General features: G+C 60.7%; 62 protein-coding genes and 1 tRNA gene (1 of these 63 only partly in view). 61 read left to right on the top strand and 2 right to left on the bottom strand.

What is annotated here, in order from left to right:
* The 45 genes from tuf (V5B40_RS15150) to rplQ form a co-directional block, all read left to right on the top strand.
* Positions 1-885, top strand: the 3' portion of a protein-coding gene (gene tuf / locus V5B40_RS15150) for an elongation factor Tu (RefSeq protein ID WP_169066514.1). The gene continues 306 nt to the left of window position 1, outside the view; the window shows 885 of its 1,191 coding nt (coding positions 307-1,191); its start codon lies beyond the left edge, outside the window; it ends in the stop codon at positions 883-885.
* Between the two features lie 52 nt (positions 886-937).
* Positions 938-1,013: transfer RNA gene (locus V5B40_RS15145), tRNA-Trp, on the top strand.
* A 34-nt stretch (positions 1,014-1,047) separates the two neighbouring features.
* Positions 1,048-1,401 (top strand): preprotein translocase subunit SecE, encoded by a 354-nt coding sequence (secE, locus tag V5B40_RS15140; protein ID WP_332355274.1) that lies wholly within the window; start codon positions 1,048-1,050, stop codon positions 1,399-1,401.
* Positions 1,398-1,931 carry a transcription termination/antitermination protein NusG gene (nusG, locus tag V5B40_RS15135; RefSeq protein WP_291996225.1) on the top strand — a complete coding sequence of 178 codons (534 nt, stop codon included), beginning with the start codon at positions 1,398-1,400 and terminating at the stop codon, positions 1,929-1,931. The genes secE and nusG overlap by 4 nt, the downstream gene beginning before the upstream one ends.
* Positions 1,932-2,058: 127 nt before the next feature.
* Positions 2,059-2,490, top strand: a complete 432-nt coding sequence (gene rplK, locus V5B40_RS15130) for a 50S ribosomal protein L11 (RefSeq protein WP_046531769.1) — start codon at positions 2,059-2,061, stop codon at positions 2,488-2,490.
* A gap of 1 nt (position 2,491) precedes the next feature.
* Positions 2,492-3,181, top strand: a complete 690-nt coding sequence (rplA, locus tag V5B40_RS15125) for a 50S ribosomal protein L1 (RefSeq protein ID WP_332355273.1) — start codon at positions 2,492-2,494, stop codon at positions 3,179-3,181.
* 306 nt (positions 3,182-3,487) lie between these two features.
* A complete protein-coding gene (gene rplJ / locus V5B40_RS15120; protein ID WP_332355272.1) occupies positions 3,488-3,997 on the top strand; it encodes a 50S ribosomal protein L10 in 510 nt (169 codons plus the stop codon).
* Positions 3,998-4,059: 62 nt separating this feature from the next.
* The gene (gene rplL, locus V5B40_RS15115) at positions 4,060-4,428 is read left to right on the top strand and encodes a 50S ribosomal protein L7/L12 (protein ID WP_169067184.1); all 369 of its coding nucleotides are present in this window, start codon (positions 4,060-4,062) and stop codon (positions 4,426-4,428) included.
* A gap of 249 nt (positions 4,429-4,677) precedes the next feature.
* Positions 4,678-8,958 carry a DNA-directed RNA polymerase subunit beta gene (gene rpoB, locus V5B40_RS15110; RefSeq protein WP_332355270.1) on the top strand — a complete coding sequence of 1,427 codons (4,281 nt, stop codon included), beginning with the start codon at positions 4,678-4,680 and terminating at the stop codon, positions 8,956-8,958.
* Positions 8,959-9,045: 87 nt separating this feature from the next.
* A complete protein-coding gene (gene rpoC / locus V5B40_RS15105; RefSeq protein ID WP_332355269.1) occupies positions 9,046-13,254 on the top strand; it encodes a DNA-directed RNA polymerase subunit beta' in 4,209 nt (1,402 codons plus the stop codon).
* Positions 13,255-13,400: 146 nt separating this feature from the next.
* The gene (locus V5B40_RS15100; RefSeq protein WP_332353155.1) at positions 13,401-14,312 is read left to right on the top strand and encodes a DUF4338 domain-containing protein; all 912 of its coding nucleotides are present in this window, start codon (positions 13,401-13,403) and stop codon (positions 14,310-14,312) included.
* Positions 14,309-15,829, top strand: coding sequence for a transposase family protein (locus tag V5B40_RS15095; protein ID WP_332353156.1), 1,521 nt, complete (start codon positions 14,309-14,311; stop codon positions 15,827-15,829). Before V5B40_RS15100 ends, V5B40_RS15095 begins: the two co-directional genes overlap by 4 nt.
* 416 nt (positions 15,830-16,245) lie before the next feature.
* Complete coding sequence (gene rpsL / locus V5B40_RS15090) at positions 16,246-16,623, top strand: 30S ribosomal protein S12 (RefSeq protein ID WP_169067186.1); 378 nt, start codon at positions 16,246-16,248, stop codon at positions 16,621-16,623.
* Between the two features lie 95 nt (positions 16,624-16,718).
* Complete coding sequence (gene rpsG / locus V5B40_RS15085) at positions 16,719-17,189, top strand: 30S ribosomal protein S7 (protein WP_332355268.1); 471 nt, start codon at positions 16,719-16,721, stop codon at positions 17,187-17,189.
* A 64-nt stretch (positions 17,190-17,253) separates the two neighbouring features.
* Complete coding sequence (gene fusA, locus V5B40_RS15080) at positions 17,254-19,347, top strand: elongation factor G (RefSeq protein ID WP_332355267.1); 2,094 nt, start codon at positions 17,254-17,256, stop codon at positions 19,345-19,347.
* A gap of 22 nt (positions 19,348-19,369) precedes the next feature.
* Complete coding sequence (tuf, locus tag V5B40_RS15075; RefSeq protein ID WP_291996229.1) at positions 19,370-20,560, top strand: elongation factor Tu; 1,191 nt, start codon at positions 19,370-19,372, stop codon at positions 20,558-20,560.
* Between the two features lie 59 nt (positions 20,561-20,619).
* Positions 20,620-20,931 carry a 30S ribosomal protein S10 gene (gene rpsJ, locus V5B40_RS15070; protein WP_169066515.1) on the top strand — a complete coding sequence of 104 codons (312 nt, stop codon included), beginning with the start codon at positions 20,620-20,622 and terminating at the stop codon, positions 20,929-20,931.
* 113 nt (positions 20,932-21,044) lie between these two features.
* Entirely contained in the window at positions 21,045-21,689 is a 645-nt protein-coding gene (gene rplC / locus V5B40_RS15065; RefSeq protein WP_332355265.1) for a 50S ribosomal protein L3, read from the top strand.
* Positions 21,690-22,310 carry a 50S ribosomal protein L4 gene (rplD, locus tag V5B40_RS15060; RefSeq protein ID WP_332355264.1) on the top strand — a complete coding sequence of 207 codons (621 nt, stop codon included), beginning with the start codon at positions 21,690-21,692 and terminating at the stop codon, positions 22,308-22,310.
* Positions 22,307-22,609: a 50S ribosomal protein L23 gene (gene rplW / locus V5B40_RS15055; protein WP_332355263.1), complete on the top strand. Its 303-nt coding sequence runs from the start codon at positions 22,307-22,309 to the stop codon at positions 22,607-22,609. Before rplD ends, rplW begins: the two co-directional genes overlap by 4 nt.
* Positions 22,609-23,439: a 50S ribosomal protein L2 gene (gene rplB, locus V5B40_RS15050; protein WP_332355262.1), complete on the top strand. Its 831-nt coding sequence runs from the start codon at positions 22,609-22,611 to the stop codon at positions 23,437-23,439. The genes rplW and rplB overlap by 1 nt, the downstream gene beginning before the upstream one ends.
* A gap of 13 nt (positions 23,440-23,452) precedes the next feature.
* Positions 23,453-23,728, top strand: a complete 276-nt coding sequence (gene rpsS / locus V5B40_RS15045) for a 30S ribosomal protein S19 (RefSeq protein WP_042333105.1) — start codon at positions 23,453-23,455, stop codon at positions 23,726-23,728.
* A 10-nt stretch (positions 23,729-23,738) separates the two neighbouring features.
* A complete protein-coding gene (gene rplV / locus V5B40_RS15040) occupies positions 23,739-24,068 on the top strand; it encodes a 50S ribosomal protein L22 (protein WP_332355506.1) in 330 nt (109 codons plus the stop codon).
* A gap of 9 nt (positions 24,069-24,077) precedes the next feature.
* Complete coding sequence (gene rpsC, locus V5B40_RS15035; RefSeq protein ID WP_332355261.1) at positions 24,078-24,929, top strand: 30S ribosomal protein S3; 852 nt, start codon at positions 24,078-24,080, stop codon at positions 24,927-24,929.
* Entirely contained in the window at positions 24,913-25,326 is a 414-nt protein-coding gene (rplP, locus tag V5B40_RS15030; RefSeq protein ID WP_332355260.1) for a 50S ribosomal protein L16, read from the top strand. The genes rpsC and rplP overlap by 17 nt, the downstream gene beginning before the upstream one ends.
* Before the next feature lie 2 nt (positions 25,327-25,328).
* The gene (gene rpmC, locus V5B40_RS15025; protein WP_034923805.1) at positions 25,329-25,523 is read left to right on the top strand and encodes a 50S ribosomal protein L29; all 195 of its coding nucleotides are present in this window, start codon (positions 25,329-25,331) and stop codon (positions 25,521-25,523) included.
* Positions 25,520-25,786: a 30S ribosomal protein S17 gene (gene rpsQ / locus V5B40_RS15020; protein ID WP_332355259.1), complete on the top strand. Its 267-nt coding sequence runs from the start codon at positions 25,520-25,522 to the stop codon at positions 25,784-25,786. The genes rpmC and rpsQ overlap by 4 nt, the downstream gene beginning before the upstream one ends.
* Positions 25,787-25,915: 129 nt before the next feature.
* Positions 25,916-26,284, top strand: coding sequence for a 50S ribosomal protein L14 (gene rplN / locus V5B40_RS15015; protein WP_169066522.1), 369 nt, complete (start codon positions 25,916-25,918; stop codon positions 26,282-26,284).
* 8 nt (positions 26,285-26,292) lie between these two features.
* Positions 26,293-26,610, top strand: a complete 318-nt coding sequence (gene rplX / locus V5B40_RS15010) for a 50S ribosomal protein L24 (RefSeq protein ID WP_332355258.1) — start codon at positions 26,293-26,295, stop codon at positions 26,608-26,610.
* Between the two features lie 9 nt (positions 26,611-26,619).
* The gene (gene rplE, locus V5B40_RS15005; protein WP_169066524.1) at positions 26,620-27,159 is read left to right on the top strand and encodes a 50S ribosomal protein L5; all 540 of its coding nucleotides are present in this window, start codon (positions 26,620-26,622) and stop codon (positions 27,157-27,159) included.
* A gap of 6 nt (positions 27,160-27,165) precedes the next feature.
* Positions 27,166-27,471 carry a 30S ribosomal protein S14 gene (rpsN, locus tag V5B40_RS15000; protein WP_332355257.1) on the top strand — a complete coding sequence of 102 codons (306 nt, stop codon included), beginning with the start codon at positions 27,166-27,168 and terminating at the stop codon, positions 27,469-27,471.
* 15 nt (positions 27,472-27,486) lie between these two features.
* Positions 27,487-27,882: a 30S ribosomal protein S8 gene (gene rpsH / locus V5B40_RS14995; protein WP_332355256.1), complete on the top strand. Its 396-nt coding sequence runs from the start codon at positions 27,487-27,489 to the stop codon at positions 27,880-27,882.
* A 9-nt stretch (positions 27,883-27,891) separates the two neighbouring features.
* Complete coding sequence (rplF, locus tag V5B40_RS14990) at positions 27,892-28,428, top strand: 50S ribosomal protein L6 (protein ID WP_332355254.1); 537 nt, start codon at positions 27,892-27,894, stop codon at positions 28,426-28,428.
* Positions 28,429-28,441: 13 nt separating this feature from the next.
* The gene (rplR, locus tag V5B40_RS14985; protein ID WP_332355505.1) at positions 28,442-28,795 is read left to right on the top strand and encodes a 50S ribosomal protein L18; all 354 of its coding nucleotides are present in this window, start codon (positions 28,442-28,444) and stop codon (positions 28,793-28,795) included.
* Between the two features lie 32 nt (positions 28,796-28,827).
* Positions 28,828-29,352: a 30S ribosomal protein S5 gene (gene rpsE, locus V5B40_RS14980; RefSeq protein ID WP_291996233.1), complete on the top strand. Its 525-nt coding sequence runs from the start codon at positions 28,828-28,830 to the stop codon at positions 29,350-29,352.
* 3 nt (positions 29,353-29,355) lie between these two features.
* Entirely contained in the window at positions 29,356-29,538 is a 183-nt protein-coding gene (gene rpmD, locus V5B40_RS14975; protein ID WP_291996234.1) for a 50S ribosomal protein L30, read from the top strand.
* A gap of 1 nt (position 29,539) precedes the next feature.
* A complete protein-coding gene (gene rplO, locus V5B40_RS14970) occupies positions 29,540-29,974 on the top strand; it encodes a 50S ribosomal protein L15 (RefSeq protein WP_332355253.1) in 435 nt (144 codons plus the stop codon).
* Between the two features lie 23 nt (positions 29,975-29,997).
* Positions 29,998-31,323: a preprotein translocase subunit SecY gene (secY, locus tag V5B40_RS14965; RefSeq protein ID WP_332355252.1), complete on the top strand. Its 1,326-nt coding sequence runs from the start codon at positions 29,998-30,000 to the stop codon at positions 31,321-31,323.
* A 1-nt stretch (position 31,324) separates the two neighbouring features.
* Positions 31,325-31,543, top strand: coding sequence for a translation initiation factor IF-1 (gene infA, locus V5B40_RS14960; protein WP_015767904.1), 219 nt, complete (start codon positions 31,325-31,327; stop codon positions 31,541-31,543).
* A gap of 67 nt (positions 31,544-31,610) precedes the next feature.
* The gene (gene rpmJ / locus V5B40_RS14955; RefSeq protein ID WP_169066530.1) at positions 31,611-31,724 is read left to right on the top strand and encodes a 50S ribosomal protein L36; all 114 of its coding nucleotides are present in this window, start codon (positions 31,611-31,613) and stop codon (positions 31,722-31,724) included.
* 76 nt (positions 31,725-31,800) lie between these two features.
* Complete coding sequence (rpsM, locus tag V5B40_RS14950) at positions 31,801-32,163, top strand: 30S ribosomal protein S13 (RefSeq protein ID WP_169066531.1); 363 nt, start codon at positions 31,801-31,803, stop codon at positions 32,161-32,163.
* 20 nt (positions 32,164-32,183) lie between these two features.
* Positions 32,184-32,579 (top strand): 30S ribosomal protein S11, encoded by a 396-nt coding sequence (gene rpsK, locus V5B40_RS14945; RefSeq protein WP_043563774.1) that lies wholly within the window; start codon positions 32,184-32,186, stop codon positions 32,577-32,579.
* Positions 32,580-32,591: 12 nt separating this feature from the next.
* A complete protein-coding gene (rpsD, locus tag V5B40_RS14940; protein WP_332355251.1) occupies positions 32,592-33,221 on the top strand; it encodes a 30S ribosomal protein S4 in 630 nt (209 codons plus the stop codon).
* A gap of 43 nt (positions 33,222-33,264) precedes the next feature.
* Positions 33,265-34,239, top strand: a complete 975-nt coding sequence (locus V5B40_RS14935) for a DNA-directed RNA polymerase subunit alpha (protein WP_332355250.1) — start codon at positions 33,265-33,267, stop codon at positions 34,237-34,239.
* 30 nt (positions 34,240-34,269) lie between these two features.
* The gene (gene rplQ / locus V5B40_RS14930; RefSeq protein ID WP_332355249.1) at positions 34,270-34,659 is read left to right on the top strand and encodes a 50S ribosomal protein L17; all 390 of its coding nucleotides are present in this window, start codon (positions 34,270-34,272) and stop codon (positions 34,657-34,659) included.
* Between the two features lie 136 nt (positions 34,660-34,795).
* On the opposite strand, the gene V5B40_RS14925 is transcribed toward rplQ, so the two are convergent.
* Positions 34,796-36,607, bottom strand: coding sequence for an ABCB family ABC transporter ATP-binding protein/permease (locus tag V5B40_RS14925; RefSeq protein ID WP_332355248.1), 1,812 nt, complete (start codon positions 36,605-36,607; stop codon positions 34,796-34,798).
* Between the two features lie 222 nt (positions 36,608-36,829).
* Here V5B40_RS14925 and V5B40_RS14920 point away from each other — a divergent pair, with 222 nt between their 5' ends.
* The 10 genes from V5B40_RS14920 (at position 36,830) to V5B40_RS14875 (ending at position 50,573) form a co-directional block, all read left to right on the top strand.
* On the top strand, positions 36,830-37,609 hold the full coding sequence (locus V5B40_RS14920; protein ID WP_332355247.1) for a TetR/AcrR family transcriptional regulator: 780 nt from the start codon (positions 36,830-36,832) through the stop codon (positions 37,607-37,609).
* Positions 37,606-39,957, top strand: a complete 2,352-nt coding sequence (locus tag V5B40_RS14915) for an acyl-CoA dehydrogenase (RefSeq protein WP_332355246.1) — start codon at positions 37,606-37,608, stop codon at positions 39,955-39,957. Before V5B40_RS14920 ends, V5B40_RS14915 begins: the two co-directional genes overlap by 4 nt.
* A gap of 86 nt (positions 39,958-40,043) precedes the next feature.
* Positions 40,044-41,333, top strand: a complete 1,290-nt coding sequence (locus tag V5B40_RS14910; RefSeq protein WP_332355245.1) for an acetyl-CoA C-acetyltransferase — start codon at positions 40,044-40,046, stop codon at positions 41,331-41,333.
* A gap of 31 nt (positions 41,334-41,364) precedes the next feature.
* Positions 41,365-43,293, top strand: coding sequence for a 3-hydroxyacyl-CoA dehydrogenase NAD-binding domain-containing protein (locus V5B40_RS14905; RefSeq protein ID WP_332355244.1), 1,929 nt, complete (start codon positions 41,365-41,367; stop codon positions 43,291-43,293).
* On the top strand, positions 43,286-43,684 hold the full coding sequence (locus V5B40_RS14900; protein WP_332355243.1) for an acyl-CoA thioesterase: 399 nt from the start codon (positions 43,286-43,288) through the stop codon (positions 43,682-43,684). Before V5B40_RS14905 ends, V5B40_RS14900 begins: the two co-directional genes overlap by 8 nt.
* 102 nt (positions 43,685-43,786) lie before the next feature.
* A complete protein-coding gene (locus V5B40_RS14895) occupies positions 43,787-45,082 on the top strand; it encodes an OmpP1/FadL family transporter (protein ID WP_332355242.1) in 1,296 nt (431 codons plus the stop codon).
* 209 nt (positions 45,083-45,291) lie between these two features.
* A complete protein-coding gene (locus V5B40_RS14890; RefSeq protein ID WP_332355241.1) occupies positions 45,292-47,679 on the top strand; it encodes a 3-hydroxyacyl-CoA dehydrogenase/enoyl-CoA hydratase family protein in 2,388 nt (795 codons plus the stop codon).
* Between the two features lie 32 nt (positions 47,680-47,711).
* Positions 47,712-48,914 carry an acetyl-CoA C-acyltransferase gene (locus V5B40_RS14885; RefSeq protein ID WP_332355240.1) on the top strand — a complete coding sequence of 401 codons (1,203 nt, stop codon included), beginning with the start codon at positions 47,712-47,714 and terminating at the stop codon, positions 48,912-48,914.
* A gap of 145 nt (positions 48,915-49,059) precedes the next feature.
* Positions 49,060-49,716 (top strand): DUF2802 domain-containing protein, encoded by a 657-nt coding sequence (locus V5B40_RS14880; protein ID WP_332355239.1) that lies wholly within the window; start codon positions 49,060-49,062, stop codon positions 49,714-49,716.
* 95 nt (positions 49,717-49,811) lie between these two features.
* Positions 49,812-50,573, top strand: coding sequence for an SPOR domain-containing protein (locus V5B40_RS14875; protein WP_332355238.1), 762 nt, complete (start codon positions 49,812-49,814; stop codon positions 50,571-50,573).
* A 6-nt stretch (positions 50,574-50,579) separates the two neighbouring features.
* On the opposite strand, the gene V5B40_RS14870 is transcribed toward V5B40_RS14875, so the two are convergent.
* Positions 50,580-50,918: a hypothetical protein gene (locus tag V5B40_RS14870; protein ID WP_332355237.1), complete on the bottom strand. Its 339-nt coding sequence runs from the start codon at positions 50,916-50,918 to the stop codon at positions 50,580-50,582.
* A gap of 45 nt (positions 50,919-50,963) precedes the next feature.
* Between V5B40_RS14870 and V5B40_RS14865 the strand changes: the two genes are divergently transcribed.
* The 6 genes from V5B40_RS14865 to V5B40_RS14840 all read left to right on the top strand — a co-directional run.
* Positions 50,964-51,347 carry a RidA family protein gene (locus tag V5B40_RS14865; protein WP_332355236.1) on the top strand — a complete coding sequence of 128 codons (384 nt, stop codon included), beginning with the start codon at positions 50,964-50,966 and terminating at the stop codon, positions 51,345-51,347.
* On the top strand, positions 51,347-53,434 hold the full coding sequence (gene recG, locus V5B40_RS14860; RefSeq protein WP_332355235.1) for an ATP-dependent DNA helicase RecG: 2,088 nt from the start codon (positions 51,347-51,349) through the stop codon (positions 53,432-53,434). Before V5B40_RS14865 ends, recG begins: the two co-directional genes overlap by 1 nt.
* Positions 53,435-53,788: 354 nt before the next feature.
* The gene (locus V5B40_RS14855; RefSeq protein WP_332355234.1) at positions 53,789-53,932 is read left to right on the top strand and encodes a hypothetical protein; all 144 of its coding nucleotides are present in this window, start codon (positions 53,789-53,791) and stop codon (positions 53,930-53,932) included.
* 14 nt (positions 53,933-53,946) lie between these two features.
* On the top strand, positions 53,947-54,735 hold the full coding sequence (locus tag V5B40_RS14850; protein WP_332355233.1) for a metal ABC transporter ATP-binding protein: 789 nt from the start codon (positions 53,947-53,949) through the stop codon (positions 54,733-54,735).
* Positions 54,732-55,613 (top strand): metal ABC transporter permease, encoded by an 882-nt coding sequence (locus V5B40_RS14845; RefSeq protein ID WP_332355232.1) that lies wholly within the window; start codon positions 54,732-54,734, stop codon positions 55,611-55,613. Before V5B40_RS14850 ends, V5B40_RS14845 begins: the two co-directional genes overlap by 4 nt.
* A 37-nt stretch (positions 55,614-55,650) precedes the next feature.
* The coding region (locus tag V5B40_RS14840; RefSeq protein ID WP_332355231.1) for a metal ABC transporter solute-binding protein, Zn/Mn family at positions 55,651-56,118 on the top strand (468 nt) is incomplete at its 3' end.

The following is a 56,118-nucleotide window of genomic DNA, read 5'->3' as shown; positions in this document are numbered from 1 at the left end:
ATTCTGGTGTGCTCTGCCGCTGACGGCCCGATGCCGCAGACGCGCGAGCACATTCTGTTGGCCCGCCAGGTGGGCGTACCGTACATCATTGTCTATCTGAACAAGTGCGACATGGTTGATGATGCCGAGCTGCTCGAGCTGGTGGATATGGAAGTGCGCGAGCTGCTTTCCAAATACGATTTCCCCGGCGACGACGTGCCGATCATCCAGGGTTCTGCGCTGAAGGCCCTCGAGGGTGACCTCGGCGAGCTCGGTGAGCTGTCGGTCTTGGCCTTGGCGGATGCGCTGGATAGCTACATTCCGACCCCCGAGCGCGCGATCGACAAGCCTTTCCTGTTGCCGATCGAAGACGTTTTCTCGATCTCCGGTCGCGGTACCGTGGTTACCGGTCGTGTCGAGCGCGGCATCGTCAAGGTGGGTGAGGAAGTGGAGATCGTGGGTATCAGGCCGACGGTGAAGACCATCTGCACCGGCGTCGAGATGTTCCGCAAGCTGCTTGACGAAGGTCGGGCGGGCGACAACGTCGGTGTTCTGCTGCGTGGTGTCAAGCGTGAAGACGTGGAGCGCGGTCAGGTGCTGGCCAAGCCCGGTTCGATCAAGCCGCACACCCACTTCTCGGGTGAGGTGTATGTCTTGTCGAAAGAAGAGGGTGGTCGTCACACGCCGTTCTTCAATAACTATCGCCCGCAGTTCTACTTCCGCACGACGGATGTGACCGGTGCCATCTCGATGCCTGAAGGCGTAGAAATGGTGATGCCTGGTGACAACATCCAGATGACGGTCAAGCTGATTGCGCCGATCGCCATGGAAGAAGGTCTGCGCTTCGCTATTCGCGAAGGTGGCCGTACCGTCGGTGCCGGCGTGGTTGCAAAAATCATCGAGTAGGTTCAATAAAGACGGGGGTCGCTGAATTGTCGGCGCCCCTAGTCTCTGCCGCAGGGGCATAGCTCAACTGGCAGAGCGTCGGTCTCCAAAACCGAAGGTTGGGGGTTCGATTCCCTCTGCCCCTGCCAACAAGTAATCAAAGAAGTAAGCAAAGCGGACCACATGGCCGATAAGTTAAAGTTTGCGTTGGCGGTATTGCTCCTCGTCGCCGGCATCGCTGGCTTCTACCTGCTCGCCGAGCAGGCGATGATCCTGCGTGTTCTTGCTGTCTTGGCCGGAGCGGCGCTGGCCGTCGCCGTTGCCTGGCAGACCGAGCCGGGGCGTCAGTTTTTCGGCTTTGCCAGGGATGCCACCACCGAAGCGAAAAAGGTGGTCTGGCCGTCGCGCAAGGAAACCGTCCAGACCACCGGTCTGGTGTTCGCATTTGTAGTGGTGATGGCGGTCTTTCTCTGGTTGACCGACAAGGGCCTGGAGTGGGTTCTCTACGATCTGGTTCTTGGCTGGAGACAATCATGAGCATGCGTTGGTACGTCGTGCACGCCTATTCGGGCTTCGAGAAGAGTGTGCAGCGCGCGCTGCTCGAGCGCATTCAACGGCAGGAAATGGAGTATGCCTTCGGCCAGATTCTGGTGCCGGTCGAGGAGGTTGTTGAACTCAAGATGGGTCAGAAGAGCATTTCCGAGCGAAAGTTTTTCCCCGGCTATGTGCTGGTCGAAATGGAAATGAATGACGACTCCTGGCACCTCGTCAAGAGTACGCCAAAGGTCACCGGTTTTGTCGGAGGCACGGCCAACAAGCCGACGCCGATCTCCCAGAAGGAGGTCGACAAGATCATGCAGCAAATCCAGGAGGGCGTTGAGAAGCCGCGTCCGAAAGTTCTTTTCGAGCCGGGCGAGATTGTCCGCGTCAAGGACGGTCCTTTTACCGATTTTCATGGGGCGGTCGAGCAGGTGAACTACGAGAAAAATCGTCTGCGTGTGTCGGTGACCATCTTCGGTCGCCCGACGCCGGTCGAGTTGGAGTTCGCCCAAGTCGAGAAAGCCTGATCCCGAAAGTGGGTCGCGGTGCGTGGCAGTCGTGGCGCACCGCAGTAGTGCGGCTCCCGGGCCGCGTTTGTCGTTTGGGGAGCGCTGTCACGAGCGCGTTTGAACCCGTCTAAAGGAGATTCCTAGCGTGGCAAAAAAAATCACTGGCTACATCAAATTGCAGGTACCTGCGGGCAAGGCCAATCCGTCGCCCCCGATCGGACCGGCGCTCGGCCAGCGTGGCCTGAACATCATGGAGTTCTGCAAGGCTTTCAACGCCCAGACGCAGGGCATGGAGCCGGGTCTGCCGATTCCAGTGGTGATCACCGCTTTCGCCGACAAGAGCTTCACCTTCATCATGAAGACGCCGCCGGCGACCGTTTTGATCAAGAAGGCCATTGGCCTCCAGAAGGGTAGCCCAAAGCCGCTGACCAACAAGGTCGGCACGCTGACCCGTGCCCAGTGCGAAGCTATTGCGACGCAGAAAATGCCCGACCTGACGGCGGCTGACATGGATGCAGCAGTTCGTACGATCGCCGGCAGTGCCCGCGCGATGGGCGTCACCGTGGAGGGGTTTTGAGATGGCGAAACTAAGCAAGCGTCAAAAAGCTGTGGCGGGCAAGGTCGATCGCACAAGCAGTCTGGCGGTCGGTGAAGCGCTGAAACTGGCCAAGGAATTTGCTACAGCCAAGTTCGACGAGTCGATTGATGTCGCCGTCTGTCTGGGTGTCGATCCTCGCAAGTCGGATCAGATCGTTCGCGGTTCGGTCGTTCTACCGGCCGGTACGGGTAAAGCGATCCGTGTTGCCGTTTTCGCGCAGGGTGAGAAGGCTGCGGCGGCCCTCGAGGCGGGCGCCGACATCGTCGGTTTCGAAGATTTGGCCGCCGAGATCAAGTCCGGGGTGATGAACTTTGATCGCGTGATTGCCACGCCGGATGCGATGCGCGTTGTCGGTCAACTGGGTCAGATTCTCGGGCCGCGTGGGCTGATGCCAAACCCGAAAGTCGGGACGGTGACCATGGATGTGGCGGCCGCGGTCAGGAATGCCAAAGCCGGGCAGGTTCAGTATCGCACCGACAAATCCGGCATCATCCACAGCACCATCGGGCGTGCATCGTTTGACGTGGACCGCTTGCGGCTCAACCTGAAGGCGCTGGTCGATGCGCTGATCAAGGCCAAGCCGGCAAGCTCCAGGGGCCAGTATCTGCTGCGCATTGCCGTCTCCAGCACCATGGGGCCCGGGGTTCGCGTCGATGCGTCCACCCTGTAGGTGTAAGGGGATAGCAACAAGCGTAGCGCCGCAGCAAGCCACGTCGTGACCTGCTGCGGCAAAGAACTTTGTTGGGCCGTTTGCGGTGCCTTTCCGGTGCCGTTGATGGATCGTCAAAGACCGCAGGTGCCGAAGGTTTTTGCCAGAGGTTTAAGTGTGCAAGCAGCCTGCAGAGATGGTGTGCCCAGAAAAGGATTTCGCAGCGAACGGCTCCGGCCGTCGCTGCAAGCCCTGATCCAAGGTCGCCGTGGGTGCGGCGCATCCTGATGGATGTGCCGTCTGTTGACTTGATAGGAGGAAGGGCCTGTGGGTCTTAATCTTGATGAAAAGAAAGCTGTCGTGGCCGAAGTGTCGGCCAAGGTGGCTGGCGCACAGACGATAGTCGTGGCCGAGTACACCGGCTTGCAGGTGGCTCATCTGACGCGTTTGCGGGCACAGGCACGCGCTGCCGGTGTTTATCTGCGCGTACTGAAGAACACTCTGGTGCGTCGGGCAGTGCAGGGTAGTCCATTCGACGAGTTGTCCGGGCAGCTGATGGGACCGCTGATTTACAGCATCTCGGAGGATCCGGTCGCCGCGGCCAAAGTGCTGTACGACTTCGCAAAGACCAATGACAAGCTGGTCGTGAAAGCTGGCAGCTACGCCGGTGAGCTTCTCGACGTCGCTGGCGTGCAAAGACTCGCCGCGATTCCGAGTCGCGAGGAATTGCTGGCCCAGTTGTTGGGCATGATGCAGGCGCCGGTGACCGGCTTTGCCTGCGCACTCGCCGCCTTGGCCAAACAACGTGAAGAGCCGGAGGCCGAGGCGGTCGCCTGACCGCAGACCGCAGGCAGCACTGGCAGCTTTTACAAATATTCAGATTTTGGAGTTTATTGATTATGGCGATTAGCAAAGAAGACATCCTGGAAGCCGTTGGCGCAATGACGGTAATGGACCTGAACGACCTGGTGAAGGCGTTTGAAGAGAAGTTTGGCGTCTCGGCCGCCTCCATGGCCGTCGCTGCACCTGGCGCAGCTGCGGCGGTGGTTGAGGAGCAGACCGAGTTTACGGTCATGCTCATGGCTAGCGGCGAGAAAAAGGTCGAGACCATCAAGGTCGTCCGCGCGGCAACCGGTCTCGGCCTCAAGGAAGCCAAGGACCTCGTTGATGGCGCACCGAAGGCGGTCAAGGAAGGCATTTCCAAAGCCGACGCCGCCGCTCTTGTGAAGCTTCTTGAGGATGCGGGAGCCAAGGTCGAGGTCAAGTAATTCCGACCGAGCGCTTGGGCTGGCAGCCTTTCGGCTGTCAGCCCTTTTGTGCTTTTCCGGAAACGGCTTTGCGTCGTCGACGCACTGCTGTGCAGCGTGCAAACGCAATCATGAGTGGCGCAAGCAGGTCGAATACGCGAGTAATCGTCGCTGTGCCAATCATATTGCTTTTGTCCGTTGCGGACTGGCGGGTCTTGCGACTTTCGCCGGTGCGCACTAGAGGTTTTGCCGTCTGAGTTCGGAGCGACCATGAACTACTCCTACACCGAGAAAAAGCGTATCCGCAAGAGCTTCGCCAAGCGCGCCAGCGTGCTTGAAGTGCCGTACTTGCTGGCTACCCAGTTGGAGTCTTTTTCTGCTTTCCTGCAGAAGACGACGCCCGTAGCACAACGCAAGAACCAGGGTTTGCAGGCTGCGTTTTCGTCAATATTTCCGATTGTCAGCCATAGCGGAAATGCGCGTCTGGAGTTCGTCAGCTTTGCGCTTTCGGAGCCGGCGTTCGACGTCAAGGAGTGCCACCAGCGTGGCCTGACTTTTGCCTCGGCCCTGCGCGCGAAAGTTCGCCTGGTCATTCTCGACCGCGAGACTCCCGACACGATCAAGGAAGTCAAGGAGCAGGAAGTCTACATGGGTGAAATTCCCTTGATGACCTCTACCGGCTCCTTTGTCATCAACGGCACCGAGCGCGTGATCGTCTCGCAGCTGCACCGTTCGCCGGGAGTTTTCTTCGAGCACGACCGGGGCAAGACACACAGTTCGGGGAAACTGCTCTTTTCGGCGCGGGTCATTCCTTATCGCGGCTCATGGCTCGATTTCGAGTTCGACCCGAAGGACCTCCTCTTCTTCCGCGTCGACCGGCGGCGCAAGATGCCGGTTACCACCTTGCTGAAGGCCATCGGACTGTCGCCGCAGATGATTTTGCGCGAGTTTTTTGACTTCGACACGTTCATTCTCGGCAAGAGCGTCATCGAATTCGCGCTGGTTCCCGAGCGCTTGCGCGGTGAAGTCGCACGCTTCGACTTCAACGATCCCTCCGGGACGCTGATCATCGCCAAAGACAAGCGCATCACTGCCAAGCACATCCGCGAACTCGATGCTGCCGGAATCAAGCAGGTTGCCGTTCCGGATGACTTCCTGATCGGACGCGTCGTCGCCGAGGATGTCATCGATCAGGGTAGCGGCGAGATCCTGGCCACTGCCAACGACGAGATCACCGAGTCCCTGCTGGCGAAACTCGTCGAGTCCGGTGTCGAGTCGCTGCATACCCTGTATATCAACGACCTCGACCGCGGCGGTTTCATTTCGCAGACGCTGCGCGTCGACGATACGCAATCCAGGCAGGCCGCTCGTGTGGCCATCTATCGCATGATGCGTCCCGGCGAGCCACCAACGGAAGAAGCGGTTGAAATCCTTTTCAACGGCTTGTTCTACTCGGACGACCGTTACGACCTGTCAGCCGTCGGACGCATGAAGTTCAACCGTCGTGTGGCCCGCAAAGATGTCGTCGAATACAAGGTCATGCTCAAGCATGTACCTGCCAAGCGCGAGGGCCTGGTCACTCTGCTCAAGGAGGCCTTGGGTGAAACGGCGCCAGGCATCGCGCTTCTTGGCGAGTTGAACCATGGGCCGCGAGCGGTCGCCGAAAACATGACCGAAGCCGACGCGCGGGCCTTGTTCGAGCAGCTGAAAGCCGCTGGTGCCAGTGGCGAAGCGCGCGAGCAGTTGACTCTGTCGCCACGGGACATCGTTGAGGTCATCAAGCTGCTGGTCGAGTTGCGCAATGGTCGCGGCGAAGTCGATGACATCGACCATCTCGGCAATCGCCGTGTTCGCTCGGTCGGTGAGTTGGCCGAGAACCAATTCCGGGCTGGCCTGGTACGTGTCGAGCGCGCGGTCAAGGAACGTTTGTCGCAGGCGGAATCGGACAATCTGATGCCGCACGATCTGATCAACGCCAAGCCGATCAGTGCTGCGGTGCGTGAGTTTTTCGGTTCCAGCCAGCTTTCGCAATTCATGGATCAGACCAATCCGCTTTCCGAGATCACCCACAAGCGCCGTGTTTCGGCCCTGGGCCCGGGCGGTCTGACACGCGAGCGTGCCGGCTTCGAAGTGCGCGACGTGCATCCCACGCATTACGGTCGCGTCTGTCCGATCGAAACGCCGGAAGGCCCGAACATCGGCCTGATCAATTCGCTGGCACTGTATGCGCGGACCAACGAGTACGGCTTTCTCGAAACGCCCTACCGTACGGTGGTCGACGGCCAGGTGACCGATCAGATCGAGTACCTCTCGGCGATCGAAGAAGGTGCGTATGTCATCGCTCAGGCCAACTCCGAGCTTGGTGAGGCAGGCGTGCTCAGCGACGATCTGGTGACCTGTCGCGAGAAAGGTGAAACCATTCTTGCCGAACCGGCGCGCGTGCAGTACATGGACGTCGCACCAAGCCAGATCGTTTCGGTCGCCGCTTCGCTGATTCCCTTCCTCGAGCACGACGACGCCAACCGCGCCTTGATGGGCGCCAACATGCAGCGCCAGGCGGTGCCTTGTCTGCGTCCGGAAAAGCCGTTGGTCGGTACCGGCATCGAGCGCACGGTCGCTGTGGACTCGGGTACTGCCGTGCAGGCGCTGCGCGGCGGGGTGGTCGATTATGTCGATGCCTCGCGGGTTGTGGTGCGCGTCAACGACAACGAGACCGGGCCGGGCGAAGTGGGTGTCGATATCTACAACCTGGTGAAATACATCCGTTCCAACCAGAACACCAACATCAACCAACGGCCGCTGGTGCGCGTCGGTGACGTGATCGCCAGGGGCGACGTGGTCGCCGATGGGGCGTCGACGGACAAGGGTGAGCTGGCGCTCGGTCAGAACATGCTGGTCGCCTTCATGCCGTGGAACGGCTACAACTTCGAGGACTCCATCCTGATCTCGGAGCGGGTCGTTGCCGAGGATCGCTTTACTTCGATCCATATCGAGGAACTGACGGTCGTGGCGCGGGACACCAAGCTGGGCCCCGAGGAAATTACCCGCGACATCGCGTCGCTCGGCGAGTCGCAACTGGCGCGCCTCGACGAATCCGGGATCGTCTACATCGGCGCCGAGGTCGAAGCCGGCGACGTTCTGGTCGGTAAAGTGACGCCGAAAGGCGAGACGCAGCTGACCCCGGAAGAGAAGTTGTTGCGGGCGATCTTTGGTGAAAAAGCGTCCGACGTCAAAGACACCTCGCTGCGTGTCCAGTCGGGAATCGCCGGCACGGTTATCGACGTGCAGGTGTTTACTCGCGAGGGTATCGAACGCGACAAGCGTGCGCAGTCGATCATCGACGATCATCTGCGCAGCTACAAGCTGGACCTCGCCGATCAGCTGCGCATCGTTGAGCGCGATGCCTTTGCCCGGGTCGCGCGGATGATCATTGGCAAGCCGGCCAATGGTGGGCCGAAACGCTTGGCAAAAGGGGCGGCGGTCACCCAGGAGTACCTCGACGGGATCGAGCCGCATCACTGGTTCGACATCCGCATGGCCGACGAAGAAATCGCGCATCAACTGGAATCGCTCCGCGATGGCCTTGAGCAGACGCGCAAGGGTTTCGACGTCGCTTTCGAAGAGAAGCGCAAGAAGCTCACCCAGGGCGACGAGTTGCCGCCCGGCGTGCAGAAAATGGTCAAGGTCTACGTCGCCGTCAAGCGTCGCCTGCAGGCGGGCGACAAGATGGCAGGCCGGCACGGCAACAAGGGCGTTGTTTCACGCATCGTTCCGGTCGAAGACATGCCGTATATGGCGGATGGCCACCCGGTCGATATCGTGCTCAACCCGCTCGGCGTCCCGTCGCGCATGAACGTTGGACAGATTCTCGAGGTCCACCTGGGTCTGGCTGCCAAAGGCCTGGGTTTCAGAATTGGCGAAATGCTTCGCCGCCAGGCGACGGCAACCGAGGTGCGTGGCTTCCTCGATCAGATCTACAACAGTACCGGCAAGTCCGAGGATCTTGATCAACTGAGCGACGGTGAGATTGTCGAAATGGCCGGCAACCTGGAAAAGGGCGTGCCTTTCGCGACGCCGGTTTTCGACGGCGCCAAGGAATCCGAGATCAAGGGCATGCTGGCGCTCGCCGGAATGCCGGAATCGGGGCAGATGACCTTGTATGACGGCCGCACGGGTGAGCGTTTCGAGCGGCAGGTGACGGTTGGCTACATGCACGTCTTGAAGCTCCACCACCTGGTCGACGACAAGATGCACGCGCGTTCGACCGGTCCGTACTCGCTGGTTACCCAGCAGCCGCTGGGGGGTAAAGCCCAGTTTGGTGGCCAGCGTTTCGGCGAGATGGAAGTGTGGGCGCTCGAAGCCTATGGTGCTTCGTACGTGCTGCAGGAAATGCTGACCGTCAAGTCCGACGATGTGAATGGCCGGACCAAGGTGTACGAGAACATCGTCAAGGGTGATCACAAGATCGAGGCCGGTATGCCCGAATCTTTCAACGTACTGGTCAAGGAAATCCGTTCGCTGGCGATTGACATCGATCTCGAACGTTTCTGATTGTTTGCCGAGGGGCGAGCGTTGCGGTCGGTCTGCCGGTCGTCCGCTCGCGGCCCCTGACACCCCCACTCCTAACTGGAGCAAAAGATGAAAGCACTGCTTGATTTGTTTAGGCAGGTGACGCAGGAAGAGCAGTTCGACGCGATCACCATTGGTCTCGCTTCGCCGGACAAGATTCGCTCCTGGTCCTATGGCGAAGTGAAGAAACCCGAGACGATCAACTATCGTACCTTCAAGCCGGAACGCGATGGTCTGTTCTGCGCCAAGATCTTTGGCCCGATCAAGGACTACGAGTGCCTTTGCGGCAAGTACAAGCGACTCAAGCATCGTGGCGTGATCTGCGAGAAATGCGGCGTCGAAGTGACGCTGGCCAAAGTCCGCCGTGAGCGTATGGCGCACATCGATCTGGCCAGCCCGGTCGCCCATATCTGGTTCCTGAAGAGCCTGCCCAGCCGCCTGGGCATGGTCCTTGACATGACCTTGCGTGACATCGAGCGGGTGCTCTACTTCGAAGCCTTCGTGGTCTACGATCCGGGTATGACGCCGCTGGCACGTGCGCAGTTGTTGACCGAGGACGACTATCTGGCCAAGGTCGAGGAGTACGGAGACGACTTCGATGCGGCGATGGGTGCTGAAGGCATTCGCGAATTGCTGCGCTCGATCGATCTCGCTCGTGAAGTGGAAACCCTACGCTCCGAACTCGAGACGACGACTTCGGAAACCAAGAGCAAGAAGTTCTCGAAGCGCCTGAAAATTCTTGAGGGCTTCCAGAAATCGGGGATCAAGCCCGAGTGGATGGTGCTCGAAGTGTTGCCGGTCCTGCCACCCGATCTGCGTCCGCTGGTGCCGCTGGACGGCGGCCGCTTTGCGACCTCCGACCTCAACGATCTCTATCGCCGCGTCATCAACCGCAACAATCGCCTGAAGCGCCTGCTCGAACTGAAAGCCCCGGAAATCATCGTTCGCAACGAAAAGCGGATGCTCCAGGAGGCCGTCGACTCACTGCTCGACAACGGTCGCCGCGGCAAGGCGATGACCGGTGCCAACAAGCGCCCGCTGAAGTCGCTGGCCGACATGATCAAGGGCAAGGGCGGTCGTTTTCGCCAGAACCTGCTCGGCAAACGCGTCGACTACTCGGGTCGTTCGGTCATCGTCGTCGGTCCACAGCTCAAGCTGCACCAGTGCGGTCTGCCGAAACTGATGGCCCTGGAACTGTTCAAGCCGTTCATTTTCAACCGTCTCGAAGGCATGGGTCTGGCGACCACCATCAAGCAGGCGAAGAAAATGGTCGAGACGCAGGAGTCCGTGGTCTGGGATATCCTGGAAGAAGTCATCCGCGAACATCCGATCATGCTCAACCGGGCGCCAACGCTGCACCGTCTGGGCATTCAGGCTTTCGAGCCGACGCTGATCGAAGGCAAGGCGATCCAGCTGCATCCACTGGTTTGTGCAGCTTTCAACGCCGACTTCGACGGTGACCAGATGGCCGTGCATGTGCCGCTGTCGCTCGAAGCGCAGATGGAAGCGCGGACCTTGATGCTGGCCTCGAACAACGTCCTTTCGCCGGCGAACGGCGAGCCGATCATCGTTCCTTCGCAGGATATCGTTCTCGGTCTCTACTACGCCACTCGCGAGCGCATCAATGCCAAGGGCGAGGGGATGATGTTCCCCGATCTCGCCGAGATGACGCGCGCCATGCAGGCTGGAGAACTCGATCTGCACGCTCGCGTCTCGGTGCGCATTTCCGAGTACGAGAGTGACGACGACAATGGCTGGCAGGAGAAGGTGACGCGCTACAAGACGACCGCCGGGCGCGCCCTGCTTTCCGAGATCCTGCCGAAAGGGCTTCCCTTCAGCCTGATCGACAAGCCGCTGAAGAAGAAGGAAATCTCGAAGCTGATCAACGCCGCCTTCCGCCGCTGCGGTCTCAAGGAAACCGTCGTCTTTGCCGACAAGCTGATGCAGAACGGTTATCGCCTGGCCACCCGCGCGGGTATTTCGATTTGCTCGGACGACATGCTGGTGCCGGCGCAGAAGCGCGAAATCATTGCCGCGGCCGACGACGAAGTCAAGGAAATCGAAAACCAGTACACCAACGGTCTGGTCACCAACGGCGAGCGCTACAACAAGGTCGTCGATATCTGGGGACGTACCGGTGATCAGGTGGCCAAGGTGATGATGGATCAACTCGGTCACGAGGAAGTCGTCAATCGTCACGGTGTAAAGGAAAGGCAGGAGTCGTTCAACTCCATCTTCATGATGGCCGATTCGGGAGCGCGCGGCTCTGCCGCGCAGATTCGCCAGTTGGCAGGCATGCGCGGGCTGATGGCCAAACCGGACGGCTCGATCATCGAAACGCCGATTACCACGAATTTCCGCGAAGGTCTGAACGTTCTCCAATACTTCATTTCGACGCACGGCGCTCGCAAGGGTCTGGCGGATACTGCGTTGAAGACTGCCAACTCGGGCTACCTGACACGTCGCCTGGTCGACGTGACGCAGGACCTGGTGGTCATCGAGGACGATTGCGGAACGAGCAACGGCGTTACCCGGAAGGCACTGATCGAAGGCGGTGAGGTCATCGAGGCCATTCGCGAGCGTATTCTGGGCCGCGTTACGGCGGCCGACGTGATTGACCCTGATTCACAAGAGACCCTGATCGAGCAGGGAACGCTGATCTCCGAGGACCACTGCGATCTGATCGACCGCCTGGGAATCGACGAAGTGAAGGTCCGTACGCCGCTAACCTGTGATACGCGCTATGGTCTGTGCGCCATGTGTTACGGTCGTGACCTCGGCCGTGGTTCGCCGGTGAACGTTGGCGAGGCGGTCGGAGTTATGGCCGCACAATCAATTGGCGAGCCGGGAACGCAGCTCACCATGCGCACCTTCCACGTTGGCGGCGCAGCCTCGCGCGCGGCGGTGGCTAGTCACGTCGAGACGCACAGCGCCGGTGTCGTGCGCTTTACTTCGACCATGCGCTATGTCACCAGCGCCAAGGGCGAGAAGATCGTCATCACCCGTTCCGGTGAGGTTTTGATTACCGACGATAGCGGCCGCGAACGCGAAAAGCATAAAGTTCCTTACGGGGCGACGCTACGCGTCGTCGACGGTGAGGCGGTCAAGGCGGGTATTCGCCTGGCAACCTGGGATCCGCACACACGGCCGATCATCGCCGAATACTCGGGTCTGGTGAAGTTCGAGAACGTCGACGAAGGCGTCACCGTCGCCAAGCAGATTGACGAAGTGACCGGCTTGTCTACTCTGGTGGTCATTGATCCCAAGCGCGGCGGCAAGGTGCCCAGCAAAGGGCTGCGCCCGCAGGTCAGGCTATTCGAGCCGGGTGGGGAAGAGGTCAAGATGCATGGCAGCGATCAAGCCGTGACCATCACTTTCCAGGTTGGCGCGATCATCAATGTCGCCGACGGACAGACGATTTCGGTTGGCGATGTGCTGGCGCGACTTCCCCAGGAATCGGCAAAGACCCGGGACATTACCGGTGGCTTGCCGCGCGTCGCGGAATTGTTCGAAGCACGGACGCCGAAGGATGCCGGTATGCTGGCCGAGTTTACCGGCACCATGTCCTTCGGCAAGGACACCAAGGGCAAGCAGCGCCTGGTGATTACCGATCTTGACGGCGAAACCCATGAGTACCTGATCCTGAAGGACAAGCACGTCCTGGTTCATGATGGACAGGTCGTGAACAAGGGCGAGTCGATTGTCGATGGTGCGCCCGACCCCCACGACATTCTGCGTTTGCTCGGCGTCGAGGCATTGGCGGTTTACATCACTGACGAGGTTCAGGACGTGTACCGCCTGCAAGGTGTCAAGATCAACGACAAGCACATCGAAGTGATCGTTCGCCAGATGCTGCGCCGGGTGAATGTGGTAGACGCTGGTGACAGCAAGTTCATCAAGGGCGAGCAGGTCGAGCGCGCACATCTCCTCGATGAGAACGACTTGATTGTCGCCGAAGGCAAGCTGCCGGCGATCTACGAACATGTGCTGCTGGGGATCACCAAAGCCTCGCTGTCCACTGACTCCTTCATTTCGGCAGCGTCGTTCCAGGAAACGACGCGGGTGCTGACCGAGGCGGCGATCATGGGCAAGCGTGACGAACTGCGCGGCCTCAAGGAGAACGTCATCGTCGGTCGTCTGATCCCCGCGGGTACCGGTCTTGCCTATCACAACACGCGCAAGAAGAATCTCGCGGGCGAAGACGTGGCTGCCGGTGTCGGTTTGCTCGACGCCGATCCTGCAGCCTCCGAGGAGAGTGCCGAGGACGAACAGCGCTGAAGCATGACGACGCCGGCCCAGTAGTGGCAAGGCGTTGCGGTGGGCAGGCAAAAAAAACCTTCGCACAAGAGGGCTAGACGGCCGGGCGGACTTCTGGCAGGATAGGTGGAGCGTAATCAATCTGCGCTTCAGTCGGAGGTTTTGCGATGCTTGCAACGAGTGCGGGGGAATGGGTGCACTGTGGTCGCGTGTTCAGCGCGACGGAGATTGCCGAGCTCTGCGCGACGGTCGCGTGGCTGCCGGGATTGGCACGCAAGGAGTTGGCGGCGACGGTGTGCGAGCACCTGGGCTGGACGACCCTGACGGGGACGGCGAAGATCAGCGCCTGCCTGGATTTCCTGGAGCGTTTGCAGGCGGCCGGATTGCTGGTACTGCCTGCGTTGAGGCCCTCGCCGCCGCGCCGTTGCGCGCCGCCATCGGCATCCGCCGCCCCAGTCGCCCCCGTTGCCGAGCCGGCGGTGCACTGCGCCCTGTCGGCGCTCGCGCCGGTGTCCCTGGCAGTGGTTCGCGACGCGACCCGGGTGGCGCAGTGGGATGCGCTGGTGGCGCGCTGGCACCCGCTGGGTTTCCAGGGGGCCTTCGGTTACCGGCTGCGCTACTTCATCAAGGCGGGCGAGCGGCGGCTGGGCTGCGTCCTGCTGTCCGGTGCTGCCCGCGCGGTGGCCGTGCGCGATCAGTGGATCGGCTGGACGGCCCAGGCCCGCCGCGAGAACGTGGCGCGGGTGGTGAACAACAGCCGCTTCCTGATCTTTCCGCACGTCCGCGTACCCCATCTGGCCAGCCATGTGCTCGGGCAACTCGCGCGCCGCGCACGCGCGGACTGGCTCGAGCACTGGGGCTTCGAGCCCCTGCTGCTGGAGACCTTCGTCGATCCGCGTCACTATGCCGGCACCTGCTACCGTGCCGCCGGTTGGCAGTTGCTTGGGGCAAGCAGCGGGCGCGGGCTGGCCCGCCCTGGCCAGTCCTATCACAGCACGCCCCGCCAGGTGTGGGTCAAAGCGCTGACCTCGGATGCTTGCGCCGCGCTGTGCGCCGCGCCGGGGAGCCCGCGGTCATGAGCAAACCTTGCCGTCGCCCGACACGCGTGGCCATCAAGAAACTGCGCTCGGAGAAGAAACGGCAGGAGAAGGTACTGAACGCGAAGCTGCGCGCAACGGGACAAGTCCCCCACTCAGCCGCTCCATTGCCCAACAGAAGCTCGGCCTTCGCGACCGTCGACGAGGAACAAAAGGCCCGCGAGGACGCCGTGAGCAAACAGATGCGCCTCCTGCGCAAAGAGCTGCCCGCCTTGCTCGCTCAACTGGAACAAATTCCCGACCCGAGAGATCCCAAAAAGCGCCGGCACAAGCTGACCGTGCTTCTGCTCTACGGCTTGCTGATGTTCGTCTTTCAGTTCTCTTCCCGGCGCGAGACCAACCGCGAAATATCCCGTCCCCAGTTCATGACCAACCTGCAGCTGCTGTTCCCGGAGATCGACACCCTGCCACACGCCGACACCCTGTTTCGGCTGTTGCGCGACATTGACCTTGAACAGCTCGAGCAGGCCCACGTCGATCTGGTGAAGCGGCTGATTCGCGGCAAGAACTTTCGTCGCTATCTGATCGACCACTGCTATCCGATCGCCATCGACGGCTCACAGAAGCTCGCTGGCGACACCCTCTGGACGGAGGAACTCCTGCAACGTACCGTCGGCAAGGACGAAACCCGTCACACTCAGTACTTCGTCTACGTCCTCGAGGCCAGCTTTGCCTTCCACAACGGCCTGGTCATCCCACTGCTCAGCGAGTTCCTCGAACACGCGCTGGGCGATACCGAAGCGCAAAAGCAGGACTGCGAGCTGCGCGGCTTTGTGCGCTTGAGCGACCGGCTCAAGACGCTGTTCCCCCGCCTGCCGATCCTGCTCCTGCTCGACGGCCTCTACGCCAACGGGCCGGTGATGCGGCGCTGCTTGCGCGCCCACTGGCAGTTCATGATCGTGCTCAAGGACAAGGATTTGTCCACGGTCTGGCAGGAGTTCCGCGCGCTCCACGCCCTGAAGCCACAAGCCGTGCAGCGCGGTTGGGGAAGACGCCGACAACACTTCAGCTGGGTCAACGACATCGACTACGCCTTCGCTGCCAACGGGCGTCAGCGTCTCAAGCTGAATCTGGTGGTCTGTGAGGAAAGCTGGGAGAAGATCGATGAACAGGCCAGGACCGTCACCGAAACATCGCGCCACGCCTGGCTCTCCAGCCAACCGCTCAGCCAAGACAATGTCCATGAGCGCTGCAACCTCGGCGCCCGCCACCGCTGGGGCATCGAAGCGGGCTTCCTCGTCGAAAAACATCAGGGCTACCACTACGAGCATGCCTTTGCCCTCGACTGGAATGCCATGAAAGGCTATCACCTCCTCATGCGCCTGGCGCATGTGTTCAATACCCTGGCACGCTTCACCCGACAGCTACGCGATCTCTATCAGCAACTCGGCGTGCGCGGTGCCATCGCCTTTATCCGAAGCTCCTGCGCCGCCCCCTGGCTCGACCCAGCACGAATCCGCGCGCTCCTCGCCGCTCCATTCCTGCTTCAACTTGAGTGACCTCACACAGGCGTACCCGAAACATCCTCTCGAGCGCGGCGTACGCCGCGTTCGGAAAGGCTCGCCTGGCGATCGTACCGCCGTCCAAAAAATTCTTTCGGCATCCTCCTGGCTGACTCCACCACCCGTTCTTTGCCGCTAGCCAACCGCAATCTGACCGCCTCGACCGCAAAAGCGGGCGTTACCGGCAAATGAGCCTGATTCGGCTGGGTCATGCGTCAGGGCTGGAGGACGAACCGATTGCTTGACTTGGCGCGTGATAGACCCTAGAATCGCCGGTCTTTGTCGCCGACCATGTCCAGTGTGTCGGCTGGTCACTGAAATCGCCAAGGCGGCCTATCGGGTCCGCCTTGGTTTTTTTGCAGACGTCATGTGGTTTTCACGAGCGTCTCTGCACTGAATAGAAGGGTAGAAGCATGCCAACCATTAACCAGTTGGTGCGTAAGCCTCGCGAGGCGGTCCGTACCAAGAGCAAAGTCCCTGCGCTGGAAAATTGCCCGCAAAAGCGGGGAGTCTGCACGCGTGTGTACACCACCACGCCGAAGAAGCCGAACTCCGCCTTGCGCAAAGTCTGCAAAGTTCGCTTGACGAATGGCTTCGAGGTCATTTCGTATATCGGTGGTGAAGGGCACAACCTGCAGGAGCACTCGGTAGTGCTGATCCGCGGCGGTCGTGTAAAAGACCTTCCGGGTGTTCGTTATCACACCGTTCGCGGCTCGCTGGACACCCAGGGTGTCAAGAAGCGTAAGCAGGGTCGTTCCAAGTACGGGACCAAGCGCCAGAAGGCTGCTTGATTTTCGTCCGAGTAAGGGTCGTTCCCCATGGGCGGCCGGGAGGGCTGGGCGCGTTGCCCGGTTCTTCAACTGAATTGTGACTATGAGAGGTTGTTATGCCCCGTCGTCGTGAAGTACCGAAGCGCGATATTCTGCCGGATCCGAAGTTCGGTAACGTTGATGTATCGAAGTTTGTCAATACGATCATGATGAGCGGCAAGAAGTCTGTTGCCGAGCGCATTGTCTATGGTGCTTTTGAGCAGATCGTGACCAAGACCGGCAAGGATCCCTTGGAGACCTTTGGCCTGGCTCTCGGTAACATCAGGCCGCTGGTCGAAGTCAAGAGTCGCCGTGTCGGCGGCGCCAACTACCAGGTGCCGGTTGAGGTTCGTCCGAGTCGTCGCATGGCGCTGGCCATGCGCTGGTTGCGTGAGTCGGCCCGCAAGCGTTCGGAGAAGTCGATGGGTCAGCGTCTGGCCGCCGAAATCCTGGAGGCCTCCGAGAGTCGCGGCGGTGCCGTCAAGAAGCGTGACGAAATTCACCGCATGGCAGAAGCCAACAAGGCATTCGCGCACTTCCGCTTCTAGGTCATACCCAAAGCGTTGCCGCCTTGCGGCGACGATCGCTCTTTATTCGTGAAGGTCTATTACTGTGGCACGTAAAACCCCTATCGAGCGCTACCGAAATATCGGCATCAGCGCTCACATTGACGCCGGCAAGACGACGGTGACCGAGCGTATCCTGTTCTATACGGGTATCAACCACAAGATTGGTGAAGTCCATGACGGTGCTGCGACCATGGACTGGATGGCGCAGGAGCAGGAGCGCGGTATCACCATTACTTCGGCTGCAACCACCTGTTTCTGGAAGGGTATGCAGCTTGACCGCCCCGAGCACCGAGTCAACATCATCGATACCCCGGGTCACGTCGACTTCACCATTGAAGTCGAGCGTTCAATGCGGGTTCTCGATGGCGCGTGCATGATTTATTGCGCGGTTGGGGGTGTGCAGCCGCAATCCGAGACCGTCTGGCGTCAGGCAACCAAGTACAAGGTGCCGCGCCTGGCTTTCATAAACAAGATGGATCGGCAGGGTGCGGACTTCTTCAAGGTTCTGGCGCAGATGAAGACCCGTTTGACCGCCAACCCGGTGGCCATCGTGATTCCGATCGGCAAGGAAGACTACTTCGAGGGTGTCGTCGACCTGATCAAGATGAAGGCTGTCGTTTGGGATGAGGCCTCGCTGGGCATGAAGTTCGACTATCGCGAGATTCCGGCCGAGTTGCTGGCGGAAGCTAACGAGTGGCGCGGCAAGATGGTCGAGGCGGCGGCTGAATCCTCGGAACTGTTGATGGACCGCTATCTCGAAAATGGTGACCTCGACGAGGTCGATGTCATCAAAGGCCTGCGCGCGCGTACCCTCGCTTGCGAGATCCAGCCGGCCCTTTGCGGAACGGCTTTCAAGAACAAGGGCGTGCAGCGCATGCTCGACGCGGTGATCGATTTGCTGCCGTCGCCGATCGACATTCCGCCGGTCACCGGCGAGCTGGAGAATGGCGAGCTGGGTAGCCGCGAGGCGTCCGACAGCGCCAAGTTCTCGGCGCTGGCTTTCAAGCTGATGACCGACCCCTATGTCGGGCAGCTGACCTTCATTCGCGTCTACTCCGGGGTGCTCAAGTCCGGCGACTTCATCTACAACCCGACCAAGGGGCGTCGCGAGCGTATCGGGCGCGTGCTGCAGATGCACGCCAACAACCGTGAGGAATTGAAAGAGGTGCTCGCCGGCGACATCGCGGCTTGTGTCGGCCTCAAGGACGTGACCACTGGCGAGACGCTGTGCGATCCGACCGCGGTGATCACGCTTGAGCGGATGATTTTCCCGGAGCCCGTGATCCACGTCGCAGTGGAGCCGAAAACCAAGCCCGACCAGGAGAAGATGGGTATCGCACTTGGCCGTCTGGCGCAGGAGGATCCGTCTTTCCGCGTGCGTACGGATGAGGAGTCCGGGCAAACCATTATCTCTGGTATGGGCGAGTTGCACCTGGAGATCATTGTCGACCGTCTACGCCGCGAGTTCGGGGTCGATGCCAACGTTGGTGCCCCACAGGTGGCCTACCGTGAATGCATCAAGAAGTCGGTCGAACAGGAAGGCAAGTTCGTCAAGCAGTCCGGAGGGCGCGGTCAGTACGGCCATGTGTGGCTGAAGATCGAGCCGAACGAGACCGGCAAGGGCTACGAGTTCGTCGACGCCATCAAGGGCGGTACGGTGCCGCGGGAGTACATTCCAGCGGTCGACAAGGGCTTGCAGGATGCGATTACTAGCGGTGTGCTGGCTGGCTTCCCGGTCGTCGATATCAAGTTCACCCTCTTCGAGGGTTCTTACCACGACGTCGACTCAAACGAGAACGCTTTTCGTATGGCGGCATCGTTTGCCTTCAAGGAAGGGATGCGTCGCGCCCAGCCAACCCTTCTCGAGCCAATGATGGCGGTCGAAGTCGAGACGCCGGAAGACTATATGGGTAACGTCATGGGCGACCTGTCAAGTCGTCGCGGCATGGTTCAGGGAATGGAAGATGCGCCGGGGAACATCAAGCTGATTCGCGCTGAAGTGCCGCTGGCGGAGATGTTCGGTTATTCGACCACCTTGCGCTCGCTGTCGCAGGGTCGTGCGACCTACTCCATGGAATTCAAGCACTACGCCGAAGCGCCGAAGAACGTCGCAGAGGCCATCATCAACAAGAAATGACGCTGTTTTTGAGGATAAGGTAATGGCAAAGGGAAAATTCGAGCGCAACAAACCGCACGTCAACGTGGGCACGATTGGGCACGTTGACCACGGCAAGACAACGCTGACGGCGGCGATCACGACCATTCTGTCGAAGAAGTATGGCGGTACCGCCAAAGCCTACGACCAGATCGACGCGGCGCCGGAAGAAAAGGCGCGCGGGATCACGATCAATACCGCGCACGTCGAGTACGAGACGGCAAAGCGCCACTACGCGCACGTCGATTGCCCGGGTCACGCTGACTATGTGAAGAACATGATTACCGGTGCCGCGCAGATGGACGGCGCGATTCTGGTGTGCTCTGCCGCTGACGGCCCGATGCCGCAGACGCGCGAGCACATTCTGTTGGCCCGCCAGGTGGGCGTACCGTACATCATTGTCTATCTGAACAAGTGCGACATGGTTGATGATGCCGAGCTGCTCGAGCTGGTGGATATGGAAGTGCGCGAGCTGCTTTCCAAATACGATTTCCCCGGCGACGACGTGCCGATCATCCAGGGTTCTGCGCTGAAGGCCCTCGAGGGTGACCTCGGCGAGCTCGGTGAGCTGTCGGTCTTGGCCTTGGCGGATGCGCTGGATAGCTACATTCCGACCCCCGAGCGCGCGATCGACAAGCCTTTCCTGTTGCCGATCGAAGACGTTTTCTCGATCTCCGGTCGCGGTACCGTGGTTACCGGTCGTGTCGAGCGCGGCATCGTCAAGGTGGGTGAGGAAGTGGAGATCGTGGGTATCAGGCCGACGGTGAAGACCATCTGCACCGGCGTCGAGATGTTCCGCAAGCTGCTTGACGAAGGTCGGGCGGGCGACAACGTCGGTGTTCTGCTGCGTGGTGTCAAGCGTGAAGACGTGGAGCGCGGTCAGGTGCTGGCCAAGCCCGGTTCGATCAAGCCGCACACCCACTTCTCGGGTGAGGTGTATGTCTTGTCGAAAGAAGAGGGTGGTCGTCACACGCCGTTCTTCAATAACTATCGCCCGCAGTTCTACTTCCGCACGACGGATGTGACCGGTGCCATCTCGATGCCTGAAGGCGTAGAAATGGTGATGCCTGGTGACAACATCCAGATGACGGTCAAGCTGATTGCGCCGATCGCCATGGAAGAAGGTCTCCGTTTTGCTATTCGCGAAGGTGGCCGTACCGTAGGCGCCGGTGTGGTTGCAAAAATCATCGAGTAGTTTGAAAAAAAACTTCGGGCGGTGCCAGCTGGGCCGCCCATCGCTCTTTGGAATATGACATGCAAAGCCAAAAAATTCGGATTCGTCTGAAAGCCTTCGACTACCGCTTGATCGATCAGTCCGCCCAGGAAATCGTCGAAACCGCCAAGCGTACCGGCGCTGTTGTCCGTGGTCCGGTTCCCCTGCCAACGCGCATCCAGCGTTTTGACCTTCTTCGCTCGCCGCACGTCGACAAGACTTCGCGCGATCAGTTCGAGATGCGTACCCACCTGCGACTGATGGACATCATTGATCCGACAGACAAGACCGTCGATGCGCTGATGAAGCTTGATCTGCCGGCTGGTGTCGACGTCGAAATTAAGTTGCAGTAACGATCGCCTTACGGCTATAATTGCCGGCTTTGGTCGGGCAGCTGCGTTCTCTCGCTGCCCGTTTTGTTTGAAGCGCTCGCCGGCCAATCGTAGCCGGTCAGAGGAGAATAAACATGAGTCTAGGCCTTGTTGGACGCAAGGTCGGCATGACGCGCATTTTTACCGAGGCTGGTGCAAGCATCCCGGTAACCGTGCTCGATGTGTCGAACAATCGCGTCGCTCAGATCAAGACGCAGCAAAACGACGGCTACTCCGTCGTGCAGTTGGCTTTTGGCAAGCGGCGTCCGTCGCGCGTAAGCAAGCCGCTGGCCGGGCACCTGGCCAAGGCTGGCGTCGAAGCCGGTCACGTATTGAAAGAGTTTCCTGTTTCTGCCGAGGAGCTCGCTGAGCTGAAAGCTGGCGACCAGGTCAGTATCACCATCTTTGCAGTCGGCCAAAAGGTTGATGTCACCGGCCGGACGATCGGCAAGGGCTTTTCCGGTGCGATAAAGCGGCATCACTTCTCGTCTCAGAACGCAACGCACGGTAACTCCGTGTCGCATAAGGCGCTGGGCTCGACCGGTATGGCGCAGGATCCGGGGCGTGTTTTTCCGGGCAAGAAGATGGCTGGCCAACTGGGCGCTGCCAAGCGCACCCAGCAAAATCTCGAAGTCATCCGCGTCGACGTCGAGCGGCAGTTGCTGCTGCTCAAAGGTGCGGTTCCCGGCTCCAAGGGGTCGGACGTGATCGTGCGTCCTGCAGTCAAGGCGGGGGCATAAATGGAACTCAAGCTTATTAATGAGCAGGGCCAGGAGGCGAGTCTCCTGCAGGCTTCTGATGTTCTCTTCGGTCGCGAATATAGCGAAGCTCTGGTGCACCAGGTCTTGGTTGCTTATCAGGCCAACGCCCGTAGCGGCAATCGCGCTCAGAAAGACCGCGCTGACGTCCGTCACTCGACAAAGAAGCCCTGGCGTCAGAAAGGCACGGGTCGGGCCCGTGCGGGCATGTCGTCGTCGCCAATCTGGCGCGGCGGTGGTCGGGTCTTTCCGAGTACGCCGGACGAAAACTTCAGCCACAAACTGAACCGCAAGATGTACCGCGCCGGTATGGCGGCCATTCTTTCCCAGCTGGTCCGTGAAGATCGTCTGGCAGTGGTCGACGAGTTTTCGATCGAGGCGCCGAAGACAAAATTATTTGCGGCGAAGATCAAGGGTTTGGGCTATGAGTCCGTACTGGTGATCACTGAAGAGCTTGGCGAGAACGTGTTTCTTGCCTCGCGCAACCTTCCCAATGTGTTGGTTGTGGAAGTTCAGCAGGCCGATCCCGTGTCGCTGGTCCGTTTCCCGAAGGTGTTGATCACCAGGGGTGCGCTGGCCAAGTTTGAGGAGATCCTGGGATGAATCCAGAACGCCTGATGCAAGTACTGCTCGCCCCACAGATCTCCGAGAAGGCGACCTTTATCGCCGACAAGCACGAGCAGGTCATTTTTCGCGTGCTGCCGGATGCGACCAAGCCTGAAGTAAAAGGGGCGGTCGAGTTGCTGTTCAAGGTTTCGGTGAAGTCGGTTCAGATGGCCATCGTCAAGGGCAAGCAGAAGAAGTTTGGTCGCGCGATGGGTCGGCGGAAGAGTTGGAAGAAAGCCTACGTGTGCCTGCAGCCGGGGCAGGAGATTAACTTTGTCGATGGAGGGGGCTTCTGATGGCACTCGTCAAAGTCAAGCCGACTTCGCCAGGCCGGCGTGCGGTTGTCAAGGTCGTTAATCCGAAGCTGCACAAGGGTGCGCCGGTGGCGGCCCTGGTCGAGTCACAGTCGCAGCACGCCGGGCGCAACAATAATGGTCATATCACCAACCGCCACCGCGGCGGCGGACACAAGCAGCACTATCGCCTGGTGGACTTCAAGCGTACCAAGGACGGCATTCCGGCCAAGGTCGAGCGTCTTGAGTATGATCCAAACCGCACGGCGAGCATTGCTCTCCTCTGTTATGCGGATGGTGAGCGGCGCTACATCATCTCGCCACGTGGCCTGGTCGTTGGTCAGCAGGTGATCAGTGGCTCGGAGGCACCCATCAAAGTGGGCAATACGCTGCCGATTCGCAATATTCCGGTGGGTACGACGATCCATTGTGTCGAGATGATTCCCGGCAAAGGTGCGCAGCTTGCGCGCTCTGCGGGTACCTCGGTGCAGTTGCTTGCCCGCGAAGGTGTGCATGCCCAGCTGCGCTTGCGTTCTGGCGAGATTCGCCGGGTGCATGTCGACTGTCGCGCGACGATTGGTGAAGTGGGTAACGAAGAGCACAGCTTGCGCTCGATCGGCAAGGCTGGCGCGAACCGCTGGCGCGGCATCCGCCCGACTGTTCGTGGTGTGGCGATGAACCCGGTCGATCACCCGCACGGTGGTGGTGAAGGCAAGACGGCGGCGGGGATGCACCCGGTCAGCCCCTGGGGTACCAAGACCAAAGGCTATCGTACTCGTCGCAACAAGCGCACGACCTCGATGATCGTGCAGCGCCGTAGTAACAAACGCTAAGGGATAGAGAACCATGGGACGTTCCGTTAAAAAGGGCCCGTTTGCCGATGCCCATCTGATCAAAAAGGTGGACGCCGTGCGCGCGACGGGCGACAAGCGCCCGATCAAGACCTGGTCGCGCCGCTCGACCGTATTGCCGGATTTTGTTGGCCTGACGATTGCCGTGCATAACGGCAAGCAGCACGTACCGGTGTATGTCACAGAGAATATGGTCGGGCATAAGCTCGGCGAGTTTTCGCTGACACGCACTTTCAAAGGTCATACCGCTGGCAAAAAGGCAAAGAGGTAGAACAATGAATATGGAAACTCGTGCTGTTTTGCGCGGCGTTCGCCTGTCGAGCCAGAAAGGTCGACTGGTTGCCGATCAGATCCGCGGTCTGCCGGTGGATAAGGCCCTCAACATCCTCACTTTCAGCCCGAAAAAAGGTGCGGCAATCATCAAGAAAGTGCTCGAGTCGGCGATCGCCAACGCCGAGCACAATGACGGTGCTGATATTGATGAGCTGAAAGTCACAACCATCTGCGTCGAGAAGGGCATGGTGCTCAAGCGCTTTACGGCACGGGCGAAAGGGCGCGGCAACCGGATCGTCAAGCCGACCTGTCACGTTTTTCTGACCGTCGGCAACTGAGGAATAAGTATGGGACAAAAGATTCATCCTACTGGGTTTCGGCTGGCTGTTACTCGTGATTGGTCGTCGCGCTGGTATGCGAACAAGAAAGACTTCGCTGGAATGCTCAACGAAGATGTGCAAGTCCGCGAGTTCCTGAAAAAGAAACTCAAGCACGCGTCCGTCGGCCGCGTTCTTATTGAGCGCCCTGCCAAGAATGCGCGCGTGACTATTTTCTCGGCGCGCCCTGGCGTGGTTATCGGCAAGAAGGGCGAAGAGATCGATAATCTGCGCGGTGCGCTGCAGAAGATCATGGGCGTGCCTGTGCATGTCAGTATCGAAGAGATTCGCAAGCCGGAAATCGATGCGCAGTTGATCGCGGATTCGATTACCCAGCAACTCGAGAAGCGCATCATGTTTCGCCGAGCGATGAAGCGGGCGATGCAGAACGCCATGCGGCTCGGTGCGCAAGGGATCAAGATCATGAGCTCGGGTCGCTTGAACGGTGCCGAGATCGCTCGTCGCGAGTGGTATCGCGAGGGGCGCGTGCCGCTGCACACGCTGCGTGCCGACATTGACTATGCCACCTCGAAAGCGCTGACGACCTATGGTCTGATTGGTGTCAAGGTCTGGGTCTACAAGGGCGAAACAATTAGTCGCCACGATCAGACGCTAGCGGCTCCGGACGGAGCGGCCGACGAGCAGACACGCAAACCGCGTCGTGCGACCCGTCCCGGGGATGCCGAGCGACCGCGCGTCGCGGTGAGGGTAAAGCCAGAGGGCCAGGAAGACGCAGCAGGGGTCGAGGGAGCCGCTCCGGACGCGAAGGCGCCGGTGAAACGTGTAAGAAAGGCAGGAACCACAGATGCTTCAGCCAACTAGAAGAAAGTACCGCAAAGAGCAGAAAGGCCGTAATACCGGCCTCGCGACGCGCGGAGCCAAGGTGAGTTTCGGCGAGTACGGGCTCAAGGCAATTGGTCGCGGTCGCTTGACGGCTCGTCAGATCGAAGCCGCCAGGCGGGCCATGACGCGCCATATCAAGCGCGGTGGCCGGATATGGATTCGGATTTTCCCGGACAAGCCGATTTCGAAGAAACCTGCGGAAGTGCGCATGGGAAGCGGTAAAGGAAACCCGGAATACTGGGTTGCCGAGATCAAGCCCGGCAAGGTTCTGTACGAGATGGATGGTGTAAACGAAAGCCTGGCGCGTGAAGCGTTTTCGCTGGCTGCTGCGAAGCTGCCGATTCCGACGGTTTTCGTAACGCGTATGGTAGGTTGATCATGAAAGTCAGTGAACTCAGAGCAAAAACGGTCGACGAACTGAACAAGGAGTTGCTGGACTTGCTGAAGGCCCAGTTTGGTCTACGGATGCAGCTGGCAACGCAGCAGTTGTCCAACAATAGTCAGATCGGTAAAGTGCGTCGGCAGATTGCGCGCGTACGCACGCTTCTTCGTGAAAAGGCAGTTCAACAATGAGCGAGACCACCAGTAGCAAGCGCACCTTGGTCGGGCGCGTCGTCAGCGACCGCATGGACAAGACGGTGACGGTCGTCGTCGAGCGCCGTGTCAAGCACGCGATTTACGACAAGATCATGATGCGCTCAAGCAAGTACCACGCGCATGATGACAGTAATGAAGCCAAGGCAGGTGACCTGGTCGAAATCCAGGAGTGTCGCCCGCTATCAAAGAGCAAGTCGTGGGTTGTCACCAAGCTCCTAGAACGCGCGGTTGCGATTTAAAGCTTGCTTTGTCCTCAAGAGCGGCTATAATGCCGCCTTCCTCGCGCTCGGCTGACTCTCGCCTCTGAGCGTTTCTACCCCTACGGGTTCCAAGACTGACCGCTGCTGCGGGCCAAGTTGGAGTGACAGATGATTCAAGTACAGACAGTTCTCGACGTGGCCGATAACACCGGTGCGCGCTCGGTGATGTGCATTAAAGTGCTGGGTGGCTCCAAGCGCCGCTACGCGAGTGTCGGCGACATTATCAAGGTCACCGTCAAGGATTCGGCGCCGCGTGGGCGTGTCAAGAAGGGCGACGTATACAGCGCGGTGGTTGTGCGCACGGCCAAGGGTGTGCGCCGCACGGATGGCTCCCTGGTCAAGTTCGACCATAACGCGGCTGTCCTCCTGAATAACAAGATGGAGCCGATTGGTACGCGTATCTTCGGGCCGGTCACGCGCGAGCTGCGCGGCGATCGGTTCATGAAGATCGTCTCCCTGGCGCCGGAAGTGCTGTAAGGAAGGTCATGGAAAAGATTCGTAAAGGCGATGACGTCGTCGTCATTGCTGGAAAAGACAAGGGAAAGCGCGGATCCGTGCTGCAGCGCACTGATTCCGAGCATGTGCTGGTCGCCGGGGTTAATCGCGTCAAGAAGCATGTCAAGCCAAATCCCGTAAAAGGTATCGTCAGCGGCATCATCGAAAAAGAGATGCCGCTGCACGTATCAAATGTATCGCTCTACAATCCGGCGACCAAAAAAGCGGATCGTGTTGGCTTCAGGTTGCTTGAAGACGGTACGAAAGTGCGCTTTTTCAAATCGAACGGCGAAGTGTTGGGGGCCTAAGGAGTAGTCATGGCACGTTTACTGGATTACTACAAGACCACGGTGGTGGCACAGCTTACCGAAAAGTTCGGCTACAAGTCGGCCATGGAAGTGCCGCGTATCACCAAGGTGACGCTCAACATGGGTGTGGGTGAGGCGATCGCTGACAAGAAGGTGCTTGAGCACGCGATTGGCGACTTGACCAAGATCGCCGGCCAGAAGCCGGTGACCACCAAAGCTCGCAAATCGATTGCTGGCTTCAAAATTCGCACCGGCTATCCGATTGGCTGCATGGTCACTCTGCGTGGGCCGCGCATGTTCGAATTCATCGATCGTCTGGTGACTGTGGCGCTGCCGCGGGTGCGTGACTTTCGCGGCATATCGGGTAAGGGTTTTGATGGCCGTGGTAATTACAACATGGGCCTCAAAGAACAAATCATCTTCCCGGAAATCGAGTACGACAAGATCGACGCGCTGCGCGGCATGAACGTCAGCGTCACGACGACTGCGAAGACCGATGACGAAGCGCGTGCCTTGCTTGGCGCGTTTAAATTTCCCTTCAGGAACTGAGACGAAATGGCAAAACTCTCTGTGATCAACCGTGGTGAGAAGCGGCGCAAGACAGTCGAAAAGTATGCCAAGAAGCGTGCCGAACTGATGGCGGTCATGAACGACCAGACCCTTTCGGTGGAGGATCGCTTCGAGGCGCGGCTGAAAGTGCAGGCGCTGCCGCGCAACGCGAGCCCGGTTCGGCTGCGTAACAGGTGTGCGTTGACCGGTCGTCCGCGTGGCGTCTTTCGCAAGTTCGGTCTGGGTCGTGGCAAGCTTCGCGACTTCGTCATGCAAGGTGAAGTCCCCGGAATGATCAAGGCTAGCTGGTAGGCAGGAGAGAACGATATGAGTATGAGCGATCCGATCAGCGATATGCTGACGCGCATCCGGAATGCCCAGATGGCAAGCAAGGCCTCCGTCGCCATGCCGTCTTCCAAAGTAAAGATTGCCATCGCCCAGGTGTTGAAGGACGAGGGTTACGTCGAAGATTTCGGCGTCAGTCCCAACGATGGCAAGCCGATTCTGGAGATTGGCTTGAAATACTACGCCGGTCGTCCGGTGATCGAGCGAATCGATCGCGTTTCCCGGCCAGGCCTGCGGATCTATCGAGGTGCCGACAACATTCCTCCGGTCATGAACGGTCTTGGTGTGGCCATCGTGTCAACACCCAAGGGTGTCATGACTGACCGCAAGGCACGCGCCAGCCATATTGGCGGCGAAGTGCTCTGCGTCGTCGCGTAAGGGGTAGCTATGTCCCGCGTTGCAAAAAAACCAATTGTTCTGCCGCAGGGTGTCGCGGTAGATCTGTCGTCCGATCGCATTTCCGTGAAGGGCCCGCTGGGCGCTCTCGAGTTTGCGTCGCATCCGGCGGTCACTGTCGTGCTTGAAGACGGAAGCCTGTCGTGCAAGCCGGTGGCCGGAGTGGCCGAGTCAGTCGCCATGTCTGGCACGATGCGCGCTGTCGTGGCCAATATGGTGACCGGGGTGAGCGCCGGCTTCGAGCGCAAGATGAATCTCGTTGGTGTCGGCTATCGTGCCCAGGTGCAGGGCGACACGCTTAATCTGACGCTCGGATTTTCGCACCCGGTTGCCTACAAGCTGCCAAAGGGTGTCACTGCGACGACTCCGACGCAGACCGAAATCGTCATCAAGGGTGTCGACCGGCAACTCGTCGGCCAGGTGGCCGCAGAGGTTCGTGCCTATCGTCCGCCGGAGCCTTACAAAGGCAAGGGTGTTCGCTATGTCGACGAAGTGGTCGTGATCAAAGAAACGAAGAAGAAGAAGTAAGGGTGCTGAGATGATTGACAAGAAACAGGCGCGTTTGCGCAGGGCTCGCAAAACCCGGGCCAAAATTGCCGAACTGAAGTCGGTACGTCTGTCGGTTCACCGCAGCAACTGCCACATCTATGCGCAGGTGATTTCAGCCTGTGGCACCAAGGTTCTCGCTGCCGCCTCGTCGCTGGAGCCGGAAGTGCGCAAGAGCTTAGCCAACGGAGGTGATGTCGGTGCCGCCAAGGCGATTGGGCAACTGGTTGCCGAGCGTGCCAGGAAGGCCGGGATCGAGCAGGTCTCCTTCGATCGGTCCGGGTTTCAATATCACGGACGGGTCAAGGCACTTGCCGAGGCCGCGCGTGAAGCCGGCCTTAAGTTCTGACCGCCGCACCCTGCAAAGAATTGGAGTAATCAATGGCTAGACCACAAGGCAGAAAACCGCAGCAGTCTGACAAACCCGATGACGGCATGCGCGAGAAAATGATTTCGATCAACCGCGTAACGAAGGTGGTCAAGGGCGGTCGGATTCTCGGTTTCGCGGCGCTTACCGTCGTTGGTGATGGTGACGGACGCGTGGGTATGGGCAAGGGCAAGTCGCGCGAAGTGCCGGTGGCTGTTCAAAAGGCCATGGAAGAAGCGCGGCGCAACCTGATCAAGGTAAGCCTCAAGAACGGTACCCTGCAACATACCGTTTTTGGCCGGCACGGTGCATCGACGGTGATGATGCAACCTGCGCCGGAGGGTACGGGTGTCATCGCCGGTGGTGCGATGAGAGCAGTATTCGACGTGATCGGAATGACCAACGTGGTCGCCAAGGCGCACGGGTCAACCAATCCTTATAACGTTGTCCGGGCGACGATCAACGGGCTCCGCTCGATGACCACGCCTGCCGAGGTTGCGGCCAAGCGGGGCAAGACCGTCGCCGAGATCCAGGGGTAAGAGATGCTTGAGAAGAAAGTGAAAGTGACGCTTGTCAGGAGCCTGATCGGCACCAGGGAATCGCATCGTGCGACAGTGCGCGGACTGGGTCTGCGGCGGATGCATAGTAGCGCGATACTCGAAGATACTCCGGCGGTTCGCGGGATGATCAACAAGGTCAGCTATCTCTTGAAATGTGAGGGCTGAGATGGAACTGAATACTGTTCAAGCTGGCGAAGGCGCCCGCACAAACAAGAAGCGCGTTGGCCGTGGCGTCGGTTCCGGTTGGGGTAAGACTTGTGGACGTGGTCACAAAGGCCAGAAATCACGTACCGGTGGCTTCCACAAAGTGGGTTTCGAAGGCGGTCAGATGCCTTTGCAACGCCGCCTCCCCAAACGTGGCTTCAAGTCGCTGACCGGCTCCCGGAATGTTGAAGTACGGCTGTCCGACATCGAGCGCTTACCGGTCGATGAGATCGATTTGGCGACCTTGCGTCAGGCGAACCTGGTGCCTCAGCAAGTGCTGTCGGCAAAGGTCGTATTGTCGGGTGGGGTCACGCGGAAAGTGTCGCTCAAGGGTGTTGGCGCAAGCGCTGGCGCTCGAGCCGCGATCGAGGCCGCGGGCGGCAGCGTCTCCGAATAACCAGTTGGCAGGGGTGATATTCTTTGGCAACTAGTCCCAGCACAGTCAGCAAAGGCGGAAAGTTCGGCGACCTGAAACGTCGGCTTTGGTTCCTGCTCGGCGCTTTGGTTGTGTACCGGATCGGTGCGCACATCCCCGTTCCCGGAATCGATTCACAAGTGCTCGCCGAACTCTTCGGTCGGCAGCAGGGCGGCATTCTGGGCATGTTCAACATGTTCTCCGGCGGCGCCTTGTCACGGTTTACGATTTTTGCGCTGGGGATCATGCCGTATATTTCGGCGTCGATCATCATGCAATTGATGACCCATGCCAGCCCGCAGCTCGAAGCGCTGAAGAAAGAGGGCGAAGCTGGCAGGCGCAAAATTACGCAGTACACGCGCTACGGCACTGTCGCTCTGGCTCTGTTTCAGGGCATCGGGATCGCCGTGGCGGTAGAGTCGCAGCCGGGCCTGGTGCTGGACCCGGGAATGATGTTTCGCTTTGTCACCGTCACCACGCTGGTTACGGGGACGATGTTCCTGATGTGGCTGGGTGAGCAGATCACTGAACGCGGCCTCGGGAACGGAATTTCGCTGATCATTTTTGCGGGGATCGCGGCGGGGTTGCCAAGTGCCATCGGGGGTCTGCTGGAGCTGGTCCGGACTGGCGCGATGCATCCTCTGACGGCGCTGGTGATCTGTGTTCTGGTTGTGCTGGTTACCGCTTTCGTGGTCTTCGTCGAACGTGGGCAGCGCAAAATCCTGGTCAACTATGCCAAACGGCAGGTTGGTAACAAGGTTTACGGCGGCCAAAGCTCGCATCTGCCGCTGAAGCTGAACATGGCGGGGGTGATTCCGCCGATCTTTGCTTCGTCGATCATTCTCTTTCCAGCGACGATAGCCGGCTGGTTTGGTAGTGGTGAGTCGGGGCGTTGGCTGAAGGATATCGCTGGCGCGTTGTCGCCAGGGCAACCGATCTATGTGATGCTTTATGCGGCAGCAATTATTTTCTTTTGCTTTTTCTATACGGCCCTGGTTTTCAACTCCAGGGAGACGGCAGACAATCTCAAGAGAAGCGGGGCCTTCGTTCCGGGGATTCGACCGGGCGATCAGACGGCTCGCTACATTGACAAGATACTGATGCGTTTGACACTGGTCGGCGCTCTCTACATCACCATCGTGTGCTTGCTACCGGAGTTCATGATCCTGAAGTGGAACGTACCCTTCTACTTTGGCGGTACTTCGCTATTGATCATCGTCGTTGTGACGATGGATTTTATGACCCAGGTGCAGGCCTACACGATGTCGCACCAGTACGAGAGCCTGCTGAAGAAGGCTAACTTCAAAGGCTCCGGGTTACCGGCGAAATAGGATGGCAAAGGAAGACTTAATTGAAATGCAGGGTGAGGTTATCGAAAACCTCCCCAACGCAACATTTCGGGTGAAACTGGAGAACGGTCACGTGGTTCTTGGTTTTATCTCTGGCAAGATGCGCATGCACTACATTCGCATTCTGCCAGGTGACAAGGTGACGGTTCAGCTGACACCCTATGACTTGAGCAGAGCGCGAATAGTCTTCCGCGCCAAGTGAAGAATCTCTACGCAACAATTCGGTTTCAGGCTGGCTGCGCCTGCTGCCGAAGAATCAGGAGTTAACAATGAAAGTGCTGGCCTCTGTGAAGCGCATCTGCCGGAAATGCAAGATCGTTCGGCGTCACGGCATTGTGCGCGTGATCTGTACGGATCCACGTCACAAACAGCGTCAAGGTTGATCGCTGCGACCCGGATTCATGGGTCGTCAGTCGGTTGAAGGTATAACTGTAAGTTTGGATTAGTTGGGGTGAATCAATGGCCCGCATCGCAGGCGTAAACCTACCGAACCACCAGCACGCCGAGATTGCGCTTACCGCGATCTACGGTATTGGGCGTCCGCGCGCACAGAAGATTTGTGATGCTGCTGGGGTTTTACGTTCCACCAAGATGAAGGATATGACGGAAGCGGAGTTGGAGCGTTTACGCGACCAGATCGGCAGATTTGCCGTCGAGGGCGATTTGCGCCGCGAAGTCACGATGAGCATCAAGCGCTTGATGGATCTCGGTTGCTACCGTGGCCTTCGTCATCGCAAGGGCCTGCCGTCTCGCGGTCAGCGTACGAAGACCAACGCCCGTACCCGCAAAGGTCCGCGCAAGCCGATCGCCGGCAAGAAGTGATTAGGAAATAGGATCTGACCATGGCCAAGACCGCTGGAAAAGTTCGCAAGAAAGTCAAGGTAAAGAAGAACGTAGCTGAGGGCGTCGCCCATATTCACGCTTCGTTCAACAATACCATCATTACCATCACCGACCGTCAGGGTAACGCCCTGTCCTGGGCTACCTCGGGCGGCGCCGGTTTCAAAGGCTCACGCAAGAGCACGCCGTTTGCGGCGCAGGTGGCTGCTGAAGCGGCCGGCAAGGTGGCTGTCGAGTGTGGCGTCAAAAACCTCGAAGTGCGGATCAAGGGCCCTGGCCCGGGACGCGAGTCTTCGGTGCGTGCACTCAACGCGCTCGGCATGAAGATTACGGCGATCACCGATGTGACGCCGATCCCGCACAACGGCTGCCGTCCGCCGAAGAAGCGTCGGATTTAAGGAGAAGATAGAGTGGCTCGCAACCTAGATCCGAAGTGCCGTCAGTGCCGCCGCGAAGGCGAAAAGCTGTTCCTGAAGGGTGAAAAGTGTTTTACCGACAAATGCGCTATCGAGCGTCGCTCGTATGCACCGGGACAACACGGCCAGAAATCGGGACAGCGTCTGTCCGACTATGGCGTACACCTGCGCGAAAAGCAGAAAATCCGGCGTATCTACGGCGTCCTCGAGGGACAATTCCGCAAGGTCTACAAGGAAGCGGACCGTCGCAAGGGTGTGACCGGCGAGGTGCTGCTGCAGTTGTTGGAAGCGCGCCTTGATAACGTCGTTCATCGCATGGGTTTCGCGGCATCGCGTTCGGAGTCCCGCCAACTGGTCAGGCACAATGGCATGCTGGTGAACGGTCGTCGGGTCAATATCCCGTCTTACCAGGTGCGTCCAGGCGACCTCGTCGAGGTTTGCGAGAAGGCCAAGGCGCAGCTTCGTGTCAAGGCTTCGGCCGCAGCTGCCGAATCGCGGGGTTTTCCGGCGTGGGTAGAGGTGGACGCAAAAACGCTGAAAGGCACCTACAAGGCGCATCCGGAGCGGAGCGAACTGCCGCCGACGATCAACGAGAGTCTGGTCATCGAGCTTTACTCGAAGTAGTAGTGGCTAGGCAGGCTTGACGGCATCAGGCAAAGGACAGTACATGCAAAGCAGTGGACTATTTAAACCGCGCATTATTGATGTGCAGAGCTTGTCGCCGGTGCATGCTCGGGTGGTCATGGAACCGTTTGAACGCGGTTACGGACATACTCTGGGCAATGCGCTGCGGCGGATTTTGCTCTCTTCGATGCCCGGCTACGCGCTGACCGAGGTAAGCATAGACGGTGTCCTCCACGAGTACTCATCAATGGATGGCGTTCAGGAGGATGTTGTCGATATCCTCCTCAACCTCAAGGGCGTGGTCTTCAAGTTGCACAATCGCGAGGAGGTCGTTGTTCGTCTCGCCAAGGAAGGCAAGGGCGTCGTTCGTGCGGCGGATATCGAGGTTTCTCACGATGTCGAGATTATCAATCCGGAACACGTGATTGCGCACCTTTCAGCCGGTGGCAAGCTGGCCATGGAAATGAAGGTGGAAAAGTCGCTTGGCTATGTGGCAGGCAATCTGCGCGACTTGGGCGAGGGTGGAAAGAGCATCGGCAAGCTGGTCCTCGACGCGTCATTCAGCCCGGTTCGCCGGGTCAGCTATAACGTTGAGAGCGCTCGTGTTGAGCAACGCACCGACCTTGACAAGCTGATCATGGAAATCGAGACCAACGGCGCGATTGAACCGGAAGAGGCGATTCGCACCGCGGCTCGTATTCTGATGGAACAACTCTCGGTGTTTGCCGATCTTGCCGGAACGGCTTTGCCCGTCGAGTATCAGAAGACAGTGCAGGTTGATCCGCTACTGTTGCGCCCGGTGGATGATCTTGAGCTGACTGTGCGGTCGGCGAATTGTCTGAAAGCGGAAAACATTTACTACATCGGTGACCTGATTCAGCGGACCGAGAACGAGCTGCTGAAGACGCCTAATCTCGGGCGGAAGTCGCTTAACGAAATCAAGGAAGTGTTGGCCGCGCGCGGCCTGACGCTTGGCATGAAGCTTGAGAACTGGCCGCCGGCCGGGCTCGAGAAATAAGTCGCCGGACAAGAACAGGAAGGAATTGATATGCGTCACCGTTTGGGTCTTCGCAAACTGAATCGTACCAGCGCCCATCGGCTGGCGATGTTGCGCAATATGACTGTCTCTCTGCTGCGTGAAGAGGTCATCAAAACAACTTTGCCCAAGGCAAAGGAACTTCGCCGGGTTGTCGAGCCGATCATCACGCTTGGCAAGAAGCCGAGCCTTGCCAATCGGCGCCTGGCGTTTGACCGCCTACGCGACCGCGACATGGTCGTCAAGGTGTTTGATGAGCTTGGACCGCGTTTTGCGACGCGTAATGGCGGCTATCTGCGGATTCTGAAGTGTGGTTTCCGTGTCGGTGATAACGCCCCGATGGCTCTGGTCGAATTGCTCGACCGGCCCGAAGGCGAGGCGGCTACGGTCGCTGCCGAGTAAAGGCCGGGGCTCGCAAGCTGGCGTAAGCGCCGACGCGGATAAAAACAAAAGAACCAGGCCTGGCCTGGTTTTTTTTGTGCGTGACGTTGGCGGCTTTTCGTCAGCGGGTGCTGCCGCCGGCCGGGACGAGAGTGTGCTATGCAGCGCTTGGCGCCGCCTCCTCCTGCTGCTGCAGTTCCCACATCTGCGCGTAGAGGCCTCCGGCCTGCAACAATTGCAGGTGCGAGCCGCGCTCGACGATGCGCCCGGCGTCCATGACCAGGATCTGGTCCGCATTCATGATCGTCGATAGGCGGTGGGCGATGACCAGCGTGGTCCGCCCGCGGGCCGCGTTGTCAAGGCTGGCCTGGATCGCTTTTTCGGTTTTTGAGTCCAGCGCCGACGTGGCTTCATCAAAGATCAGCACCGGCGGGTTCTTGAGCAGCGCGCGTGCGATCGCCACGCGCTGTTTTTCACCGCCCGAGAGTTTCAGGCCACGCTCGCCGACGCGTGTTTCGTAGCCATCAGGGAGCTGCTCGATGAAACGCGCCAGCTGAGCCGCTGCCGCAGCAGCCAGGACCTCTTCGTGGCTGGCGTCCGGGCGGCCGTACTGGATGTTGTAGTAGATGCTGTTGTTGAAGAGCACGGTATCCTGCGGAACGATGCCGATCGCGGCGCGCAGGCTGGCTTGGGTCAGCTCTCGTAAATCGCTCCCGTTGGCGCGGATCTCGCCGCCGCTGACATCGTAGAAGCGATACAGGAGGCGCGCCAGGGTTGATTTTCCGGAGCCCGACTCGCCGACCACGGCGACCGTGTCGCCGGCAGGGATGGTGAAGTCGACGCTGTGCAGAATCTGACGGTTCGCTTCGTAGAAGAAGTCGACGGCGCAGAAACGGACCTGCACGGGGCCGGGCGGCAGCATGGTGGCGGTGGGTGCGTCGGCGATTTCGCGGTTGACAGCGAGCAGACCGAACATGCGCTCGATGTCGGTGAGCGACTGTCGTATTTCGCGGTAGACGACGCCGAGGAAGTTGAGTGGCATGTAGAGCTGAATCAGGAAGGCATTGACCAGTACCAGGTCACCAATGGTCATCGTGCCATCAACGACGCCAGCGGCAGCTCGCCACATCATGGCCGTCACCCCCAGGGCGATGCTGACTTGCTGACCAAGGTTCAGCCAGGAAAGCGAGATTCGGCTTCGCGTCGCGGCGTCTTCCCAGTCGCCCAGTTGTTGGTCGTAGCGTTGCGCTTCATATTCCTCGTTGTTGAAATATTTGACCGTCTCGTAGTTGATCAGGCTATCGATGGCGCGCGTATTGGCGGCCGAGTCGGTCTCGTTGACTTTTCGTCTGATGGCGATTCGCCAGTTGCTCACCTTGACCGTGAACACTACGTAGGCGCCCAGCGAAGCCAGGGTAATCAGGACGAAGATGCTGTCGTAGCGGGCAAAGAGGATGGCCAGGACGAGACCGATTTCGACCAGGGTGGGGAGGATCGAATAGAGCGCATAGCTGATCAGATTGGAAATCGAGCGGCTGCCGCGCTCGATATCGCGCGACACCCCACCGGTTTCACGATGCAGGTGAAAGCGAAGTGACAGTTCGTGCAGGTGGCGAAAGACTTCCACCGCAATGCGCCGCACCGCGCGTTGGGTGACGCGCGCAAAGAGGATTTCGCGCAACTCCGTAAACAAGGTGCTGGAAAAACGTAGCGCGCCGTACAAGGCGAGCAGCAGGGCCGGCAGCACCAGCACCTGCCGCTCGCTGCTCAGGGCGTCGATCATGTCCTTGAAAACCAGGGGTACCGCAACGGTGGCCAGCTTGGCAGTGAACAGGCAGGACAGGGCCAGCAGGACGCGCCACTTGTACTGCCACAGATACGGGACGAGCTTGTTCAGCGTCAGCCAGAGGTGAGCGTCGGCGGTTGGTGGGCGATCGAGAGCGGCGGTGGACGTGGTAGAGCGGCGCATGTGAGTGATGAGGTGGTGGTTGGCCAGCGCTGCAGTATGCCTGCTGTGACGGCGCAGGGTCGCGAGGCCGGTACAGAAAGATGCAAAAAAGCCTTGCATTTGCCAGTCCCTCACCCTAACATTCAAACGAACGTTTGAACTTGGCTTGGGCACACACGCAGGCTCGGTTGCTAGCGGTTCATTGAAGCACTCCAGACTGAACATTTTTGGACCATCGATCTCATGGCCGATCAGAAGACCAATCACGATACTCGCGAACGCATCCTGGATGTCGCCGAGCTTTTGTTCATGGCGCACGGTTATGAAGGGACGTCAATGCGCGTGATCACCACCGGTGCTGAGGTCAATCTGGCGGCTGTTAATTACCATTTCGGTTCCAAGGAGGCGCTGCTGTGCGAGGTTTTCCGGCGCCGGCTCAGCTGGCTGAATCGCGAGCGGCTGCACGCGCTCGACCTACTCGAAGCGGAGGCCGCTGGCGCGCCGCTGAAGCCTTCGCAAATCCTCGAAGCTTTTTTTGGCACGCTGTTGCGCATTGGTGAGGACTCCTCTCTTGGCGGCATGACTTTCCTGCGCCTGCTCGGTCGCACCTTGACCCAGCCGGCGGAGTTCATCCGCACTTTTTTTGCCAGCGAGTATGCGGAAGTAATCGACCGCTACAAGCAGGCCCTGTTCAGCGCCTTGCCCGACGTTCCGAAAGCCGAGCTCGTCTGGCGCCTGCATTTCATGCTCGGTGCCATGTCCTACGCGATTGCCGGCACGGACGTCCTGCGCGTGCTTACCGGCTGTGAGTTGGGGGATTGGGCCGGTGAGGGCGCTGCTGACAGCGTCGACGATCGCGCTCTCGCCAGGCGGCTTGCGCAGCGCTTGATGCCCTTTCTGCTCGGTGGCCTGCGCGCCCCGCTGCCGTCGGCTCTGCAGTCACTGACCTCTTCACCCGCTTCGCCCAGCGAGGGCGACACGGCGCCTCAAACCCCGAATCACTTACAGGAGAAACAGCCATGATCACGACGATCATCATGGTGCTCATCGGCATCACTCTGCTGAGCATTGCCATACTGATCAGCGTTCGCCCCTGGCGGCAGGCGCTGATAAGCCGTCGCGTTTTCGCGACCTACAAACGCATCCTGCCGCAGATGTCGGACACCGAGCGCGAAGCGCTCGAAGCCGGAACGGTCTGGTGGGACGGCGAACTGTTCCGCGGCAATCCCGACTGGAACAAGCTGCTCGCCTATCCGGTGCCAAAACTCAGCGCTGAAGAGCAATCCTTCCTGGACGATGAAGTCGAGGAGGCCTGTGCGCTGGTCGATGACTGGAAGGTCACCAGCGAAGACTTCGACATGACGCCGGAAGCGTGGCAGTACATCAAGGACAAGGGCTTTCTCGGGATGATCATTCCGAAGAAATACGGGGGTCTGGAGTTCTCGGCGTTCGCGCATTCGCAGATTGTCACCAAATTGTCGACGCGCAGCTCGTCCTTGTCGGTGTCGGTGATGGTGCCCAACTCGCTTGGCCCCGCCGAACTTCTTCTGCACTACGGTACTGACACGCAGAAGAATCACTACCTGCCACGCCTGGCCAAGGGCCTCGAAGTGCCGGCTTTCGCCCTCACCAGTCCGTGGGCCGGTTCCGACGCCGGCTCGATCCCCGACGTCGGCATCGTCAGCAAGGGAGTCTGGAAAGGCCAGGAAGTGGTCGGCATGCGGGTCACCTGGGACAAGCGCTACATCACGCTGGGTCCGGTATGCACCATCCTCGGCCTGGCGTTTCACCTCTATGACCCCGACGGGCTGCTTGGCGACAAGAAGCATATCGGTATTACCTGCGCGCTGGTGCCGCGCGACACGCCGGGTGCCGATATCGGTCGCCGCCACGTGCCGCTGAATGCGATGTTCATGAACGGTCCGACGCGTGGCCAGGAGGTGTTCATGCCTTTGGACTACGTGATCGGCGGTCCGGGCATGGTCGGGCAGGGCTGGCGGATGCTGATGGAGTCTCTGGCCGCAGGTCGCTCGATCTCGCTGCCTTCGTCGAATGCCGGCATGGCGCAGCTTACGGCTCGCACGGTCGGCGGCTACGCCCGCGTTCGCAGCCAGTTCAAGATGGCTATCGGGCGCTTCGAGGGCGTCGAAGAGCCGCTCACCCGCATTGCTGCCTACACCTACATGATGGACGCCGTGCGCAAGATGACTGCCGGCGCCATCGATCTCGGCGAGAGGCCGTCGGTGGTTTCGGCGATCGCCAAATATCATGTCACCGAGCGTGCTCGCCAGGTGGTCAATGACGGCATGGACATTGTCGGCGGCAAAGGGATCTGCCTGGGCCCGTCAAACTTCATTGGCCGCGCCTATCAGCAGTTGCCGATCGGTATCACCGTCGAAGGCGCGAATATCCTGACGCGCAGCATGATTCTCTTTGGCCAGGGCGCTATCCGCTGCCATCCCTACGTGCTCAAGGAAATGAAGGCGGCCTACAACCCGGATGCCAAGCAGGGCTTGCTTGACTTCGACGAGGCTTTCTTTGGTCATGCCGCATATACCGTCAAGCACGCCTTCGGTGCGCTTGGGAAGGGTCTGACTGGTTCGCATTTCGTTTCGGTGCCGGCCAATGTGGCGCCGGAGACCAGGCGCTATTACCAGCAACTGACACGCTTCTCTTCGGCTTTCGCTTTCCTCGCCGACATCTCGATGCTGGTCCTTGGTGGCGAACTGAAGCGGCGCGAAAAGCTCTCTGCGCGTCTGGGCGACATTCTGTCAATGCTCTATCTGTGCTCGGCGACGCTCAAGCGTTACGAGGCGGAAGGCCGTCAGCAGGCCGATGCACCGCTGATGCACTGGGCTATGTGGGACACCATGTACAAGGCGCAAATGGCTTTTGACGGCGTGATTGCCAACTTCCCCGTGCGCTGGATCGGGCGCATGCTGTATCGCATCGTTTTCCCGCTCGGTCATCCTTACGACGTGCCGTCGGACAGGATCGGGCACCAGGTGGCCAAGCTGATGATCGAGCCGTCTGCTTCGCGCGATCGACTGACGGCGGAAACCTATCTGCCGAAAGTGGCTAGCGAACCCGTCGGTGCGGTCGAACTGGCCCTGCTGGCGACGATCGAGGCGGAGCCGCTAGAGGCCAGGATTCGGGCGGCGGAAAAGGCCGGCGCGCTGGTCGACAACCCGGACGCCAACGTTCGCGATCTGGCGCATGCAGCCTTCGCCGCCGGCATCGTTACCACAGCCGAGTACGCAGTACTCAAGCGGCGCAACGAGCTGCGCGACATCGTCATCCATGTCGACGATTTTCCATACGATCTGGGCCGTTCGCGCGCACAAGCCCTGCTTCACAAGGCGGCAGCGTAGAGGTGATCGAGGCGGTATGCGGAGGTACGGCGCTTGCGCCATGCCTCTGTCCTTGATTTGCAGCGAGAATTAACTCAGGAGACAGAATGGGATTCCAGCCAGTGTATGTGGTGGACGGTGCGAGAACGCCGTTCCTCAAGGGGCGCAACGCGCCCGGGCCATTTTCGGCCAGCGATCTGGCGGTACAGGCTGGCCGCGCGCTGCTGATTCGCCAGTCCTTCTCGGCCAGCGATTTCGACGAGGTGATTCTCGGTTGCGCCAGTCCTTCGCCGGACGAAGTGAACATCGGCCGTGTTGTCGCCCTGCGCCTGGGTTGCGGTCACAAGGTGCCGGCGTGGACGGTGATGCGTAACTGCGCCAGCGGCATGCAGGCGCTCGATTCGGCAATCGCCAATATCCAGAACGGACGCTCGCAACTGGTCCTGGCCGGTGGTGTCGATGCCCTGTCGCACGCAGCGCTGCTGTACTCGGAAGCGATGGTGCGCTGGTTCGCGCAGATGATGCAGGCGAGGACGCTCAGCGAGAAGGCCGCTGTGTTCGCCAAGCTGCGTCCGGCACAACTGCTGTCGCCGGTGATCGCTCTGCTGAAAGGTTTGACCGACCCGAACATTGGTCTGCTGATGGGGCAGACGGCGGAAAATCTTGCCTGGCGCTTCGGGATTTCGCGTCACGACATGGATCAATTCAGCGTTGGTAGCCACCAGCGAGCCGTTGCCGCCCGTGCCGCCGGACACCTTGGCGAGATCGTTCCGCTGCTTGACACTCAAGGCACGGTCTATGGCGAAGACGATGGTGTGCGTGCCGATTCGAACCTCGCTGCTCTGAGCAAGCTGAAGCCGTTTTTCGATCGTCGTTACGGTCGCGTCACGCCGGGCAACAGCTCGCAAATCAGCGACGGTGCCGCCTGGCTGATCCTCGCCTCCCAGGCCGCCGTAGACAAGTGGCGGCTCGAGCCACTCGGCAGAATCACGGATAGCCAATGGGCTGCTCTCGACCCGGCGCAGATGGGCCTTGGTCCGGTCCACGCGGCGACGCCAATCCTGCAACGCAACGGGTTGGCGCTCGATGACGTCGACCTCTGGGAAATCAACGAAGCCTTCGCCGCGCAGGTGCTTGGCTGCCTGACTGCCTGGGAATCGGACACGTACTGCCGTGAGCAGCTGGACTTGCCGGCGGCCTTTGGCTCGCTGCCGCGGGCGCGTCTCAACGTCGATGGCGGAGCGGTTGCCGTCGGTCATCCGGTCGGCGCGTCGGGCGCGCGTATCGTTCTACACCTGCTGCTTGCCTTGCGCGCAGCCAAGGCCAGGCGCGGCGTCGCAGCGATCTGCATCGGCGGTGGTCAGGGCGGTGCGATGCTCGTCGAGAGCATCAGCTGATGGCAGTCACCGGCAAACATGAGGACAAGGCATGAATATCGATAGCAATGCTTACCGCAACTGGCAGCTCAAGGTGGATGGCGCAGGGCTGGCCTGGGCGACATTGGACAAGGCTGGCGAGACGACCAACTCACTGTCCAGCGAAGTGATGGACGAACTGGCATCGATTCTCGCTCGCTTCGACAGCGAGCCACCGAAGGGGCTGATCTTCCGTTCCGGAAAGTCGGCAGGCTTTATCGCCGGTGCGGACATTCAGGAGTTCACCCGGCTCGACACGCCCGCAAAAGGCATCGCGCTGGTCGAGCGCGGCTGGCAGCTCTTCAATCGTCTGGCCGCGGTCAGCTATCCGACGCTGGCGCTGGTGCGCGGCCATTGCCTGGGTGGCGGTCTCGAACTGGCGCTGGCCTGCCGCTATCTGCTGGTCGTCGACGAGCCCGCGACGCGGCTGGGCCTGCCCGAGGTGATGCTGGGCATCGTTCCTGGCTGGGGTGGCATGTTGCGTCTGCCCGAGCGGATTGGCCCCCAGGCGGCACTGGACATGATGCTTACCGGCAAGGCGCTCGATGCCAAGCGCGCCAAGCGCCTTGGTCTGGCCGACGACTGCGTGCCGGCCCGGGTCATGGACAACGCTGCCGCCCTGCTGATTGTCGCCGATCAGCCGCGTCGGCGTCCGCCCGTGCTGCAGCGGCTGCTCAATGGTCCGCTCAAGCGTCTGGTTGCGCGCGCCGCGAGAAAGCAGGTCGCCAGGCGCGCGCGCGTCGAGCACTATCCGGCGCCCTACGCCATCATCGATATCTGGGAGAAGTACCAGGGCAATGCGCTGGCCGCCCCCGAGTTGATCGACAGCATCGTTCGTTCGCCGACGGCGCGCAATCTGGTGCGCGTGTTTTTCATGCAGGAGCGATTGAAGGGTTTCGGAAAAGCGAGTACCTTCCAGGCCAAACGGGTGCACGTCGTCGGAGCCGGCGTGATGGGCGGCGACATCGCCGCCTGGTGCGCCTTGCGCGGACTGACGGTTACCCTGCAGGATCAGGGAATGGAACGAATCGCCCCGGCCTTGCAACGCGCTTACGCGGCGTACAGCAAGCGCATCAAGGATCCGCGCGAGTTGCGCGACGTCATGGACCGGCTGATTCCCGACCCCGAAGGACACGGCGCCAAGAGCGCCGACGTGGTGATCGAAGCGATTTTCGAGAACCTCGACGCCAAGCGCGCCTTGCTCGAGCGACTCGACGCCGTGATCAAGCCGGACGCGGTGCTGGCGACCAATACTTCCAGCCTCAGAATAGAGGAGTTGAGCAGTGGTTTGAGCCGGCCGGGACGGTTGATCGGAATTCACTTCTTCAATCCGGTGGCCAATATGCCGCTGGTCGAAGTCGTGGCCGGCGACGGCGCCGACACGGAAATGCTGGCGCGTGGCACGGCCTTCGTCAAACAAATCGATCGCTTGCCGCTGCCGGTCAGGAGCGCGCCCGGATTCCTGGTCAACGCGGTTCTCGGGCCCTACATGCTCGCAGCGATGCGCGCGGTCGACGAGGGGCTCGCGCTGGAAACCGTCGACGAAGCGATGCTCGCCTTCGGCATGCCGATGGGGCCGATCGAGCTGGTCGACATGGTCGGTCTCGACGTCGCCATGGCCGTAGGCAAGAGTCTCGCGGGCGCTGATGGGGAGCCGCCGCGCTGTCTGTTCGAGCGCTTCAACGCCGGCCACCTCGGCAAGAAATCGGGGCGGGGGTTCTACGAATATCGGCAAGGAAAAGCGGCCAAGGGCGTGCCAGGAAGCGTGCCGGCCGGTCTTGCCGAGCGCCTCGTCGCGCCCTTGCTCGAACGCACGCAGCAGCTGGTCAACGAAGGCATCGTCGCCGACGCCGATCTGGCTGATGCTGGAGTCATTTTTGGTACCGGCTTCGCGCCGTTTACCGGTGGGCCGCTCAATTATTTGAGGAATCGCAATGTCTGACACCATCGCTCAATTGCCGGACAAGCAGCCGATTCTGCGGGTGATGCCGATGCCCGCCGACGTCAACCCGCAGGGCGACGTTTTCGGCGGCTGGATCATGGCCCAGGTCGACGTCGCGGGAGCGATTCCGGCGATGCACCGGGCGCGTGGCAGGGTCGCGACGGTGGCGGTAAACTCCTTCCTTTTCAAACAGCCGGTGTCGGTCGGCGATGTGGTGAGCTTCTTTGCCGAGGTCATCGAGACCGGCCGGACATCAATCAAGGTCAGGGTCGAGGTCTACGCAGAGCGTAATCCGACGCAGCCAATTACCGTAAAAGTCACCGAAGCCGTGCTCACCTATGTTGCAATAAACCAACACGGTGAGAAGCAGTTGCTGCCAAATGCTCGTTAGCGGAAGATTTTTTTGACATCGGGCCTTAGCATGAGGCTGTAGACCACTACTAGACTGTGGCCAAGCAGCCACATTCAGATCACATCCATGGGGGAGTTGAAAATGTCAAAAGAGGTTTCCATGAAGTTGCTGCCGGCATTGTTGCTGGTCGCGTTTTCGGGGACAGCGAGCGCGGCCGGGTTTAGCTTGTTTTCCCAGGGCAGTGGTCTGGGTAACGCTTACGCCGGTTCGGCAGCCAAGGCTGATGATGCCAGTACGATCTACTACAACCCGGCCGGAATGACGCAACTCAAGGCGCGCGAGGCTTCGGGAGGATTGGTACTGGCGCGCCCGATTTTCAAGTTCGACAATGACAATTCGCAGGTTGGCGTGTTTAATGCGGCGGGTGATGGTGGCGACGCGGGAGCTTGGGGAGCAGTCCCAAATGGCTACCTCTCCTGGGCCTTGAACAAGGACCTGTATCTGGGTATCGGCATTGGTGCGCCTTTTGGTCAGAAGACCAGTTATGACGTGCCGTGGAAAGGCAGTGCCCAGTCAAACGAGTTCGAGGTTGTTACGATCAATATCAACCCCTCGATTGCTTATCGAGTCAACGACAAATTTTCGCTTGGCGGTGGCGTCAGTTGGCAATACCTCAAGGCCGATTACTACAAGCGCCTGGGTACCTCCCCCGTGCTTGGGGCAGCCAAGACTCACTTGAGCCTTTCGGACGATGCCTGGGGCTGGAATGTCGGCGTTCTGATGACACCGTCGCCTTCGACCAAAGTGGGTTTGTCCTATCGCTCGGCCATTCAGTACCATGCGGACGGCACGAACAATGTTAACGGCGCGGCCGGTCCGGCCAGTGACTTTGTTGCTGGGCAACTCATCAGGGTAGGGGTACAGAGCGACGTGGAGGCCGACATCAAACTTCCGCAGACTGCGATTCTGAGTGTCGCCCAGAAGCTCAGTGACCGCTGGGAAATGCTCGGAGATGTGTCGTGGATGGGCTGGAATTCGATCGACACCATCGACATCTATCACACTTCGGGGCCACAAAATGGCGGGCAACTGCTCTCCCTGCCGGCGCACTTTCAGAATACCTACCGCGTCGCCCTGGGCGGCAATTACAAGTACACGGACGCAGTGACGCTCATGTTCGGCTTGGCCTATGACCAGTCGCCGGTCAAAAATCCTGAGACGCGTCTGTCGGCAATGCCCGACAACGATCGCATCTGGTACGCTTTAGGAGCGAAATGGAAGCCCGATCAAGCGCAGACTTTTGAAGCCGGGATGATGTACGAGTATATCAAGGACGCCAATATCAACCACTCCGAGCCTGGCCAGGGTACGCTCAACGGCAACTACAAGGGGTCCGGCGTCTGGGTTTTTGGCGGCCAGTACTCGATGGCTTTTTGATTGTGCGGCACAGCTCCGCAAGAAAACCCCGGATTCCGGGGTTTTTTTTTTGCGTGGGTGCGGTTGGGCGCGTGATCGTTGCGCCGACTCCCCTTGGCTTGTTGACGCTGGCACTGTATCGGGTATAATTCAAACGTTCGTTTGAGTGTTTTTGGAGAAGCGCGGCGGGGTGTTCCCGGCGAGCGTGGATAAACAGACAGGAGGACAGCTTGAGCAACTTCATCGTACGCAGGGCCGCGGTACTCGGGGCGGGGGTGATGGGCGCGCAAATTGCTGCGCATCTCGCCAACGCCGAAGTGCCGGTGCTACTTTTCGATCTGCCCGCCAAAGAGGGTGACGCCAACGGAATCGTCAACCGCGCCATCGGCGCACTCCGCAAGCTCGAGCCGTCGCCGCTGGCCAGCAAGGATCGCGTCGCCTACATTGATGCCGCCAACTACTCGCAGCACCTTGAACAATTACGCGATTGCGATCTGATCATCGAAGCGATTGCCGAAAAGACTGAGTGGAAAGACGATCTCTATCGCCAGATCGCGCCGTTCATCGCGCCAGATGCGATCATCGCTTCAAACACCTCGGGTCTGTCGATCAATCGTCTCTCCGAAGGCTTGCCTGAGGCTTTGCGTTCGCGTTTCTGCGGTATCCATTTCTTCAATCCGCCGCGCTACATGCACTTGGTCGAACTGATCGCCACGCAGAGCACCGACCCGGCGCTGCTCGACAATCTCGAATCATGGCTGGTCTCGCGGCTCGGCAAGGGTATCGTGCGCGCTCGCGATACGCCGAACTTCATCGCCAATCGGGTGGGCGTCTTCTCGATCCTGGCGGTGATGCACCACACCGAACGCCTCGGCCTGGGTTTCGACGTCGTCGATGCGCTCACCGGTCCGCTCATCGGGCGCCCGAAGAGCGCCACCTATCGCACTGCCGATGTCGTCGGCCTTGACACGCTGGCGCATGTCATCAAGACCATGCAGGACAGCTTGCCCGACGATCCCTGGCACGGCTATTACGCCGTTCCCGCCTGGCTGTCGGCGCTGATCGGCAAGGGCGCGCTCGGTCAGAAGACGCGCTGCGGGATTTTCCGGAAGGACGGTCGGGCGATCAAGGTGCTCGACCTGGCGGCTCAGGATTATCGCGAAACGGCCGCCGAGATTGATCCGGAAGTACTGGCGATCCTCAAGAACCGCGATCCGGCCGAGAAGTTCGCGCAGTTGCGCGCCAGTGCGCATCCACAGGCACAGTTCCTGTGGGCGATTTTCCGCGATATCTTCCACTACGCCGCTTTCCACCTTGCTGAAATTGCCGATAACGCCCGCGATCTCGATTTCGCCATGCGTTGGGGTTTTGGCTGGGCGCAGGGGCCGTTCGAAAGCTGGCAGGCGGCGGGCTGGCAGGCAATCGCCGCAGCCGTCAAGGCCGACGTCGATGCTGGCCAGGCGATGAGTCCGGCGGCGCTGCCGGGGTGGGTCTTTGGCCAGGTCGCCGAAAAGGGCGTGCACACGCCTCAAGGCTCCTACTCGGCGAGCGCCGACAGCTATCAAACGCGTTCGGCGCTGCCCGTCTATCAGCGACAGATATTCCCCGAACGGGTATTGAGTGAAACCGCGTTTAGCGGTGCGACGGTCTGGGAGAACGACGGTGTTCGTTTGTGGACGCTGCCGCAGCTCGACGACGGCATCGCCATTGTCAGCATCAAGACCAGGAACCATACCCTCGGACGTGAGGTGATCGTCGGCTTGCAGGAAGCCGTGGCTCGTGCGGAGGCCGGCTACCGTGGCCTGGTGCTTTGGCACGAGGCGCCATTCGCCTTTGGTGCCAACCTCAAGGAAGTCAGCGAAGCCATCGCCGCGGGTCAGTTCGAGCTGCTCGAAAAATACGTCGCCGAGTTCCAGAACACGTCGATGGCGCTAAAGTACGCCACGGTGCCGGTGGTCGCCGCCGTCCAGGGCATGGCTCTTGGCGGCGGCTGTGAGTTCCTGATGCATGCTGCCAAGCGGGTGATTGCACTGGAGAGCTACATCGGGCTGGTCGAAGCCGGTGTCGGTCTGATCCCGGCTGGCGGTGGCTGCAAGGAGTTTGCCATCCATGCCGCACAGCATGCGGCGAAGAGCGCCGGAAACGACCCTTTCGAGTTCATCCAGCCGGTGTTCATGACCGTCGCCATGGCGACAGTATCGAAGAGTGGCGCGCAGGCCAGGGAACTTGGCTTCGCCGTCGACTCGGACAAGATTGTCTTCAACGCCAAGGAGCTGCTTTATGTCGCGCTGCGCGAGGCGCGCGGACTTGCCGAGGCGGGCTATTACCCGCGCCTGTCGCCGCGTCAGATCAAGGTCGCCGGTCGCACCGGTATCGCCAACTGCGAAATGATGCTGCTCAACATGAAGGAAGGCGGCATGATTTCGGCACACGACTACACGGTCGCCAAGGCAGCAGCCACGGCGCTGTGCGGTGGCGATGTCGAGACCGGATCGCAGGTCGACGAGCAGTGGTTGTTGAGTGTCGAGCGCCAGCTCTTCGTCGAACTGCTGAAGAACGAGAAAACGCAGCAGCGCATCCAGCACATGCTGACCACCGGCAAGCCGCTACGCAACTAACTCGGCAACTGCGCGAGCAAGGAGAACAGATCATGAGTAAACAGATTCAGGACGCTTACATTGTCGCTGCGACGCGGCTGCCCGTGGGCCGGCGCAAGGGCATGCTCGGGCACGTTCGTCCCGACGACATGCTGGCCCACGCCATCACCTCGGTGCTGGCACAGGTGCCGGCGATTGACCCGGCGTTGGTCGAGGACGTGGTCGTCGGCTGCGCCATGCCCGAAGCCGAGCAGGGAATGAACGTCGCGCGTATCGGCCTGCTGCTGGCCGGTATGCCGAATACCGTCCCCGGGGTGACCGTGAACCGCTTCTGCGCTTCCGGCGTGCAGGCGGTGGCCATGGCGGCGGACCGCATTCGTCTCGGCGAAGCCGACGTGATGATCGCTGCCGGCACCGAAACGATGTCCCTGATGAACCAGATCATGGGCAACAAGATCGCTCTCAACCCGGCGATCTTCGCGAAGGACGAGAACTACGCGATTGCTTTCGGGATGGGCCTCACCGCTGAAAAGGTCGCCGCACAGTGGAAGATTTCGCGCGACGATCAGGATGCCTTTGCAGTGGCCTCGCACCAGAAAGCCTGCGCGGCGATCGCCGCTGGCCATTTCAAGGCCGAGATTTCGCCATACGCGGTGACTGCACGGCTGCCGAATCTGCAGACCGGCGACGTGCAGGTCAAGGAGTTTATGGCTGAGAACGACGAAGGCCCACGTTCCGACAGCAGCGTCGAGCGGCTCGCTCGCTTGCGGCCGGCGTTCGCCGCGCGCGGCTCGGTCACCGCCGGTAACAGTTCGCAAATGTCCGACGGCGCAGCGGCAGTGCTGGTGGTATCGGAAAAAATCCTCAAACAGTTCAATCTGCAGCCGCTGGCGCGCTTTGCGGGCTTTGCGGTGGCGGGCGTGGCGCCGGAAATCATGGGCATTGGCCCGGTCGAGGCGATCCCGCGGGTGCTCAAGCAAGCCGGAGTCCATCAGGACGACGTGGACTGGTTCGAGCTCAACGAGGCCTTTGCCGCGCAGGCGCTGGCCGTGATGCGTACGCTCGAGCTCGATCCGGCGAAAGTCAATCCCCTCGGCGGGGCGATTGCCCTGGGCCACCCACTGGGAGCAACCGGCGCCGTCAGAACGGCGACGCTGATGCATGGACTGCAGCGCACCAGGCAACGTTATGGCATGGTGACCATGTGCATTGGCACTGGCATGGGCGCCGCCGGGCTGTTCGAGTCCATGCGCTAGATTTCCGGCAGTCGCCTAAGAAGTTCCTTTGTAGAGTCCAGGTATATGGCATAATTGCGGCAGGGCAGTTGGCGCTGCGGCTAAGTGAGCGGTCAACGGCGGTTTCCGGGATAATGTCTGGCAAACACAGTCACTAGGGCGCGCCATGGATTTCGAGCTACTGGGCAATGCGGGCTGGCGTGAAGGCTTGATTCTGGTCATCGTGCTACTGCTGTCTTACATCGTCGTCCTTTTTCTGCGCATGCGTCGCTTGCAGAACGAACGCAGCGTCTCCGCCATACCACCGCAGCTTGCGCAGTCAGCGCTGGCAGCTTATACCGGCATCCAGGAAGTGGATGCCGCAGTGCCTGCGACGCCAGTGCCTGCCGCAGCAGAGATCAAGGCCAAAGCCAGCGCTTCGGGCGCGTCTGCGGAAGCGGCCAGTGCAGCGGCAGCGGTCCCGGCAGAGGCCGCTGAGGAACTTGACTTCGCCTGGAACGAGCCGCCGCCGGAAATTCCCGGGCAGGCGCTGATCGACGCGCTGCAGGAAGACGTCTATCACCTGCGTTGCGCAGTCGACGAACTGCGCGACGAATTGCGCGAGGGCTTGTTGGCAGCCCGCGAAGACTTCCGGCACCAGTTGTTACAGATCTCGCAGATTGCGGAGTCGTCGGCGCAGGCCGCTTCACCGCTGTACAACGATGCCATGCAGATGGCCGCCCAGGGGCAGGACGCGGCAACGATCGCACAGCACTGCGGCATTGCTCGCGCCGAAGCGGATCTGGTGGTGGCTCTGGTGCGCAATCGCAACGACGGCAGTTAACCGAAGAGCAGGGGTGGCAGATGGTGGCTCGACAGGGGACTAAGGCCAAGGCCGGAGGCGCTGAAGTTGCGCCGGCCGCGGGCCGAGCTCAGCCAGTGGTCGAGGCGAGTTCCGATCTCAAACGCACACTGCTTTGGCGGATGGGGCTTGCCGGTCTGATGGTTCTGGCACTGCTTGGCGTGCTGGCCCTGTTCGACCATGCCAACGCGCCGGATGATTCGCTGACCGGACAGCAGTTCACCGAACCGGTACCGGTCAGGAAAAACGAGCCCGTGCAGCCGCTCACGGCGGCTGAAACGCCGCTTGCAGCGCCCGTTGAAGAGCACGCCGTAAGCAGCGCCGTAAGCAGCGAGCCGGCCGCTCCTGAATCTGCCAGCGAAGTCGCGAGCGCCCCTGGCACTGAAAGCCCTGCCAAGAAAAAGTATGCCGGCGGCACGCACACGCGGCCGCTGTCGAAAGCCGGTGACGGCGCAGGCGATGAGCCAGGCGCACGTCCCGCAACGCCTCCGCCTCCACCGCCGCAGGTGGCCGCCACGCCGGCTTTGCCGCCTCCGGCCAGAAGGCCCTCAGAGAACTCTGCCAGCATGGCTACGCCGCCGCCGCTGGTCGAAACGCCTCCCGCCGTTGCGGTACGGCTTGTTTCCGGCTTCATCGTGCAGTCGGGGCTGTTCTCTGATCTGGCTCTGGCCGAGGAATGGCAGGCACGACTGGCGCAGGAAGGAATTCCCTCGATGGTCGAGGCGCGCTTGCAGATCGGCCCTTTCAAGAATCGCAGCGAGGCCGAGGCTGCTCGCCGGCAACTCAAGAAGCTGGGCATCGATGCGCCGAGTACGGTACGCAGGTTCGGCAAGCCCTAGACTCTTTCAGGCGCCTGTCGCTCGCAGTTGTTGCTGCAGGCGGCGGGCGAAAACACGCATTTCCCTGGCAGCCTGAACGTCGCCTTTTCCTTCGGCGACGACGATTCCCTGTTCATAGGCAGCCAGGGCTTCCTGCGGGTGAGCGTCTTCGCTCAGTGCTTTGCCGAGCAGCTTCCAGGCGGCGGAGTAGGTTGCGTCAAGTTCGACCGCTTCCCGCAAGCGCCCGGCCGCCTGTTGGAAATCGCCGGCCTTCAGGTGCTCGTTGCCCAGCGAATAGCGGAGCAGGGCGCCGTCGCGCGGACCGCCGAGCAGTTTTTCGAGATTGGTGATGATCGCAGTGCTCATTTACACTCTCCCATTTAAAGTCGAAGCATTTTAGAGGACACCACCATGGCAAGAAAAATCATCTCGACCACCGCTGCGCCGGCGGCCATCGGCACCTACTCGCAAGCGGTAAGAGTTGGCAATACGGTCTATCTGTCTGGTCAGATCGGCCTCGACCCGGTGAGTATGGACCTTGTCGAAGGAATCGATGCGCAAATCGTGCGCGTCTTCGACAACCTCAAGGCAGTCGCCGAAGCGTCCGGCGGTTCGCTGGCCGACGCCGTCAAACTGAATGTTTACCTGACCGATCTGGCGCACTTTGCGAAGGTCAATGAGGCGATGAAAAGCTATTTCGCGGAGCCTTTTCCGGCGCGCGCTGCGGTTGGCGTCGCGGCTCTGCCGCGCAACGGCCTGGTCGAGGCCGACGCGGTGCTGGTCCTCGGCGGCTGATGCCGCCTGCGGACGAGATCGACGCGCCGCCAGCGATCAGGAGCCGGCTGCACAAGCTGGGTCTCGAGCGGCGCGAAGACCTCGTCCTGCACCTGCCCCTGCGCTACGAGGACGAAACGCGCGTCACGGCCGTCGCCGAGGCGCCGCTGGGCGTGCCGCTGCAGATCGAGGTGTTGGTCGTCGATAGCGTGGTCAGCATGGCGCCGCGCCGTCAGTTGCTGGTCACCGTCAGCGATGTCGGTGACGTCAGCGTGGGTGGGGACCAACAGAGCCTTCTTCGCCTGCGCTTTCTGAGCTTCTACGGCAGCCAGCAGCGGGCTTTCGAGAACGCGCGTCGGCATCGACTACGGCTGCGCGTCTTCGGCGAGATCCGTGACGGTTTCCTCGGGCTCGAGATGGTACATCCACGCTACCGCATCCTGAATGCTCAGGATTCGCCGAGCACCGATGACGCCCTACCGCAGTCGCTGACCCCCGTTTATCCGACCACCGCCGGGCTGGCGCAGGGGGCCTTGCGCAAACTCATTGCGCGCGCCCTGCGCGAGGTCGATCTCGGCGAGCTCCTCGACGCCACTTGGTGCGCGACGCATCGCCTGCCTGCCCTGGCGGCGGCGGTGGGCCTGTTGCATTCGCCGCCGCCCGAGCTTGCCGCAGCCACGCTGCAGAGTCGCAGCCATCCGGCGTGGCGGCGGATCAAGTTCGACGAGCTGTTGGCGCAGCAGCTGTCGCTGCGCCGTGCCTATCTGGCGCGCCGGCGCAAGGGAGCGCCGCTGCTGCGCGCAGCCGGCCGGCTGGCAGAGAGTCTGCTGGCGGTGTTGCCTTTTCCGCTGACCGGTGCGCAGCAGCGCGTTGCTGCCGAAATTGCCGCCGACCTCGAGCAGCCCTTCCCGATGCAGCGCCTGCTGCAGGGCGATGTCGGCTGTGGCAAGACGATCGTCGCCGCACTGGCTATTTGCCAGACCATTGAGGCGGGTTATCAGGCGGCCTTCATGGCCCCGACCGAAATTCTCGCCGAGCAGCACTTCCTCAAACTGAGCGCCTGGCTGGAGCCGCTTGGCGTCGAAGTGCTGTGCCTGTCGGGTCGTCTCGGTGCGAAGAACCGGCGGACGCTGCGACAGCAGGCGGCGACGACGGCGCAACTGGTTGTCGGAACACATGCCCTGATCCAGGAAGGCCTGGATTTTGCCCGCCTCGGCCTGGCGATTATCGACGAACAGCATCGCTTCGGCGTCGTGCAGCGACTCGACTTGCGGCGCAAAGGGGGCAATCCGCACCAGCTGATGATGTCGGCGACACCGATTCCGCGCACGCTGGCGATGAGCTATTACGCCGATCTCGATGTTTCGCTGATCGACGAAATGCCGGCTGGCCGCTCGCCGGTGCGCACCCGGCTGTTCTCGGCTGCGCGCCGTGCGGAAGTGACGGCCGCCGTGCGTGGTGTGGTTGGCGCGGGGCGACAGGCTTACTGGGTCTGCCCCTTGATCGAGGAATCGACAAAGCTGCAACTGCAGGCTGCGCTCGACACGTACACGGCTTTGCTCGGCGAGCTGGCGGGTCTGCGCATTGGTCTGGTGCACGGCCGTTTGGGCAGTGCCGAGAAAGCGGCCGTGATGGCCGCCTTCGTTGCTGGCGAGATCGACGTGCTGGTGGCGACGACGGTCATCGAAGTGGGTGTCGACGTGGCCAACGCCAGCTTGATGGTCATTGAACACGCCGAGCGCTTCGGGCTCGCGCAGCTGCATCAGTTGCGTGGACGCGTCGGGCGTGGCGGCCATGACTCGGTTTGCGTCCTGCTCTATCAGCAGCCATTGTCGGCAAGCGCGCGGGCGCGTTTGAAGATCATTTTCGAGCACAGCGACGGTTTCGAGATTGCGCGCCAGGACCTTCGTCTGCGTGGTCCCGGCGAGTTCATCGGCAGCCGCCAGTCGGGCGTGCCACTGCTGCGCTACGCCGACCTCGAAGTCGATGCCGACCTTGTCGAACTGGCGCAAGAGATGGCGACGCAACTGCTGCGTGACGATCCCGAGCGTGCCGCGCGCCATCTCCGGCGCTGGCTGGGAAATCGCGAAGAGTTGCTGAAAGCTTGACGCGCCAGCGGTCAGTAGCAGCAATGGATTGCGTCACTACGCTACGCTAACGGCCAGTCGGCAACAAACTTTAGCGCCGTCGCTTCGGCCCGTACCGCGCTGCCAGGCCCGGGGGGCGCCTATCGTCGCCAGAGTTTTTTGGAGTAACACGTTCCAGCGCCGCAGCGCGCGATTGGGAAGCTCGCGAACGACCTCCAGAAAGTCGTCGCCATCGTCGCTTTCCAGAGCCACGATACTTGCTCAAGGCGGTTGCGTTTGCCTTTCGAACGAGGCAAGATTCGCCCTCCGCGGGAGGTTCGAGCCCGCGTCCAAATGCCCTTAGCTCGCCTCGCCTTGCCTCGCATCACATCACTCATGTCTCTTTCTGCAAGCCCGCGCGCATCGGCAGGCGCCAATACCCGCAATCCGGTGCTCTGCGCCAGTGCCCTGGCGCGCCTGTTCTGGGCGTTCGGCGCGCTGCTGTTGCTGTGGACGACGGTGTTCTGGGCGCTGCACTGAACGCCGCGTCAGCGATGCCCGAGAACACCTCAAACCGGTCACCGAAGCTCCCGCCGATCCTGCGCTTCGACAATCTGACGCTGGGCTACGATCGCCATCCTGCGGTTCACCACCTGCACGGAGAGATTGCCGCCGGCAGCCTGTTGGCCATCGTCGGCCCCAACGGCGCCGGTAAATCGACGCTGCTCAAAGGCATTGCCGGCGAGCTGCGACCGCTGCAAGGCCGCATCCACCTGCAGGGCGTGCAGCGCCAGCAAATCGCTTATCTGACCCAGCTGACGACGCTCGACAGCAGCTTTCCTATGGTCGTTCACGACTTCGTGGCAATGGGGCTGTGGCGCGAGATTGGCGCCTTTGGCGGTCTCGACCGGGCCCGGCGCCAGCGCATTGCCGCGGCGATCGACCTGGTTGGCCTGAACGGCCTCGAGAGGCGTCCGATCGGCGCACTCTCGGGCGGTCAGTTGCAGCGTGCGCACTTCGCCCGCGTCCTGCTTCAGGATGCTCCGCTGCTCCTCCTCGATGAGCCCTACGGCGCCATCGACGCAGCCAGTGTTCGTGACCTGGCGGCGCTGGTGAGGCATTGGCATGGCGAAGGGCGGACCGTCATCGCCGTCCTGCACGACCTCGAGCATGTTCGTCAGGAGTACCCGGAAACGCTGCTGCTGGCGCGCGAGATCGTCGCCCGCGGCGCTACCGCAACGGTGCTCAGTGACGCCAATCTGTTGCGCGCCCGGCGCCTCGCCGAAGGACGTAGCGACGACGCGCATGCCCCGATCTGTCACGCTGACCAGGACGCCGGATGAGCGAAACGCTGTCCAGCATCCCGCTGCTCTCGCCGTTCATCGAGTTTTCTTTCATGCGTCGGGCGCTGGCCGGTTGTCTGGCGCTGTCGCTCGGTGCGACGCCGGTCGGCGTCTTCCTGATGCTGCGCCGGATGAGCCTGGCCGGCGATGCCATGTCGCACGCGATTCTGCCGGGGGCTGCTATTGGCTACCTGATTGCCGGTCTGTCGCTGCCGGCGATGACCATCGGTGGCCTGGTCGCCGGTCTAGCGGTGGCGGTACTCTCCGGCGGCGTGGCACGCAACTCGGTGATCAAGGAAGACACCAGCCTGGCGACTTTCTACCTGATCTCGCTGTCGGCCGGCGTGTTGATCATCTCGCTACGCGGCAGCAGCGTCGACCTGCTGCATGTCCTTTTCGGCAGCGTACTGGCGCTCGACGACGCTGCCCTGCAGCTGCTCGCAGGCTTTGCCTCGCTGTCCGTACTGGCGCTCGCGCTCGGTCTGCGCCTGTTCGTCCTCGAAGGTTGCGACCCGGCTTTCCTGGCGCGTATCAGTCGCCTCGGACCCGTCGCCCACTATGGCTTCATGGTGCTGCTGGTGCTCAATCTGGTCGCCGGCTTTCACGCGCTGGGAACCCTGATGGCGGTCGGGATCATGATTCTTCCGGCGGCTGCGGCGCGCTTGTGGGTATGCAATGTCGGACCGCTGCTGCTGATCGCCGTGTGCGTCGCGCTGCTCGGATCCGTCATCGGCCTGCTGCTCTCGTATTATGCAGACCTGCCGGCCGGTCCGGCGATCGTGCTGACCCTGGGCGGCCTCTATCTGCTCTCGCTGCTCGTCGCTCCGCTCGGACCCCTGGCCAGCCGTTGGCGGTCGGGCTGGCACTTCGAACGCTGATTCGAACGCCGAGTCCAGCACTCCATTGGGGAAGAGCATGAGAAAAACCTTACTCAACACACTCCAGCGCTGGCTGGCAATGATTTTTCTGCCGCCGGCTGCGCTGCGGACCGCCGCTCTGGTGATCCTCCTGGGCGCTCAGCCTGGCGCGGCAACAGCGGTCGAGCTGCTGCCGGTGGTCGCCAGTTTCAGCATTCTCGGCGACCTCACGCAACGCGTCGGCGGCGAGCACGTGCAGGTGTATACCCTGGTCGGCCCGCTGGCGGACGCGCACGTGTACCAGCCGACGCCGGCCGACGTGAAGAAGCTCGCGCGCGCGCGGCTGGTGGTCGTCAATGGCCTCGGCTTCGAAGGCTGGATCGATCGCCTGATGCAGTCGTCCGGCTATCGTGGGCCGATTGTGGTGGCCAGCAAGGGCGTCAAGCTTCTTGACAAGGAACCCGGGCCTGGCCAGCATCGCGGGCACGATCACGCGGCCGATGTCGACCCGCACGCCTGGCAGGAC

Source organism: Candidatus Accumulibacter meliphilus (assembly GCF_036625345.1).
In the GTDB taxonomy this organism is placed as follows: domain Bacteria; phylum Pseudomonadota; class Gammaproteobacteria; order Burkholderiales; family Rhodocyclaceae; genus Accumulibacter; species Accumulibacter meliphilus.
This window is presented reverse-complemented; position numbering and strand designations above follow the sequence as displayed.

Coding starts and splice junctions, on each gene's coding strand:
- V5B40_RS14855 (WP_332355234.1), top strand. CDS start 53,789: ATGTCTCTTTCTGCAAGCCCGCGCGCATCGGCAGGCGCCAATACCCGC.
- rpoC (WP_332355269.1), top strand. CDS start 9,046: ATGAAAGCACTGCTTGATTTGTTTAGGCAGGTGACGCAGGAAGAGCAG.
- V5B40_RS15100 (WP_332353155.1), top strand. CDS start 13,401: ATGCTTGCAACGAGTGCGGGGGAATGGGTGCACTGTGGTCGCGTGTTC.
- V5B40_RS15095 (WP_332353156.1), top strand. CDS start 14,309: ATGAGCAAACCTTGCCGTCGCCCGACACGCGTGGCCATCAAGAAACTG.
- rpsE (WP_291996233.1), top strand. CDS start 28,828: ATGGCTAGACCACAAGGCAGAAAACCGCAGCAGTCTGACAAACCCGAT.
- rpmC (WP_034923805.1), top strand. CDS start 25,329: ATGAAAGTCAGTGAACTCAGAGCAAAAACGGTCGACGAACTGAACAAG.
- rpmD (WP_291996234.1), top strand. CDS start 29,356: ATGCTTGAGAAGAAAGTGAAAGTGACGCTTGTCAGGAGCCTGATCGGC.
- V5B40_RS14900 (WP_332355243.1), top strand. CDS start 43,286: ATGTCTGACACCATCGCTCAATTGCCGGACAAGCAGCCGATTCTGCGG.
- rpsM (WP_169066531.1), top strand. CDS start 31,801: ATGGCCCGCATCGCAGGCGTAAACCTACCGAACCACCAGCACGCCGAG.
- rpsS (WP_042333105.1), top strand. CDS start 23,453: ATGGGACGTTCCGTTAAAAAGGGCCCGTTTGCCGATGCCCATCTGATC.
- rpoB (WP_332355270.1), top strand. CDS start 4,678: ATGAACTACTCCTACACCGAGAAAAAGCGTATCCGCAAGAGCTTCGCC.
- infA (WP_015767904.1), top strand. CDS start 31,325: ATGGCAAAGGAAGACTTAATTGAAATGCAGGGTGAGGTTATCGAAAAC.
- secE (WP_332355274.1), top strand. CDS start 1,048: ATGGCCGATAAGTTAAAGTTTGCGTTGGCGGTATTGCTCCTCGTCGCC.
- rpmJ (WP_169066530.1), top strand. CDS start 31,611: ATGAAAGTGCTGGCCTCTGTGAAGCGCATCTGCCGGAAATGCAAGATC.
- rplC (WP_332355265.1), top strand. CDS start 21,045: ATGAGTCTAGGCCTTGTTGGACGCAAGGTCGGCATGACGCGCATTTTT.
- V5B40_RS14845 (WP_332355232.1), top strand. CDS start 54,732: ATGAGCGAAACGCTGTCCAGCATCCCGCTGCTCTCGCCGTTCATCGAG.
- rplV (WP_332355506.1), top strand. CDS start 23,739: ATGGAAACTCGTGCTGTTTTGCGCGGCGTTCGCCTGTCGAGCCAGAAA.
- rpsL (WP_169067186.1), top strand. CDS start 16,246: ATGCCAACCATTAACCAGTTGGTGCGTAAGCCTCGCGAGGCGGTCCGT.
- rplF (WP_332355254.1), top strand. CDS start 27,892: ATGTCCCGCGTTGCAAAAAAACCAATTGTTCTGCCGCAGGGTGTCGCG.
- V5B40_RS14910 (WP_332355245.1), top strand. CDS start 40,044: ATGGGATTCCAGCCAGTGTATGTGGTGGACGGTGCGAGAACGCCGTTC.
- V5B40_RS14925 (WP_332355248.1), bottom strand. CDS start 36,607: ATGCGCCGCTCTACCACGTCCACCGCCGCTCTCGATCGCCCACCAACC.
- rpsJ (WP_169066515.1), top strand. CDS start 20,620: ATGCAAAGCCAAAAAATTCGGATTCGTCTGAAAGCCTTCGACTACCGC.
- rplW (WP_332355263.1), top strand. CDS start 22,307: ATGAATCCAGAACGCCTGATGCAAGTACTGCTCGCCCCACAGATCTCC.
- V5B40_RS14895 (WP_332355242.1), top strand. CDS start 43,787: ATGTCAAAAGAGGTTTCCATGAAGTTGCTGCCGGCATTGTTGCTGGTC.
- rpsN (WP_332355257.1), top strand. CDS start 27,166: ATGGCAAAACTCTCTGTGATCAACCGTGGTGAGAAGCGGCGCAAGACA.
- rplD (WP_332355264.1), top strand. CDS start 21,690: ATGGAACTCAAGCTTATTAATGAGCAGGGCCAGGAGGCGAGTCTCCTG.
- rpsQ (WP_332355259.1), top strand. CDS start 25,520: ATGAGCGAGACCACCAGTAGCAAGCGCACCTTGGTCGGGCGCGTCGTC.
- rplL (WP_169067184.1), top strand. CDS start 4,060: ATGGCGATTAGCAAAGAAGACATCCTGGAAGCCGTTGGCGCAATGACG.
- V5B40_RS14850 (WP_332355233.1), top strand. CDS start 53,947: ATGCCCGAGAACACCTCAAACCGGTCACCGAAGCTCCCGCCGATCCTG.
- V5B40_RS14935 (WP_332355250.1), top strand. CDS start 33,265: ATGCAAAGCAGTGGACTATTTAAACCGCGCATTATTGATGTGCAGAGC.
- V5B40_RS14865 (WP_332355236.1), top strand. CDS start 50,964: ATGGCAAGAAAAATCATCTCGACCACCGCTGCGCCGGCGGCCATCGGC.
- rplN (WP_169066522.1), top strand. CDS start 25,916: ATGATTCAAGTACAGACAGTTCTCGACGTGGCCGATAACACCGGTGCG.
- rpsC (WP_332355261.1), top strand. CDS start 24,078: ATGGGACAAAAGATTCATCCTACTGGGTTTCGGCTGGCTGTTACTCGT.
- nusG (WP_291996225.1), top strand. CDS start 1,398: ATGAGCATGCGTTGGTACGTCGTGCACGCCTATTCGGGCTTCGAGAAG.
- rpsG (WP_332355268.1), top strand. CDS start 16,719: ATGCCCCGTCGTCGTGAAGTACCGAAGCGCGATATTCTGCCGGATCCG.
- rpsH (WP_332355256.1), top strand. CDS start 27,487: ATGAGTATGAGCGATCCGATCAGCGATATGCTGACGCGCATCCGGAAT.
- V5B40_RS14880 (WP_332355239.1), top strand. CDS start 49,060: ATGGATTTCGAGCTACTGGGCAATGCGGGCTGGCGTGAAGGCTTGATT.
- rplE (WP_169066524.1), top strand. CDS start 26,620: ATGGCACGTTTACTGGATTACTACAAGACCACGGTGGTGGCACAGCTT.
- V5B40_RS14905 (WP_332355244.1), top strand. CDS start 41,365: ATGAATATCGATAGCAATGCTTACCGCAACTGGCAGCTCAAGGTGGAT.
- rplA (WP_332355273.1), top strand. CDS start 2,492: ATGGCGAAACTAAGCAAGCGTCAAAAAGCTGTGGCGGGCAAGGTCGAT.
- V5B40_RS14885 (WP_332355240.1), top strand. CDS start 47,712: ATGAGTAAACAGATTCAGGACGCTTACATTGTCGCTGCGACGCGGCTG.
- rplP (WP_332355260.1), top strand. CDS start 24,913: ATGCTTCAGCCAACTAGAAGAAAGTACCGCAAAGAGCAGAAAGGCCGT.
- tuf (WP_291996229.1), top strand. CDS start 19,370: ATGGCAAAGGGAAAATTCGAGCGCAACAAACCGCACGTCAACGTGGGC.
- rpsK (WP_043563774.1), top strand. CDS start 32,184: ATGGCCAAGACCGCTGGAAAAGTTCGCAAGAAAGTCAAGGTAAAGAAG.
- rplX (WP_332355258.1), top strand. CDS start 26,293: ATGGAAAAGATTCGTAAAGGCGATGACGTCGTCGTCATTGCTGGAAAA.
- V5B40_RS14920 (WP_332355247.1), top strand. CDS start 36,830: ATGGCCGATCAGAAGACCAATCACGATACTCGCGAACGCATCCTGGAT.
- rplO (WP_332355253.1), top strand. CDS start 29,540: ATGGAACTGAATACTGTTCAAGCTGGCGAAGGCGCCCGCACAAACAAG.
- V5B40_RS14915 (WP_332355246.1), top strand. CDS start 37,606: ATGATCACGACGATCATCATGGTGCTCATCGGCATCACTCTGCTGAGC.
- V5B40_RS14870 (WP_332355237.1), bottom strand. CDS start 50,918: ATGAGCACTGCGATCATCACCAATCTCGAAAAACTGCTCGGCGGTCCG.
- rplB (WP_332355262.1), top strand. CDS start 22,609: ATGGCACTCGTCAAAGTCAAGCCGACTTCGCCAGGCCGGCGTGCGGTT.
- rplQ (WP_332355249.1), top strand. CDS start 34,270: ATGCGTCACCGTTTGGGTCTTCGCAAACTGAATCGTACCAGCGCCCAT.
- recG (WP_332355235.1), top strand. CDS start 51,347: ATGCCGCCTGCGGACGAGATCGACGCGCCGCCAGCGATCAGGAGCCGG.